We start from the raw sequence: 56,064 nt of genomic DNA on the forward strand, positions 1-56,064 counted from the left end.
ACCAGGTGCACGGTGCCGCCCGCGAACGGCGTGCACCCGACTTCACCAGCCCGGGGCCCGAGGGGCTGACCGACCGGGACGGCCGCCCGCGCCGGGACGACGACTGACGGCAGGCGCGATCGCCCGGCCCGGCCCTGGTGTTCAGCCGGCCGCCGTCCGGCCCAGGGCGAGCGCCGCCAGCACGGCCGCCGCGTCGGGGACGACGGCGTCGTCGAAGCGGGCCTGCGCGGAGTGGTTGTAGGGCGCGGTGAACGGATCGGTGCCCGGCGGGCAGGCCCCGACCATCACGTACGCGGCGGGGACGAGGGCGGCCAGCATGCCGAAGTCCTCCGAGCCGGCCACCGGCCGCGGCATCTCGACGTACCGTTCGTCGCCCAGCAGTTCGCGGATCGTGCGTTCCGCGAACGCCGCCTCGGCCGGGTCGTTCACCGTCACCGGGTAGCCGGGCTCGACCACCGCGTCGACCTCGCAGCCGTGCGCCTCGCCGATGCCGCGCACCAGCCGCAGCGCCCGGTCGCGGACCTGCTCGCGGGCGGCGGACGAGAACGAACGGACGGTGGCGGCGAACTCGGCCCGGTCGGGGACGACGTTCTCGACGGTGCCCGCGTGGAAGGCACCGACGGTGACCACCACCGGGTCGAAGGCGTCGAACTGCCGGGTGACCATGGCCTGCAGGGCCAGCACCGCCTCGCAGGCGACCGGCACCGGGTCCAGCGCCAGGTGCGGGCTGGAGCCGTGGCCGCCGCGGCCGCGGACCACCACCCGCAGCGTGTCGCTGGCGGCCATGATCGGGCCGGGCCGGCCGGCCACGTACCCGGCGGGCAGCTGCGCGGCGGTGACGTGCAGCGCGTACGCGGCGGCGACCCGCTCGCCGGCGGCGTCCAGCACCCCTTCCTCGATCATCCGGGCCGCGCCGCCGGAGCCCTCCTCGCCGGGCTGGAACATGAACACCACGCTGCCGGCCAGCCGTTCGCGCCGCTCGGCCAGCAGCCGGGCCGCGCCGACCAGCGCCGCGGCGTGCAGATCGTGGCCGCAGGCGTGCATCGTGCCGGGCACCTCGGAGGCGTACGGCAGGCCGGTCTCCTCCTGCACGGGCAGCGCGTCCAGGTCGGCGCGCAGCAGCACGGCCGGACCGGGGCGGGCGCCGCGCAGCACGGCGGTGACGGAGGACAGCTGCTCGCCGAGGGTGATCTCCAGCGGCAGGCCGTCCAGCTCGGCCAGCAGGCGGGCCCGGGTGCGCGGCAGGTCGAGGCCGATCTCCGGGTGCCGGTGCAGGTCGCGGCGGAGCTCCACCAGGGCGGGCCGGAGCGCGGCGGCGGCCAGGCACAGGTCGTCGGGAACGGAGGGGACAGCGGGGTGCGCGGCGGCGGGGGCGGGGTTGGGCTCGGTGTGGGTCGACACGGATGCGCCTCCAGGGTGGACGGGGAGCGGGCGGTCCCCTGCATCCTGACCCGGGAGAGGCGCGCGGGCGCCCCCGACGCACGGATCAGTCGCGTCCGGCGGGTTCGGCGAGCGGCCCGCCCGCCGGCCCTGAACCCCGGGCCCGGGGTTCAGGGACAGACCAGGCCCAGCGTCGGAAAGTACGTCCGATAACGAGTGGCGTCCCTGGTGAGCAACCTGTGGCCACGCACGGCCGCGTGCGCGCCGATGTAGAAGTCCGGCAGCGGCGCGGCCTTCTGCCCGCCGCGCCGCCGGTACTGGAGGAACGCCTTGCCGGCCAGGAAGCCCGCCTCGTAGGGCAGCGGCTCGCGTCCGAACGCCTCGGCCGGGAGCACCTCGTCGAGCTCCTCGATCGTTGCGAAGGCCACCGACACCTCGGCGTAGACGATCGGGTTGATCACCACCGGACCCTCGTCCTGGGCCTTGGCGAGTGCGGTCTCGGACCAGTCCGCCCAGGTGGAGTCGTCCGTCATCAAGTCCAGCAGCACGCATGAATCCACCAGCGTCACCGGTCGGCTCTGCTCGCGGCCCACCAGCGTCAGTCGGCTACTCGCCACGCAGCAGCTCCATGATCTGATCGGTGGACATTCCCCCGGCGGCACTGCCTCTCATCCGCCGAGCCAGCCGCTGCCCCCGCGTCCCGCTGTCCGCCCGGCGGACTATCCGCAGCCCGCCGCCTTCCTCGACGACATCCACCTCGTCCCCGGGGTGGAGGCCCAGCTTCTCGCGGAGCTCTGACGGGATGGTGACCTGGCCTTTGCTGTTCAACCGCATGGCGGGCTCCCAGGGTGTCGCGTATTACTGCTACTACGTAATACTACGCCCCGGCTGTGCGGGGATGCCCCACGAGAGGACGCGCGACCGTCAACTCCCGTACCGCCGACCGCACTCCGCTCCCACCCGTGCGTCCGGCGGAGTCAGTCGGCGGCGGCCGCTGCGGACAGCAGGGTCTCGGCGGCCTCGGTGCGGGCGTAGAGGACGTGGCGGCCGACGCGGTGGGCGGTGAGGAGGCCGGCGTGCCGGAGGGCGGTGAGGTGTTGGGAGACGGCGCCGGGGGTGAGGGCGGTGCGGTGGGAGAGGGCGGTGGTGGAGGCGGGGGTGTCGAGTTCGGCGAGGAGGCGGGCGCGGGTGGGGCCGAGCACGGCGGCGAGCGGGTCGGGGAGGGCGGCGCGGCGTTCCCAGAGCGTGGCGACGGCGCGCGGGGGGTAGCGGAGGGTGGGTTGCCAGTCCGGGGTGATGAGGGAGAACACGCGCGGCCAGACGAACACCGACGGGACGAGCAGCAGGCCGCGGTCGGCGAGCCGGCGGGTGCCCCGGCTGTGGCGGTGGCCGACGTAGAGCGTGTCGTCGTCCCAACTGACGTCCGTCCCCAGGTCGTTCAGCAGCCGGTCCGCCCCGTGTTCGGCGAACAGCCGGGCGCGGTGCAGGACGTCGCCGTCGAGGACGGCGCGGATCCGGGGCCAGTGCGGGGCGAGCGCGATCTCCCAGTAGGCGCCGATCAGTTCGGCGAGTTCGGCCAGGCCGCGGTCCGGGTCGGCGCGCAGCCGGTCGATCCGCTGCGAACGGGGCGCACGGGGGCCGTCGAGGCCCGTGCGGACCAGGTCGGGGGGTGTGGCGCGCAGGACGGCGAGTTCGACCTCCAGGTCGGGGACGGAGATCGTGGGCGGGGGCGCGAGGAACGCCGGGATCAGCCGGGGCGGGTCGGGGACGAGGTCGGCGAGCAGGCGCCAGTCCAGCCCCGCGTCGGCGAGACGGCGGTGCGCCTCGGTGCTCCACGCACGGTGCAGCGGGTGTTCGGCGGGGTGCTTCAACACCCGTGCGCTCGCCACGACTTCCCACAGCGGCGAGAGGGCGAACCGGGTGCGGGCCAGGTCGCGGAGGGAGAAGGTCACGTCCAGCACGTGCGCCCCTTTCACGGCGGGTGTCCGTCGCAGGATTCGGTCCAGCCTAAATTCCTCGCCCGCCGCCCGGCCCCGCCGGGACCCTCGTGCCATGACCTCCACCGCTCCCCCCGGGCCGGTCCCGGCCTCCGCCGCACCGTCCGATCCGCATCCTCCGGCCCTGCGCAACCCCGGCTTCCGGCTCCTGCTCGGCGCGGCGGTGGCGAGCAGACTGGGCACGGCGGTGAGTTCGCTGGCGATCCCGCTGACCGCCCTGCTGGCACTGCACGGCTCACCCGGGCAGGTCGGCCTGCTGGCGACGCTGAGCACACTCGCGTTCCTGCTCATCGGCCTGCCGGCCGGGGCCTGGGTGGACCGGGTCCGCAAGCGGCCGGTGATGATCGCGGCCGACCTGGCCCGGGCCGCGCTGCTCGGTTCGGTGCCGGTCGCCTGGCTGCTCGGCGTCCTGACGATGCAGCAGCTCTACCTGGTGGTCCTGCTGTCCGGCGCCGCCACGGTGTTCTTCGACGTGGCCGCGCTGAGCCACCTGCCCGACCTGGTCGGCCGCAGCCGGCTCACCGAGGCCAACGCCCACCTGGTGACGACGGACTCCCTCACCCAGATCGGCGGGCGCGGCGCGGCCGGCCTGCTGGTGGCGTCGCTCTCCGCCCCGGCGGTGATCGTGATCGACGCGGCGAGCTACCTGTGGTCGGCGCTCCTGCTGCTGCGGATCCGGCGGCCGGAGTCGGCCCCTCGGGAAGAGGCGGGCGGCAGGCGGCTCGGTGCCGAGATCCGCGAGGGCGTCGGCTTCGTGTTCGGTCACCCGACGCTGCGGGCGGTGGCGCTCGCGGGGGCCGGCACCAACCTGTCGATCCAGCTGTTCCAGACCATGCTGCCGGTGCTGTTCACCACTGAACTCGGCTTCCCCGCCTGGGTGGTGGGCCTGTTCTTCGCGCTCGGCGGCCTCGGCGTGCTCCTCGGTTCGGTCGCGGCCCGCCGACTGGCCCACCGGGTCGGGGCCGGACGCGTGCTGTGGCTGATGGGCCTGGCCGTCGCACCGTTCGGGGTGCTGACGGCGCTGGCCGACCGGGGTGCCGCGATGTGGCTCGCGACGGGCGCCTGGCTGGTCGTCACCTGCAAGATCGGCATCGACAATGTGATCAACGTGAGCTTCCGGCAGGCCGCGACCCCGGACCACCTGCTGGGCCGGATGAACGCCACCATGCGGGTGCTGCTGACCGGCTCGCTCGCCCTCGGCGCCGCGCTGGCCGGCCTGCTGGCCGAACTCGCCTCCGTCCGAACGGTGTTGTGGGTCGCCGCCGCCGTGCTCGGCACCGTCTGGGTCCCGATCCTCTGCTCGCCCCTGCGCACCCGGCGCGACCTGCCGGGAGCCTCCGTTCGACGCTGAAACAGCACCGGGGCGGCAGCGCCGTCGCGCCGCCGCCCCGGTGCCTGCGGGGTTACTTCTTCGGGGTCAGGCAGAGGACGAACTTGTCGCTGCCCAACTGCTGGGCGAGGGCGTCGAACTCGTCACCGCAGGCGTGGGTGTCGAAGGTGTTGTCGATGACCTTCTCGACGGTGTGGGTGGCCTTGCTGTCGTCGCAGCCGACGTTGTCGACCTTGGGGTCGGTCTCGGAGCCGGTGACGGCGACGCACTGGCCGACCTTGGCGTGCACGGGCTTCTCGGTCGTGGCGTCGCGGATGACGAACTTGACCACGCCGATGATGATGACCAGCACCAGGATGCCGAGACCGGAGAGCAGCTTCTTGCCGATGGTCTTCTTGGGTGCGACGGGCACCTGCGGGGCCTGGCCGTACTGGAACGGAGCCTGGCCGGCGGCCTCGGGCGCGACCGGCGGCTGGGGGTTCTGCGGAGGCTGCGGGGTGCTCATGGGTTCCCTCTTGGGTCACTCAAAGTCGAACGGGCTCGCGAACCTTATCCAGATCCGACGTAGGTCCATTCCGGCAATCAGTCCATATCGGACGGCCGTCATTCAAGCGATATGTAAAGAGTTGCCCAACCCTCGAACCGCCCCCACCGCGGCCCACGGCGGAACCTCCGGCCAGCCGCGCCCCGGCGGGTGCCCGCCGCCCGGTCGATCCCGTCCCAGTCCTGGACAGGTACGACGCAGCGCCGCCCCGGAGGGGGTGCGGGGCGGCGCTGCGGTCGGGGTGGGGTGTCAGTCGGCCAGTGGCAGGTAGACCCGGTTGCCCTGGGCCGCGAACTCGGCGGACTTCTCGGCCATGCCGGCCTCCACCGTGGCGGTGAGGTCGGCGCCGTGCTCGTCCCGGATCTGCTGGCTGATCTTCATGGAGCAGAACTTCGGGCCGCACATGGAGCAGAAGTGCGCGGTCTTGGCGGGTTCGGCGGGGAGGGTCTCGTCGTGGAAGGCGCGGGCAGTCTCCGGATCGAGGGCCAGGTTGAACTGGTCCTCCCAGCGGAACTCGAAGCGGGCGTCGGAGAGGGCGTCGTCCCAGGCCTGGGCGCCGGGGTGGCCCTTGGCGAGGTCGGCGGCGTGGGCGGCGATCTTGTAGGTGATGACGCCGGTCTTCACGTCGTCCCGGTTGGGGAGGCCGAGGTGTTCCTTGGGGGTGACGTAGCAGAGCATCGCGGTGCCCCACCAGGCGATCATCGCGGCGCCGATGCCGGAGGTGATGTGGTCGTAGCCGGGCGCGACGTCGGTGGTCAGCGGGCCGAGGGTGTAGAACGGGGCCTCGTCGCAGATCTCCTTCTGCAGGTCCATGTTCTCGCGGATCTTGTGCATCGGGACGTGCCCGGGGCCTTCGATCATCACCTGCACGTCCTTGGCGCGGGCGATCCGCCCGAGCTCGCCGAGCGTGGTGAGTTCGGCGAACTGGGCCTCGTCGTTGGCGTCGGCGATCGAGCCGGGCCGCAGGCCGTCGCCGAGCGAGAAGGTGACGTCGTAGGCGCGCAGCAGGTCGCAGAGTTCCTCGAAGTGCGTGTAGAGGAAGTTCTCCTGGTGGTGGGCCAGGCACCAGGCCGCCATGATGGAGCCGCCGCGCGAGACGATGCCGGTCTTGCGGCGGGCGGTGAGCGGCACGTAGCGCAGCAGGACGCCGGCGTGCACGGTCATGTAGTCGACGCCCTGCTCGCACTGTTCGAGGACGGTGTCGCGGTAGACCTCCCAGCTGAGCTCCTCCGCCCGGCCGTCGACCTTCTCCAGCGCCTGGTACAGCGGGACGGTGCCGATCGGGACGGGGGAGTTGCGCAGGATCCACTCGCGGGTGGTGTGGATGTTGCGGCCGGTGGAGAGGTCCATGACGGTGTCGGCGCCCCAGCGGGTGGCCCAGGTCATCTTCTCCACCTCCTCCTCGATGGAGGAGGTGACCGCGGAGTTGCCGATGTTGGCGTTGATCTTCACCAGGAAGTCGGTGCCGATGATGGCCGGTTCGCTCTCCGGGTGGTTCACGTTGACCGGGATGACGGCCCGCCCGCGCGCCACCTGCTCGCGCACGAACTCCGGCTCCAGGCCTTCCCGGAGCGCCACGAACTCCATCTCGGGGGTGATCAACCCCTGCTTGGCGTAGGCGAGTTGGGTGACGGCGAGGCCGTCCCTGGCGCGCAGCGGCCGGCGCGGGCGGCCGGGGAAGACGGCGTCCAGGTTGCGCAGGTCGCCGCCGCGCGGGGCGGTGTGCTTGATGCCGTCGTCCTCGGGGCGGGCCTCGCGGCCCTCGTACTCCTCGACGTCGCCGCGTTGGCGGATCCAGGCGTCGCGCAGGGCGGGCAGTCCGCGTCGGACGTCGGTGGGGTGGTCGGGGTCGGTGTACGGGCCGGAGGTGTCGTACAGCGGGACGGTGCGTCCGTCGGTCAGTTCGACCTCGCGGTAGGGCACCCGCAGGTCGGGGCGGCTGCCCTGGTGGTAGGCCTTGCGCCAGGCGGGGGTCGGGTACCCGCCGTTGGCCGAATCGCGGGCAGACGTGTGCTCAGAAAATGCGGTCATCGGACCTTCAACTCCCTACGCCGGCATTACCCGGTCAGGTTCCTGCGGTCGGCGCAGCAGGTGGTACGCGGGCCCGCGTACCGTCAGCGCCCTCTCAGCCCGGTGCTCCGAGCTCCCGTTCCGCGCAGGCGTCGTCCGCCTGCGTTCGGTCCTCACCGTAGGGCACGCGGGGACGCCGGTCCAGGGCGCACGCCCGGTGCCCGGCCGCCCAGGGCGGGCAACTCCCGCGTGCGCGCGAGCTGTTCACGCCCCTGCCGGAATGGGAGAATGCCCAGGTGATCGGACTGACGGGGCGGGTGACGGGGCGGATCGGCGCGGGCCTGGTCGGCGAGGTGATGGTGCACGTCCCCGAACGGCTGGGCACCGAGGCGTTCCTGGCGTACCGCGCCACTCCGGGCGAGCCGTTGCTGCCGGGCACCATGGTGGTGGTGGTCGAATACCAGCCACCGCGAACGGTCTACGTCGAACCCTTTTGACGGCACGTCAGAGGCCGGAGGCAAACCCGCGGTGACCATTTCGGGACAGTGAGAGTTCCCACCGCCCAGCCCCTTCCCCCGTGATCCGGAACGGCGGAGAATGCGGCTGCCACCGGATTCCGCGTCAGTTCTGCACGACCGAAGCGCAGCCACGGGACCGGTGTGCCCTGAAGGGGGAGATTGCCGATGCTGATCGGCATCGTTGGCGGCGCCGTCGCAGGCCTCGTCGTTCTGATCGTTCTCTTTAAGCTGATGTGGCGGGTCGCGGAGCCCAACGAGGCGCTGGTGATCTCGGGTTCCAAGCACGGCGAGGGCCTGGGCTTCCGCGTGGTGACCGGGCGGGGCACCTTCGTGGTGCCGGGCGTCCAGGCGGTGCGCCGGCTCTCGCTGGACCTGAACGAGGCCGCGCTGGACGTGGAGTGTGTGACGTCGCAGGGAATTCCCGTGCACGTCAAGGGGGTTGTGATCTTCAAGGTGGGCGACGACAACGCGTCGATCGCCAACGCCGCCCGGCGTTTCCTGGACCAGCAGAAGATGATGGGCCAGCGGGTGCACAACGTGTTCGCCGGCCACCTGCGGTCGATCGTCGGCGGGCTGACGGTCGAGGACATGATCCGCGACCGCGAGCGGCTCACCGGTGAGACCCGCTCCGCCTCGGGCATCGAGATGGAGAAGCTCGGCCTGATCATCGACTCGCTGCAGATCCAGGAGATCCTGGACCCGACCGGCTACATCACCAACCTGGCCGCGCCGCACGCCGCGGCCGTCCAGCGCGACGCCCGCATCGCGGCCGCCGAGGCCGACCGGCGGGCCACCGAGGCCGAGCAGGAGGCGTTCGCCCGCAAGGCCGAGGCCACCCGCAACTCCGGTATCCAGCAGGCCGGTTACCAGGCCGAGATGGACACCGCCGCGGCCCGCGCGCTGCAGGCGGGCCCGCTCGCGCAGGCCGCCGCCCGGCAGGAGGTCGTGGTCCAGGAGACCAAGGTCGCCGAGCTGGAGGCGCACCGCAAGGAGCAGCAGCTGCAGGCGGACGTCCGCAAGCCGGCCGACGCCCGCGCGTACGAGACCCGCACCAAGGCGGAGGCCGACCGTGACGCCCGGATCTCCGCCGCCGAGGCGCTGTCCCGGGAGACCGAGCTGAAGACCGCCGCCGAGGCGAACCGGGTCAAGGTCGCGGCCGCCGCCGAGGCGGAGGCCACCAAGGCCCGCGGTCTGGCCGCCGCCGAGGCCACCCGGGCCACCGGTGAGGCGCAGGCCGCCGCCGAGGCCGCGAAGGGCCTGGCGGAGGCGGAGGCGGCCCGGGCCAAGGGTCTCGCCGAGGCGGAGGCCACCCGGGCGCAGGGCCTGGCCGAGGCCGAGGGCATCAAGGCCCGCGCCGCGGCGCTGGCCGAGAACCAGGAGGCGGTGGTCGCCCAGCAGCTCGCCGAGAACTGGCCGGCGATCGTCCGGGCCGGCGCGGACGCGTTCGGCAACGTCGAGCACATGGTGCTGCTGAACGGCGCCGAGGGCATGTCGGAGATGTTCGCCAAGGCGCTCACCATGGGCGGCACCGGCCTCGGCCTGGCCCGCCAGCTGCTCACCGCGATGTCCCCGGCCGGCGAGAACGCCGCGAGCGCGGAGGGCGCCAAGGCCGCCCCGGCGCAGGCGCAGGTCATCCCGATCCAGGCCGAGGGCGAGTAGCTCCCCCGCGCCCGAGAAAGCGTTCCGCCCCGGGCGAGGAGTCCTCCTCGCCCGGGGCGGAGTTCGTTCGTGCCCCCTGCGGGGGTCAGTTCTTGGCGGCCTTCTTGATCAGGATCACCACCGCGGCCGCGATGCCGACCAGCACCAGGACGTTGACCGCGAAGCCGACGGCGGTGAGCACCGCGCCGACGATCGACCAGAAGATCTTCCACGCGATGACCAGCAGGACGATCGGAACGACGATGTTGCGCACCCACGAGGGCAGCGACTTCCAGAACTCAGCCATGTCCGTACCTTCTCCCCTCGGGCTCGGTGCCGGTGGTTCCGGCTGCGTTCCCGCTCCCTCGATCTCGACACTTCGATCGTAGGTCGCCCGGACGGCCCAATCGAGGTTTCCCGGCCCGGAGAGAACCCGGAGATCCGTCCCTGAGCCCCCGCCCGGGAAAACCCGCAGGGCCGGGGTCAGACCGGCCAGCTCTCGCCCCGCCAGGCGGCGTCCCAGAACATCCACTCGTACCGCGAGGTGGTGGTGAAGTGCTCGACCACGCGCCGCCGTTCGGTCGCCGAGAGGTCCTCGCCGATCCGGTCGGTGAGGTCCAGGACGCGGCGCACCACGGCCTGGAACTCCTCCCCGCCGTAGGCGGCTATCCACTTCGCGTACAGCGGCTCGGGGGAGGAGCGGCGCAGCAGTTCCTCGCCGACCCGGGCGTAGATCCAGTAGCAGGGCAGCACCGCGCCGAGCGCCTCCGCGAAGGAGCCGCCGTGGACGGTGGCCAGCAGGTAGCTGGTGTAGGCGCGGGTGGTGGGGAGCACGGGTTCGGCGGCAGCGGCGGCACCGTCCTCGCCGAAGGCGTGCAGGAAGTCGGCGTGCATCTCCTGCTCGGCGGCGATGGCGCCGACCGCGTCGTTGGCGAAGGCCAGCACCTCGTCCTCGCCGGGGGCCTTGGCGGCGCAGACCGCGAGGGCGCGGGCGTAGTCGCGCAGGTAGTGCGAGTCCTGGACGACGAAGTGGCGGAACGCGGCGCGCGGCAGGGTGCCGTCGGTCAGGCCGGTCAGGAACGGGTGGTCGAGGATCCGGCCGTAGATCGGCTCGACGGCCGCCCACAGTTCGTCGGTGAGTTTCACTGGCTGCTCCTCGTTCGAATGCTCAAGTGCGGTGCGCGGCACGGTCAGTCCTCCGGCGGGGAGAACACCACCAGCACGCGCAGTTCCTCGGTGATGTGGTGGAAGCGGTGCTCCGTCCCGGCGGGAACGAACACCACGCTGCCGCGCGCGACGGTGGCGGTCTCCCGGCCGACGGTCAGTTCGGCGCGGCCGCTGACCACCAGGTAGATCTCGTCCTGGGCGTGCGGGGTCTGCGGGTCGGTGTCGCCGGGGGAGAGCGCGTACAGGCCGGCGGACATCGTCGGCTGCTTCAGGAAGCGCAGGTACGCGCCGTCCTCGGCGGCGCGTTCGGCGTCGAGTTCGTCCAGCCGGAACAGCTTCATCGGGGCGCGGCTCCTCTCCCGGTCCGGCCCCATTCAACAACACTCCGCATCACGGTTGTTCGGGGGAGCTTCCGCACGGCGGGCGGGCCTGTCACCATCCGCAGCATGAAGAATTTCGTGATCAAAACGCTCATCAACGCGGTGGCGATCTGGATCGCCGCCTGGATCGTCAATGGGATCACGCTGGCGGGGGACGACTGGCAGCACAAGACGATCACCGTGGTCGCGGTGGCGCTCGTGTTCGGGGTGGTCAACGTCGCGGTCAAGCCGCTGGTGAAGCTGTTCTCGTTGCCGCTGTTCTTCCTGACCCTCGGCCTGGTCACCTTCGTGATCAACGCCCTGATGCTCTGGCTGACCTCCTGGGCCTCGGACCAGCTGAGCCTGGACTTCCACGTGGAGGGCTTCTGGGCGGCGCTGCTCGGCTCGCTGATCATCAGCGTGGTCTCCTGGGGCCTGCACCTGGCCCTCGGCGACGACGACTGAGCCCCTGCCCGGACGCTCGGGAGGGGCGGCGCGCCGCGGTCGACCGGCCACCGGACAGCTCCCCGCTGCTGTCCGACGGCCGGTCGCCCCACCGCCGCGGCGCGCTCAGCCGGCGTTCTCGTGCCCGGTGGTGGACAGGATGTCGGCCAGCTCCTGGTCGAGGTCGCCGGCGGCGGCCTCCTGGCCCATCGGCACCAGCAGGTCGGTGCGGGCCAGGAAGGCCAGCAGGGGCGGGGCGGCGGCGCGCAGCCGGGCGTCGCCGTCGGGGGAGCGCAGCACCAGGCCGATCTCGGTGAGCTCCTCGCCGACGGGGTGGATGTGCACGTCCCCCTCACCGGAGGCCCGGCCGAGCCCGTCGACCAGCAGTTCGCGGGCGAAGACCCAGGTGACCGGCTCGTCGCCGGGCAGGTGGAAGGTGAGTCGGACGGCGAACGGGTCGCCGCCGTCGTAGTCGAGGTCGACCGCGACGCGGAAGGAGAGCTCGCTCGACACCACCAGGTGCATCGCCATCTGGGCTCGGACCGTGTTGTGCATGCGCCAGTACCTCTCGTTCTGCCCGCCCGGTACGCCGAGGGTCGAGCGGTGGGGTCGGGCATCTATCGGTTCGCTGTCGGTTCTATGTCCCCTGAATCCCTGATCGAACCTCATCGTCCTGGTTTGACGGCGATGTGGACAAGGCGTGCTTTTTCAAATGGTGAACGACCGCACCGCCGGAGTCCGGGCACGAACGGCGACGCGAATTCCTCCGATTCGTGCGTGTATGCGCGTTTCGCGGCCGCCGGCGCGCGGGAGACTCCCGCACAACGCACGCGCCCCGGAGGTGGGAGCCATGTCGGGCCCGGTCCGTCCTGTCGTCAAGCGCACCGCCCGCGCGATCCTGCTGGAGTTCGATCCGGCCGCCCCGCACGCCCCCGCCTCGCTGGTGCTGATCCGCCGGGTCCGCCCCGGCTCCCCGCACCCGTACTGGATCACCCCCGGCGGCGGCGTCGAACCGGGCGATGCGACGGTGGTCGCAGCGCTGCACCGTGAGGTGGACGAGGAGCTCGGCGCGAAGATCACCGACGTGGTGCCCGCCTTCGTCGACACCGTCGCGCACTCCCACCACGAGGACGGCACGCCCGCCCACCCGCACGGCGTCAAGGTGCAGCACTTCTTCGTCTGCCGGCTCACCGACCTCGACCCGTCGCGCCGGCACGGCCCGGAGGTGGAGCAGCCCAACGGCGAGTACGCGATCGTCCGGGTGCCGTTCACCCGCGAGGGCGTCACCTCGGTCAACGTGGTGCCGCCCAGCCTGCGCGCCTACCTCGCCGCCAACATCGAGGGCGTGCGGGCGCTGCTCGCCGAGGACCTCGGCCGGAGCTGACCCCGGCCGGGCCCCGCCCGTCAGACCGGGTCGTGCCGCACCGCCCCCGCCGCCACCCCGCAGCCCCGCAGCGCCGCCGCCCCGGCGCGCACCATCGCCGCCGGGCCGCTCAGGTACGCCGTCCAGCCGTGCCACGGCGCGTACCGGGCCACCGTCTCGGGCAGCTCCCCGGACAGCACGCCGTCCGCGCCGTCGCCCTGGGACAGCACCGGCCGGACGGTCAACCAGCGGTTCCGCTCGGCCAGTTCGCGCAGCTCGGCGAGCCGGTAGAGGCCCGAAGCCCGGCGCGCCCCGTAGAACACCTCCACCCGTCGGCTCCCGGCGCCGTGCGCGGCGATCTCCTCCACCAGCGCGGCGATCGGCCCGATCCCGGTGCCGCCGCCCAGGCAGAGCAGGTTCTCCGCCTCCGTGTGGTCCACCGTCATACCGCCCTCCGCCGCGCCGAGCCGCAGCACGTCGCCGGGCCGGGCCCGGTGCACCAGCGCGTTGCTCACCCAGCCCGCCGGAACCGCCTTCACGTGCAGCCGCAGCAGCCCGTCCGCCCGCGGCGCCGACCCGAACGAGTAGGGCCGCCACACCCGCGGCCACCACGGCGTCTCCACCGCCGCGTACTGCCCGGCCCGGAACGAGTACGCCTGGTCCGGGCGCAGCGTCAGCACCGCGACGTCCTCGGCCGCCATCCGGTGCGCCACCACCTCGGCCTGCCACCACGCCGGGGTGGCCCGCGCCTCCTCCAGGCCCTCGACCAGCAGCCGCGAGGCCAGCGCCAGCAGCCGCCGCCAGCCCGCCTCGGCCCGCTCGTCCCAGGCGTCGCCGCCGTACCGGGCCAGCGCCTGCACCAGGCACTCCTGCGCGGACGCGTAGTGGCCGGGGAGCGCGCCGTACTTGTGGTGGCCGCGGCCCAGCGGCAGCAGGTGGCCGCGCAGCGCCACCGGGTCGTCCGCGTGCCGCACGCACTCCTGCAAGGCCCGCAGCAGCAGCTCGCGCTGCTCGTCCATGGCGGCCGGGAACATCGCCCGCAGCTCCGGGTGGCGCAGGAACATCAGCGCGTGGAAGTGCCCCATCGCCCGGTCCGCGACCGGCCCCAGCGCCGCCAGCACCGCGCGGACCGCCGCCAGCTCGGCCGCCCCCGGCGGCTCGGGGGCGGCCGCCACCGGCTGCACGGCCGGGACGGGCTGCGGCCACGGGGCCGACACGCCCCAGGCCCGGCTCCAACGGTCGCCCGGGCCGACCCAGTTGGGCGTCCGGGCCGGCCGGAACAGCGATTCGACCGGCACCGGGGCGGGCGGCACCGGTGCGGGCGGCGCGGGCACCGTCGGCGGCCGGGTGGGCTTCGCCGGGACGGCCGGCACAGGGGTGAGCGGCCTGCTGTCGAGTGCGAGCTGACGAGTAGCCAAGGAAATCGTTCCGCTTCCGGTCGACCGATCTGCTGACGCCGCCAGCACAGTGCCACCGAACGCACAGCAGATCAGGCGATTCCGGCAAAATCCGGACAACTGACCCCTCGAACCGCTACCCTTCCCCGCCCGAGTGCGGCGGACACCGGGCGCTCCGCACCCGAACCGGCCTCACAGCCCCCGCAGCAGCGTCCCCGGCCGCTCCACGCAGTCCGCGACGAACCGCAGGAACCCGCCCGCGGTGCCCCCGTCGCAGACCCGGTGGTCGAAGGTGAACGACAGCTGGGTGACCTGCCGGACCGCCAACTCCCCTTCGTGCACCCAGGGCTTGGGCGCGATCCGGCCGACCCCGAGCATCGCCGCCTCCGGGTGGTTGAGGATCGGCGTGGAGCCGTCCACCCCGAACACGCCGTAGTTGTTCAGCGTGAACGTTCCGCCGGTCAGCTCGGCCGGCCCGAGCGACCCGGCCCTGGCCGCCTCGGTCAGCCGGGCCAGTTCCACCGACAGCCGTTCGGTGCCCAGCAGTTGGGCGTCCCGCACCACCGGCACCAGCAGCCCGCGCTGCCCCTGCGCGGCGAAGCCCAGGTGGACGGCGCGGTGCCGGCGGACGGCGTCGCCCTCGACGCTGGAGTTGAGCTCGGGGAAGCGCTCCAGACCGGCCAGGCAGATCCGCGCCAGCAGCGCCAGCACGCTCACCTTCGGGCCGGGCAGCTGGTTCAACTGGGCCCGCAGCGCCATCAGTTCGGTGGCGTCGGCGTCCACCCAGCAGGTCGCCGCCGGGATCTCCCGGTGGCTGCGGGTGAGCTTCTCCGCGACGGTACGGCGCAGCCCGCGCAGCGGGATCAGCTCGTCGTCGGTTCCCCGTGGAACCGGCGTCTCGGCGGCCTGTGCCCGTTCGATCGCCCGCTCCACGTCCCGCCGGGTGATCAGGCCCTCGGGGCCGCTGCCGGCCACCTGCGCCAGGTCGAGGCGGTGCTCGCGGGCGATCCGGCGCACCAGCGGCGAGATCACCGCGAGCACGGCGGGGGCGGCCGTCGGGGCCGGCGGGGCCGCCACCGGAGCGGCCGGCAGCGCGGGGGCGGCGGGGGCCGACGGCGCACCGCCCGGCACCACTCGGCGGCGGCCGGCCCGGCGGGCCTCGGCCACGCCGTAGCCCACCAGCGGCCGCTCCGCCTCCGGCTCGGGCGCGACGTCCCCGGGCACGACGTCCCCGGGCACCGGCCCGGGCGCGACCGCGACGGTGACCAGCGGCGCGCCGACCGGCACCTCCTGCCCGACCTCGCCGAACCGGGCGGTGACCACCCCGCCGTACGGGCAGGGCACCTCGACCACCGCCTTGGCGGTCTCCACCTCCACCACCGGCTGGTCGACGGCGATCACCTCGCCGACCTCGACCATCCAGCGCACCACCTCCGCCCCGGTGAGCCCCTCACCGAGGTCGGGCAGCGTGAACTCACGGACCACCGGCATCGCCATCACTCCTCCCACTGCAGCCGGGCGACGGCGTCCAGGATCCGGTCCACCCCGGGCAGGTGGTGGTGCTCCAGCATCGGCGCCGGGTACGGGATGTCGAACCCGGTGACCCGCAGCACCGGCGCGGCCAGGTGGTGGAAGCACTTCTCGGTCAGCCGGGCGGCGATCTCCGCGCCGGCCCCGCCGAAGCCGCTGGACTCGTGCACCACGACGGCCCGGCCCAGCGAACGCACCACCTCGCAGGCGGTGGCCTCGTCGAACGGCACCAGCGAGCGCAGGTCCAGCACGGCCAGGTCCCAGCCCTCGGCCTTCGCCGCCTCGGCGGCCTCCAGGCACACCGGCAGCGACGGCCCGTAGCTGATCAGCACCGCCGACGTCCCCGGCCGGCGCAGCACGGCCTTCCCGATCGGCTCGACGCCCGCCGCCGGGTCCCACTCGGCCTTGCCCCAGTAGAGCCGCTTGGGCTCCAGGAACACCACCGGGTCGTCGGAGGCGATCGCCTCCCGCAGCAGCCCGTACGCGTCGGCGACGGTGGCGGGGGTGACCACGTGCAGGCCGGGGGTGTGCGCGTAGTACGCCTCGGAGGCGTCGCTGTGGTGCTCGACGCCGCCGATGCCGCCGCCGTACGGGACGCGGACGGTGATCGGCAGCGGGAGCTTGCCGGCGGTGCGGTTGCGCATCTTGGCGACGTGCGAGACCAGCTGCTCCATCGCCGGGTAGGCGAAGGCGTCGAACTGCATCTCCACCACCGGCCGCAGCCCGTACATGGCCATGCCGACGGCGGTGCCGAGGATGCCGGCCTCGGCGAGCGGGGTGTCCAGGCAGCGGTCGGCGCCGAACTCGGCGGTCAGGCCGTCGGTGATCCGGAAGACGCCGCCGAGCGCGCCGACGTCCTCGCCGAGGACGTGCACGGACGTGTCGGCGCGCATCGCGTCGCGCAGCGCGGTGTTCAGGGCCTGCGCCATGGTGCCGGTGCGCAGACCGGACCGGTCACGGGTGGCGGTGGTCATCGGGTGTGCACCTCGGCCTCCGCGGCCAGCTCGGCGGACAGCTGCGCGGCCTGTTCGCGCAGCTGCTGGGTGGGTTCGGCGTAGACGTGGGCGAACAGCGACATCGGGTCGAGGTCGGGGTCGGCGTGGAACTCGGCGCGCATCCGGGCCGCCAGCGCCTCCGCGTCCGCGGCGGCGTCGGCGACCAGCTGCTCGTCCAGCAGGTCGCGCTCGCGCAGCGCGTCCTCCAGCAGCCGGATCGGGTCGTGCGCCTGCCAGGCGGCGACCTCCTCGGCCTGCCGGTAGCGGGTGGCGTCGTCCGCGTTGGTGTGCGCCTCGACGCGGTAGGTGAGCGCCTCGACCAGGGTCGGCCCGCCGCCGCCGCGGGCCCGTTCGACGGCCTCGGCGAGCACCTGGTGGACGGCCGCGGCGTCGTTGCCGTCGACCAGCCGGCCGGGCATGCCGTAGCCGACGGCCTTGTGCGCCAGGGTCGGAGCGGCGGACTGCCGGGTCAGCGGGACGGAGATCGCGTAGCCGTTGTTCTGCACCAGGAACACCACGGGGGCGTGCAGCACGGCCGCGAAGTTCAGGCCCTCGTGGAAGTCGCCCTCGCTGGTGCCGCCGTCGCCGAGCAGGGCCAGCGCCACGATGTCGTCGCCGGCCAGCCGGGCGGCGTGCGCCAGGCCGACGGCGTGCGGGACCTGGGTGGCCAGCGGGGTGCAGAGCGGGGCGGTGCGGGTGGCACGCGGGTCGTAGCCGGTGTGCGCGTTGCCGCGCAGCAGGGTCAGCGCCTGGAGCGGGTCGACGCCGCGGGAGACCACGGCGAGGGTGTCGCGGTAGGAGGGGAAGAGCCAGTCGTCCTCGCGCAGGGCCAGCGCGGCGGCTGTCTGGCACGCCTCCTGGCCGGTGGACGCGGGGTAGACGGCGAGGCGGCCCTGCTTGGTGAGGGTGGTGGCCTGCTGGTTGTAGCGGCGGCCGACGACCAGCCGACGGTACAGCTCGCGCAGCAGGGCGGGATCGGCCTTGTCCGCGGCGGGGGTTCCCAGGACGCGCAGCGGTTCGGCGTCCGGCAGCAGCGGGGCGGGGTCGGTGCGCGGCGCGGTGGCGCCGGGCAGCCAGCCGGGCACCAGGTCCGGATCGGCCTGGTCCCTGTGGTCCATGACGGTCATGTGGGGCACCTCCGGGGTGGTGGGGGCTCCCTACCGATTGTTCGGTCGTCTGTTCATCTTGACCATAACCCCGTCAAGACGGTGGACAGTCGGCCGAAAGGGCGGTCTGCTGGGGCCAGCACGTCCAATCGCGAGGAGTGGGGGGCCATGTCGGCTGAACAGGTGTCCAGACTCGACCGGGTCGACCGCTCGATCCTGCGGCTGCTGCGGCAGGACGGTCGCGCCTCGATCCGCTCGGTCGCCGAGCGGGTGCACGTCTCCCGGGCGAACGCCTACGCCCGGATCTCCAGGATGGTCGAGGACGGCGTGATCCGCGGCTTCACCGCCCGGATCGACCACGAGCGGGCCGGCCAGGCCGCGTCCGCCTACGTCACGCTGCGCATCGTGCAGAACTCCTGGCGCACCGTCCGCGAGCAGCTGCTGCAACTGCCCGGCGTCGCCCACATCGCCCTGGTCGGCGGCGACTACGACGTCCTGATGCTGGTCCACACCGCCGACAACCGCGAACTGCGCGAGCTGGTACTCGGCAGCATCCAGTCGATCCCGCAGGTCCTCAGCACCCGCACCATGCTGGTCTTCGAGGAGACCGACCACATACCGTCGGACGCCCCCTGAGCAGTCGGGCCCGCAGGCTGGCAGGCCGGCCCATCGGGCTCGCAGCCCGGCTCAGCGGGCCCGCAGGCCGTCGAAGGCGAGCTGGACCACGGCCTCCGGCAGGGCCTCCGCGCCGCGCTGGCCGGGGCGGTACCACTCGACCACCGAGTTGATCATGCCGAACAGCAGCCGGGTGGCCAGCCGCGGCTCCACGTCGGCCCGCAGCTCGCCCGCGGTGACGGCCTCCTGCAGCAGCTCGGCGACCCGGTGGTCGAAGTCGCGCCGCCGCTCCAGCGCCCACTGCTCGGTCGCGGTGTTCCCGCGCACCCTCAACAGCAGTGTCACGTACGGCAGTTCGGCCAGCAGTACCTCGGCGGTGCGCCGCACCACGTGCTCCAGCCGGTCCACCGGCCGGCCCTCGGCCGCGCCCGGCTCCTCCAGGATCGCGAACAGCGCGTCCAGCGCCCGCCCGACGGCCAGCCGCAGCAGCTCCTCCTTGCCCCGGACGTGGTGGTAGATCGAGGACTTGGAGATCCCCGCGGCCCGGGACAGGTCCTCCATCGAGGTGCCGTCGTAACCGCGCTCGTTGAAGACCCGCACCGTGACGGCGAGCAGCGACTCGACCGTGTAGGAGGCGCGCGTGAGGTTTTCGGCCATGGCAACGAGTATCGCCCCGCGGGCCGCGCCCCGTCAGCCGGGGTACGGTTCCCGGCCGTCCGCCGAAACGCCCGGACCGGCAGTTCCGGCCGCCCGAAATCGACGCAAAAGATCAGGAATAGCGGGTCAAGTCCGGCCGATTTTGCCAAAACGTGCCGGAATTCCGCGCATGGATTCGCCGGTGCCGCCGGCCGCCCCGATCGGCGCTGGTACGGCCCCCACCAGGAATGGTTCCGCCGCGGCCCGGGCGACGCCGCGCGAAGGCCGACCCACCAGCCCCGCAAGGCCTTTGGCCAGGCCTGACGCAGCCTTACACTATCCGCACCGCCGCGCCCGGCGGCCCGAAATCGCACAGGACGGAGGCGGCCCGTGGGTGTCGTCCGGCAAGGGGTGGCGGGTCGTCCACCGGCTTCCGAGAGCGGGATCGCGACCGGGGAGGAGCTCCCCGTCGAGGCGCACGGGCCGGCCCCGGAGGAAACCGCCGACGAACCGGGGACCGGCTCCGGCCCGGCTTCCGGATTCCGCGCCGCCGCGCGACGTTTCGGTCCCGCGCTCGCCCTGTTCGGCGCCGTGAAACTCGCCGGATTCGCCGCTTTCATGTGGCTGCTGGAAACCAGCGGCCACTACCGCAGCACCGACCCGCGTTTCGGCGGCGGCGTCCACCCCTGGGACGTGCTCGGCACCTGGGACGGCCTCTGGTACGAGAAGGTCGCGCAGCTCGGCTACGACCCGCAGCTCATTCCCGAGCAGGGTTTCTTCACCATCAAGCAGAATTCCGCCGCGTTCTTCCCGATGTACCCGGGCCTGATCCGGCTGGTGTCGAACACCGGCCTCGGCCTGTACGGCTCCGGCATGCTGGTCTCGGTCGTCGCCTCCTTCGTCGCCGCGGCCGGCATCTTCGCCGTGGTGTCCCGGCTGTACGGCCACCGGGCGGGCGTGATCGCGGCGGGCCTGTGGGCCGCGTTCCCGGGCTCCGGCGTGGAGTGGGCGGTCTACTCGGAGTCGGTGTTCGTCGCGCTGGCCGCCTGGGCCTGCTTCTTCGTCATCGACCGCAACTGGCTGAGCGCCGCCGTGGTGACCTTCATGGCGGGCCTGGCCCGGCCCAGCTCGGTGCCGCTGATCGCCGGCGTGGCGCTGGCCGCCGGCGTCGCGCTGTGGAAACGCCGCGACGGCGTGGTCGGGCCGCTCACCGCGATCGTGCTGCCGCCGATCGGCTGCCTCGGCTACCTGGGCTGGGTCGGCTACCGGATGGGCCACCTCGACGGCTACATCACCCTGCAACGCGGCGGCTGGCTGCACTTCTTCGACTGGGGCCGCTACACCCTGCGGGCCGCCACCAACGTGCTGCGCGGCGAGACCGACTACCTCTTCGCGTACCCCACCGAGGACCTGATCGCGGTCGTGGTGCTGCTCTCGCTGCCGATCCTGCTGGTGTCCCTGATGTCCAGGCGCCCGCCGCTGGTGCTGGTCGTCTACACCCTCGGCACCCTGGTCATGGTGCTCGGCAGCCAGCAGATGTTCGGCACCCTGTCCCGCTTCGTGCTGCCGATCTTCCCCCTCCTGATCCCCCTCGCCGTCGCCCTGGCCCGCGTCCGCCTCCGCAACCTGGCCACCGTCCTCGGCGTCGCCGCCCTCTCCTCCGGCTGGTACGCCGGCTACGTCATCTTCCAGCTGGGCATCCCGTAGACCGCCCGCGCCGCTCGCGCCCCATCAGTTCGGCGCGAGCGGCATCGCGGGGAACCCGTCGAACAGGTAGGCGTACACCTGAGCCAGGTAGAGCGTCAGCTCCTGTTGGTCGGGGAAGGCCACGTAGGTCAGGTCGTACCACTTCTCCACCGACAGCGGGCGCTGCTGCACCATGTGCGTCAGGCCGGCCTTCAACGTCTCCCGGTAGTCCGGCCATACACGGTCGATCGACTCGCGCAACTCGCCGAGGTCGTCGACCGCCTCCACACCGAGCGCACCGGCGCAGAAGTTCACGAACCTGCGGTCCACCCCCACCACGTCCAGCCCGAGTCCGCCAAATACGGACGCGCGGGGTCGATGCCGATCGCGGTGGCCTGGGCCGCCCGCACCGTCATGTCCGGCCCGTACAGCGTCTCGAAGCCGACGATCGGCATCAGGTCGTGGTCCCGCAGCGCCGTCGCCCGCAGCACGTCGTCCGCTCGAACGAGCGCCTCCTCGGAATCGAACCGGGTGGCCCACGGCCCGGTACGGGGCGGCAATTCGTCACGCAGTGGCATGGTGGTTCGGCTCCAGGGTGCGAAGGGAAAGGGCCGGGCGGATCACTCGTCCACCACGTTCGGCCAGGTGCTCGGGTCGGGCGGCAGCGGCCGGTGCTCCCGGGAGCCGTAGAAGTACTCGTAGAGCTGGAGCAGGAACCCGTACAGCTCGCCCTCGTCGTAGAACTGGGTGCCGGACAGCGCCAGCCAGTTCTTCGTGGTGGCGGGCTGCTGCTCCAGCAGGTACTCCAGGCTCTTGCGGAGCCTCACCGAGTACTCGCTGCCGTCGTTTGCGCCGGCCTTGTAGCGGTCCAACTCGTAGGCGACTTCGGGATGGAACGCGTGCTTGTAGAACGACCGCAGCCGGTCGTCCTCGCGCCAGCCGGGGAGGTCCCAGAAGGTCCATGCGTTCACAGTCATTGCCGTGGGTGTCGTCGTGGGCGGCCCGCAGTCCGTCGGCGAACTCGCGCACGTGCGAGGCCCACTCGCGCAGCTCGTCCTCGTCGATGTCGGGCCAGTTGAGCCCGATCAGATTCATCACCCAGACGAGTTCGTCCGGAAGCTCGATGGACATGCCGAAGACCCTCCCCCGTTGCCGTTCCCCGTGCGGCCCACTTCCGTGGGTCGCCGGCACCGGCAAGGATGCTGCCACAGCGGGCCGACGAACACCCGGGCTTTGCAGAACCCTTGCACCGACCGATCGTTCGGTTACCCTGAGCTGTGTCCCGCCCCGCCCCCGTGAGGAGCGCACCATGGCCGCTGCGACCCCCCTGCCGGTCGCCGAACTGATCGCCCGCCACCAGGACACGCTCGACCGCGCCGTGGCCGCGGCCGGGTCCCGCGACTACTGGTCTCCGTACCCGGAGTTCCCCAAGGCGTACGGCGAGAGCGCCGCCGCCGACGGCAAGGCCGCCTTCGACGCCCTGCTGGGGCGGGAGTTCGAGCTGCCGGGCCACCCCGACGGCGGCGAGCCGGTGACCGGCGAGGCGTCCCCGTACGGGATCGAGCTGGGCGTCTCCTACCCGCACGCCGAGCCGGACGCGCTGCTGGCCGCGCTGGAGGCCGCCCGCCCGGCCTGGGCGAAGGCCGGTCCGGCCGCGCGCGCCGCGGTCTGCCTGGAGATCCTGGCCCGGATCAACGCCCGCTCGCACGAGTTCGCGCAGGCGGTGATGCACACCACCGGCCAGGCCTACGGCATGGCCTTCCAGGCCGGCGGCCCGCACGCCCAGGACCGCGGCGTGGAGGCGGTGGCGTACGCGTACGCCGAGCAGACCCGGCTGCCGCGCTCCGCGCAGTGGACCAAGCCGCAGGGCAAGCGCGACCCGCTGGTGATGACCAAGGAGTTCACCGCCGTCCCGCGCGGCACCGCGCTGCTGATCGGCTGCAACACCTTCCCCACCTGGAACGGCTACCCGGGCCTGTTCGCCTCGCTGGCCACCGGCAACGGCGTGCTGGTCAAGCCGCACCCGCGGGCCGTGCTGCCGCTGGCGCTGACGGTGCGGATCGCCCGCGAGGTGCTCGCCGAGGCCGGCTTCGACCCGAACCTGGTCTGCCTGGCCGCCGAGCGCGAGGGCTCCGCGATCGCCCAGGTGCTGGCGGTGCGCCCCGAGGTGAAGCTGATCGACTACACCGGCTCCACCGGCTTCGGCACCTGGCTGGAGGAGAACGCCCGCCAGGCGCAGGTGTACACCGAGAAGGCCGGCGTGAACACCGTCGTGGTCGACTCCACCGACGACTACCGCGGCATGCTGAACAACCTGGCGTTCTCGCTCAGCCTGTACAGCGGCCAGATGTGCACCACCCCGCAGAACCTGCTGATCCCCCGCACCGGCATCCGCACCGAGGACGGCGAGCGCTCCTACGAGCAGGTGGTGGCCGACCTGGCCGCCGCCGTCGAGGGCCTGCTCGGCGACGACGCCCGGGCCGCCGCCATCCTGGGCGCCGTGGTCAACCCCGGGGTGCTGCAGCGCAGCGCCGCCGCGGCCGGCGGCGAACTCGGCGAACTCGCCCTCGCACCGAGGGTGGTGACCTCGCCGGAGTTCCCCGGCGCGACCATCCGCACGCCCGCCCTGGTGAAGGCCGACGCCGACAAGCCGGACGACCTGGCGCGCTTCCTGGGCGAGTGCTTCGGCCCGATCGCGTTCGCCGTCGCGGTGGAGTCCACCGCCGCCGCCGTCGAACTGCTGCGCCGCACCACGATCGAGCACGGCGCGATGACGGCCGGCGCGTACACCACCGACGCCGAGGTCGAGACCGCCCTGATCGAGGCCTGCCTGGACGCCGGTGTCTCGCTGTCGCTGAACCTCACCGGCGGCGTGTACGTCAACCAGACCGCGGCCTTCTCCGACCTGCACGGCACCGGCGCCAACCCGGCCGCCAACTCGGCGTACTGCGACGCCGCGTTCGTCGCCAACCGGTTCCGCACCGTGGAGATCCGCAAGTAGCCGCGGCCGCACCACGCAGCGGGCCCGGACGGTCGTCCGGGCCCGCTGCGTCGTACCTGCGGGCGCGCGCCCCCGCGACGAGTGCCGCTCGCCCTGCCCGGGTAGCACGCTCTCCACGGGCCGAGTCGCGGGAAGGAGGTTCACAGCCTCCGACGGGCCCGCGATGATGGCAGTCCGAGAGTGCGCCGAGGGCCCGGAAGCCGTGGGAATCCGGCCAGTTGACCACCGGCCGACGAGGGATGACGACGGGAGAGACGGGATGTCCGAGACGGAGTTCACCGCCGATGTGCTGGTGGTCGGGGCCGGCCCGACCGGCCTGCTGCTGGCCGGCGACCTGGCGGCGGCCGGACTGCGGGTGACCGTGGTCGACAAGCGCGCCGAGGAGTCCAACCTGACCAGGGCGTTCGCCGTGCACGCCCGCACCCTGGAGCTGCTGGACGCCCGGGGCCTGGCCGACGAGCTGATCGCCACCGGCCGGACGATGACCTCCCTGCAGGCCTTCGGCCGGCTCCGGGCGGACTTCTCCGCGCTGCCCACCCGGTTCCCGTTCGTGCTGGTCACCCCGCAGTCCAACACCGAACGGGTGCTGCGCGAACGGGCCGTCAAGGCAGGCGCGGACCTGCGCCGCGGCACCGAGCTGACCGGCCTGCGGCAGGACGCGGAGGGCGTCACGCTGACCGTCCGCACCGCCGAGGGCGAGCAGCGGCTGCGCTCGCGCTACGCGGTCGGCGCGGACGGCGTGCACTCCGCGGTGCGCGACCTGCTGGGCATCCCGTTCCCCGGCGAGTCGGTGGTCCGCTCGGTGATGCTGGCCGACGTCCGCCTGGAGCACCAGCCCGAGGAGCCGCTGACGGCCGGCGCGGGCGAGCGCGGCTTCGTCTTCCTGGCCTCCTACGGCGACGGCTGGCACCGCGCGATCGGCTGGGACCGCGACCACCAGGTGCCCGACTCCGAGCCGGTGGTGCTCGCCGAACTCGCCGACCTGCTCCGCGAGGTGACCGGACGCGACCTCGGGCTGGCCGAGGCCCGCTGGACGTCGCGCTTCCACAGCGACGAACGCCAGGCCACCAGCTACCGCTCCGGCCGGGTGTTCCTGGCCGGCGACGCCGCGCACTGCCACTCCCCGGCCGGCGGCCAGGGCATGAACACCGGCCTGCAGGACGCCGCCAACCTCGGCTGGAAGCTGGTCGCCGCCGTCCGGGGCTGGGCTCCCGACGCGCTGCTGGACACCTACCAGACCGAGCGGCACCCCGTCGGCCGGGCGGTGCTGCGCAGCTCCGGCGCCCTGGTCCGGCTCGCCCTCGGCCGGCACGCCCCCGCCCGGGCGCTGCGCTCGGCGCTCGGCGCCGCCGGGCACCTGGGCCCGCTGGCCGAGCTGGGCGCCAAGCAGGTCTCCGGCATCGGCTACGGCTACCCCGCCGAGAAGGGCGCCCACCCGCTGGCCGGCCGCCGCGTCCCGGATTTGCGCCTGGCGGTGGACGTGCCCGGCGGCCCGTCCCGGCTGCACGAGGCGCTGCGGGCCGGGAAGGCCGTGCTGATCAGCAACGACGAGCTGTCGGTGGCCGACTCCTGGGCCGAGCGGGTGGTCACCGCCGCCCCCGCCGACCCGCACGGCAAGCTGCGCGACACCGTGCTGCTGGTCCGCCCGGACGGCTACGCGGCCTGGGCCTGCGTCGACCCGACCAGGGGCGAACTGCGGGCCGCGCTCAGCCACTGGCTGGGCCGCCCCGATATTCAGTGAATTACGGAGTCGGCATTCTGTTCATTCACAGAAGGTGCGCCCCCGTTCCACAGTTGACTGTTCTTTAGTAAGCAATTGCCCAGGCATGGGCCTATTCCTGTGAGCCCTCTGAAAGATTTCTGGCGAGCGTTTTCGAAAACCGGAACGCCCCCAGACTTCCGGAGGAGCCCGTGCGACCCCGCTCGCTCGCCCTTGCCGCAGCCCTGGCTGTTCTTCCCCTGACCGCCGTCTCGTTGGGCGTCGGCACCGCCCAGGCGGCGCCGACCCCCAACGCCAGTGCCCGGGTGGCGCTGCCGCAGACCGTCACCCCGGCGGTGGCGCGCTCCCACAAGCAGGGAGACGTCCCGGCCGACCGGCAGATATCCGTGGCCGTCAGCCTGAGACTGCGCGACACCGCCGAACTGGACCGCTTCCTCGCCGCGGTCGGCACGCCCGGCACCGCGGAATTCGGGCACTATCTGACGCCCGCGCAGTTCACCGAGCGCTTCGGTCCGACCCGGGCCGACGTGGACCAGGTGCGCGCGTTCCTCACCGCGCAGGGCCTGAAGGTCGACTCGGTGAGCGACAACCGCCAGGTGGTGAACGCCACCGGTTCGGCCGCGCAGGTCGCCGCCGCGTTCGGCACCCACGAGTCGACGTACCGCGACCCGCAGCAGGGCGACCGGACCTTCTTCGCCAACGACGCCGCCGCCTCGGTGCCGGCCGCGCTGGCGGGCGTGGTCGAGGGCGTCAGCGGCCTCAACGACCACACCGTGCGCACCACCCGGATCGCCGAGCCCGACGCGGCCGTCCCGCACGCCACCCCCAGCGGCTTCGGCCCGGCCGCCTACGACGGCGCCTACCGGCTCGACCAGCTGGGCGCGGACGGCACCGGCAGCACCGTGGCGCTCTGGGAGTTCGACGGCTACAAGGCCTCCAACCTGACCACCTACGACAGCCAGTTCGGCCTGTCCGGCCCGGCGGTCAGCACCGTGTCGGTGGACGGCGCGAACTACGACTCGAAGCCGGGCGGCGGCCAGGGCGAGGTCGAGCTGGACTCGGAGATCGTGCGCGGCGTCGCCCCCAAGGCCACCCAGCTGATCTACGAGGCGCCCAACAGCGACCAGGGCGAGATCGACATGGCCGCCAAGATCGTCTCGGACAACCGGGCCCAGGTCATCTCCATCTCCTGGGGCTCCTGCGAGCCGGACACCACCGCCTCCTCGATGACGGCGGTGAACAACTCCTTCAAGCAGGCCGCCGCCCAGGGCATATCGATCTTCTCGGCGTCCGGCGACGACGGCTCCCGCGACTGCACCCGCTCCACCTCGGGCTCCGGCGTCAAGGCCGTGGACTTCCCCGCCTCCAGCCCGTACAACACCGGCGTCGGCGGCACCAACCTGAAGGTCTCCGGCACCACGTACAGTTCGGAGAGCGCCTGGAGCACCGCCGGCGGCGGCGTCTCCACCCAGTTCGCCAAGCCGAGCTGGCAGACCGGCACCAACGTCACCGGCACCATGCGCACCGTGCCCGACATCTCCTCCAACGCCGACCCGAACAGCGGCTTCGCGATCTACACCCAGGGCAGCAGCACCCCCGGCTGGCAGGTCTACGGCGGCACCTCCGCCGCCGCCCCGCTGTGGTCCGGCTACGCCGCGCTGTACAACCAGAAGGCCAGGGCCGCGTCCAAGCCCGTGCTCGGCGAGGTCAACCCGAAGCTGTACACGGTCGCCAACGGCAGCTCGTACGGCACCGCCCTGCACGACGTCACCACCGGCGCGAACCAGGACTTCTCCACCAAGGCCGGCTACGACCAGGTCACCGGCTGGGGCACCCCGATCGCCGACGGCCTGACCAACGCCCTGCTCGGCACCGGCGGCACCACCCCGCCGCCGCCCACCGGCGGCTGCACCGCCGCGCAGCTGCTTGGCAACCCCGGCTTCGAGACCGGCACCGCGAGCCCCTGGACCACCAGCACCGGCGTGGTCGACAACTCCGCCTCCGAGGCCGCCCACAGCGGCTCCTGGAAGGCCTGGCTGGACGGCTACGGCTCGGCCCACACCGACTCCCTCGCCCAGACGGTGGCGATCCCGGCCGGCTGCAAGGCGTCGCTGAGCTTCTGGCTGCACGTCGACACCGCCGAGACCGGCACCACCGCCTACGACAAGCTCACCGTGTCGGTCAACGGCGCCTCGGTCGCCACGTACTCCAACCTCGACAAGAACACCGGATACGTGCAGAAGACCCTCGACCTGTCCGGCTACGCCGGACAGACCGTCACCGTGAAATTCAACGGCGTCGAGGACTCCTCGCTGCAGACCGGTTTCGTGATCGACGACACCGCGCTGACCGTCTCCTGACTTCCGATCAACGCGGGTTCCGGGGGGGCCTTCACGGGTTCTCCCGGCACCTGTGTGTCAGGAGTGTTTCCTGTTCGCTTGGCCTGCGAAATACTTGTCGTGACCACTGTCATATGTCCTGATTGATGACGTAGCCTCTCAACCCTGCATAGGGTTCCCCCACACTCGGCGGCGCACCTCCGACACACCGCGGAGCCGGGGCGAACCCACCGAAACCGCCGGGTGGGGAAGGTGTCGCATGGGCTCACAGCAACCACAGCACGCCGGCCGGCTCCGCCTGGTCGGCCAGCGCGAGGCCGGCGGTGACCGGCCACCGGCCGGACCGGCCGCGCCGGCCGGACCGACGGCCGCGGGCCGCTCCTCCGCCGCACCCACCGTGCCCGCCGCACCCGTGGCGCCCGGCGCCCCCGCCGTGCCCGCCGCCGGCTCGCCGGGCGGCTTCGCCGAGGTGCTCAACGCCGCCATCGAGCACAGCGGGCTCAGCCTCGACCGGATCCGCGCCGCGCTCGCCAAACAGGGCGTCAGGGTCAGCGTCACCACGCTCAGCTACTGGCGGCGCGGCCGCAGCCAGCCCGAACGGGCCACCTCGCTGCGCGCCGTCCACCTGCTCGAAGAGCTCCTCGGCCTGCGCCACACCGCCCTCACCTCGCTGCTCGGCCCGCCGCGCCCGCGCGGCCGCTGGGTCGCCCAGGTCCCGGCCCCCGACGGCCTGCGGGTCGAACAGGTCTGGCCCGGCCAGACCGAGCTCGGCGAGGTGTTCGCGGAACTCGACGCCCCGCCCGCCGGGCAGTTGGAGCGGCAGTCCATCCACGACGCCTACTACGTCGACGCCTCCCGCCGCGGCCACCTGCTGCGGATGCGCCAGGTGGTCCGCGCCACCGTGGACGGCGTCACCCGGCACGTCGTGGTGCACAAGTCCGACGAGGGCATGGACACCTGCCCCGAGATCACCAACGTCCGGCACGCCCGCCTCGGCCGGGTCCGCCGCCGCCCGCAGATCGGCCTGCTGGTCGCCGAACTCCTCCTCGACCGTCCGCTCGCGCTCGGCGACTCCACCGTCCTCGAGTACGAGGTGCAGGTCCCCGAGTCCGCTCCGACCACCGACTACGGCCGGTTCTTCGCGGGCCCCGTCCGGGAATACGTCCTCCAGGTCCACTTCGACCCCGCCGCCGTCCCCGTCCAGTGCGAGCGCTACGACCGCACCCCCGGCGCCGAGACCGACCGCCACCGCGAACCCCTCTGGATCGGGGCCTCCGCCAGCGCCCACGTCCTCACCGCCGACCAGCAGCCCGGCCAGGTGGGCATCCGCTGGCAGTGGGAGTAACCCCGCCGCTTCTCCCGACCCCTGACAGCCCGCCACCTCCGCACAGCCTGACTGCCCGTCATCCGACGCCACGCCGCAGACCCGTCGCACCGTTCACCCGTTCTGCCCAGTCCGACCGCCCATCAGGTGGTCCGTACTGCTACCTCCGTGAAATGTGAGACCCACTCACCGAGGAAAGGCAGGTCCCTCCCGTGCTGATGGAGTTCAGCGATGTCGAACCGGACGAGTCCTGTGTCTGCGGCGGCTGCACCGCCCGCCGCCGGGCACGGCACCTCGCGGTCCGGTCCGGTCGCGGCGTCACCGTCCAGGCCCGCGGCGCGCGGCGGGCGGCGGTGCTGCTCGCCGCCGTCGGCAGCGTGCTGGGCGGCGGGGCGGTGTCCTCGATAGCCGCCGCCGCGCCCCGCACCGACAGCGGCCCGCAGACGGCGGACTCGCCGCAGGGCGAGGTCGCCGGCCTGTTCGGCCGGCCGCCGGCGTCCCACCGGTCGGCGGCGGCGCAGCCGGCCACCACCCGGTCGGAGATCATGCGGCGGGCGCAGGGCTGGGTGGACCAGAAGGTCCCGTACAGCATGTCGAAGTACTGGTCGGACGGTTACCGGCAGGACTGTTCCGGCTTCGTGTCGATGGCCTGGGGCCTGGGCAGCAGTCAGACCACCTGGACGCTGCCGGACTTCGCCGACCGGATCTCGAAGGACGACCTCCAGCTGGGCGACGTACTGATCTACAACAACGCGAACGACCCGCAGGGCGGCTCGCACGCGGTGCTGTTCGGCGGCTGGGTGGACGGCTCGCGCACCAAGTACACGGCGCTGGAGCAGACCCGCCCGGGCACCACCGAGCGCAGCACCCCGTACGCGTACTGGCACAACGCGAACAGCTACCAGCCTTACCGCTACAAGGGGTTGAGCGCGCCGGCGCCCGGCGGCGACGCCTTCCCCGGGGCGGACAGGTTCGGGCCGGGCAAGGTCAACGACGACGTGACCCGGCTGGGGCGGATGCTGGTGGAGCGCGGCGGCGGCCGGTTCTACAAGGAGGGGCCGAGCCCGGACTGGGGCGACGCGGACCGCCGGGCCACCGAGGCGTTCCAGCTGGCCCAGGGCTGGCGGGGCGCGGAGGCGGACGGCTACCCGGGCAAGGACACCTGGGACTTCCTGGTCCACCACAAGGGCAAGGACATCCCGGCCGCCGGCGGCACCCCGGCACCGCCGCCCCCGGTGCAGGGCCCGCCGCCGTTCCCGGGCGCGGACAAGTTCAGGCCCGGCCAGGTGAACGACTGGGTGACGCAGCTGGGGCGGCAGTTGGTGCAAAAGGGCTTCGGCGGCTCCTACCGGGAGGGCCCCGGCCCCGCCTGGGGCGAGGCCGACCGCCGGGCCACCGAGGCGTTCCAGCGCGCCCAGGGCTGGAGCGGCGCGGAGGCGGACGGCTACCCGGGCCCGCACACCTGGAAGCTGCTGTTCTCCTGAGCGGGGATCAGACCCGCGGGAGCGCGCCGACGGCGGCGTGCTCCCGCACCCACGCGTGCATGGCGATCGCGGCGGCCGCCCCGGCGTTGATGGAGCGGGTGGAGCCGAACTGCGCGATCGAGCAGACCGCCGCCGAGTGCTCCCAGGCCTCGTCGGTCAGCCCGGGGCCCTCCTGCCCGAACAGCAGCACGCAGCGCTCGGGCAGCGGGTAGGTCTCCAGCGGCACCGCGCCGGGCAGGTTGTCGATGCCGATGATCGGCAGTCCGCGTTCGGCGGCGTAGGCGGCCAGCGAGGCCACCGAGCCGTGGTGGCGGACGTGCTGGTAGCGGTCGGTGACCATGGCCCCGCGCCGGTTCCAGCGCCGCCGCCCGACGATGTGCACCTCCTCGGCGAGGAAGGCGTTGGCGGTGCGCACCACGGAGCCGATGTTGAAGTCGTGCTGCCAGTTCTCCACCGCGACGTGGAAGCCGTGCCGCCGGGTGTCCAGGTCGGCGACGATCGCCTCGTGCCGCCAGTAGCGGTACTGGTCGGTGACGTTGCGCCGGTCGCCGGCGGCGAGCAGCTCGGGGTCGAGCCGGGGGTCGTCGGGCCACGGCTCGGGGTGCGGTCCGACGCCGATCTCACGGTCGTCGGGGAGCCCCGCGAAGTCGTCGTACTGCTCGCCCTGCTGGGGCACCGAGGTGTCGCTCACGCCTTCGAGGGTACGGGCTCCTCCCGGGCCTGCTGCGGGCGCGTCCGCACGGACTTCTCCAGCTCGGTGAGCGCCTGCATGACCAGCCGGGCCCCGGCCCGGGTGACGTCGATCTCCTCGTCCCGGGGCAGCGACGCCAGCAGGTAGTCCCAGCTGCGGTGGGCTTCGCGCAGCGCGGAGAAGTCGACGTCCTGGCCAAGCAGGATCGCGGCGGCGGCGATCGCGGTGGCGTCCCGCAGCTCCTCGCCGAACGCGCCGGCGCCGGGCAGCGGCGGGGCGTCCTCGGCGGGCAGGTGGGCCTCCAGCAGGACGACGGAGCGGTCCAGCATGCCGACGGCGGAGCGGGCCCGGTCGAACTGCTTGCGGGTGAGTTCCGGCGCCTTGGCGAAGTGGTGCACGGGTTCCAGCTCGGCCCGGTCCAGCGCGGCGAGCATCTCGCTGCGGGACTCCCGCACGTCCAGCAGCGCGGCCCGGACGTCCTGTTCGGCCTGCCCGCCGGCCGGCTCGCCGTACGCGGTGAACACGGCGGCGGCGTAGCGCCCGGCGGCGGCCAGCCACTCGGCCAGCCGCTCCGGCAGCCGGGCGGTCTGCCAGGTCGGGAACAGCGCGTACGCGCCGAGCGCGACCGCGCCGCCGAGCAGCGTCATCGCCACCCGGTCGACGGCCAGCCGCAGCGGCTCGCCGGGCTGGAGGCCGAGCAGGAACACCACGTAGGAGGAGATCGCGGCCGTCAGCAGCGCGTACCCGGTGCTCAGCATCATGTACGACAGGCCCATCGCGGCCACCGCGAGCCCGGCCAGCACCCAGTCGTTGGGCTCGAACACCTGCACCACGGCGGTGGACACCAGCACGCCGCCGACGGTGCCGGCGACCCGGGCGACGCCGCGGCTGAAGGTCTGCGCGAAGTCGGGGCGCATCACCATGGCGGAGGCCATCGGCGCCCAGTAGCCGTGCTCGATGCCCAGCAGCCGGGCCGCCAGGTAGGCGGAGGTCACCACGGCCGACATCCGGACCGCGTGGTGGAAGATCGCCGAGTGCTGGTGCAGCTGCCGCCCGACGGTGGCCAGCGCCGCCGGGGCCACCTTGGCCAGCGAGGGCCGGCGCAGGCCGGTGTCGGTGCGGGACGGGACGGTGGCCCGGTCCTGCCGGTCGAGCCGGTCAGCGGCCCGGCCGAGCAGCTGCGACAGCCGGCGCGCGGAGCGGCGGGCGCCGCCGCGCAGCAGGTCCTCGCCGCTGCCGGTGCCGGGGCGGGCCAGCGCCAGGCCGGGGGTGTCGCGGGGCAGCCGCACCGCCTCGCCGGTGCGGATCGCCCGGGCCAGCGCGTCCAGCACGTCGGCGGCGGCGGCCAGCACCTCGCGGGCCCGGTCGCGTTCCGGGCCCTCCTCGGCGGCGCCCACCCGCGGGTCGGCGAGCGCGGCCAGCGCGGGCCGGATGCGTTCGGCGGTCGTCCGCAGCCCGCGCAGCTCCGGGGGGCGGCGGCGGGCCTGCCGGGGGGTCAGCCGGGCGGCCTGCCGGGCGACGATGAACGGCTCCGGGTCGACGTGCGCCACCGGGTCGTGGCGCAGGCTGCGGGCGTAGTCGCCGAGCCCGGCGTAGATGTCGGCGAGCGCGTCGCGCTGCGCCCGCCAGCTGTCGATCGGCCACAGCGTGACCACCAGCGCCTGCACGCCGCCGCCGACCGAGCAGAGCACGGCGTGGCCGAGCGCGGCGGACACCGACACCGGCAGCTGCACCACCACCAGCATCACGGACAGCGTGTTGGCGGAGACCACCCCGGCGGTCGGGCTGACCGCCCAGGCCATCCCGGCCCCGAACGCCCACAGCGCGAGCAGCACCGGGAACGCGCCGGGGATGCCCACCGCGAGGTAGCCGAGGAAGGTGGACGCGCCCAGCCCGGCGCCCGCCACCAGGGCCAGCGAGGCGCGCGGCCGGAACGAGCGCTGGAAGGTCGCCACTCCGGCGATGAACGCGCCCATCGCGGCCGAGGCGGCGTGCGCGGGCCCGTAGATCGCCATCGTCGGGAAGATCACCAGCGCGGCGGCGACCGCGGCCCGCAGCGAACGGCGCGGGTTGGTGAGCGAGAAGTCCACGGTCAGCCCGGCCTTCGCGGTGTCGCGCAAGGCCGTGAACCAGGACATAGCGGGAGCTTATCGACTTTTCCGCCCCCGGCCCGGCAGCGCGCGCTGCACCGCCGGCGGCGCCCCGGCGGGCCGAAACGGGCGGGGCAGGGACGCCGCTACAGGACGAAGGCGTCCCGGCCGTCGCTGCTGACCATCGGACGCCCGGCGGCCTCCCAGGCGTACATGCCGCCGTCCACGTTCACCGCGTCCCGGCCGGAGCCGACCAGGTACTGCACCACCTGCGCGGAGCGGCCGCCGACCCGGCACAGCACGTACAGCCGGCCCTCGGGCAGCTCGTCGAGGCGGGCCACCACCTGGCCGATCGGGATGTGCAGCGCACCGTCCACGTGGCCGGCGTCCCACTCGTCCTGCTCGCGGACGTCGAGCAGGGCGGCGTCGGCGGGCACCGAGGCGGCGTCGGTGGTGGGCAGCTGAGCGAACATCGGGGCGGTCTCCTGGGGTCGGGGCGATTCGTTCGGGCCATTGTCGGGCAGCAGCGCGGCCAGCCTGGCCTGCCGGTCGGCGGCGGTGGCCAGCAGCTGTTCGGCGAGGTCCTCCAGCAGGCGCTCCGGCTCGTCGGGGCGCAGCAGCAGCAGTTCGCCCATCGGGGTGCGCTCCAGCCGGACCCGCTCGGTGGCGAGCGCGGTGATCCGGCCGGTCAGCCACTCCAGGCGCTGGCGCAGCCAGGCCAGCCGGTCGGGGGAGTCGACGGCGGGCGCGGACTCCGGGTCGGTGGACCACTCCTCGGCGAGCCGTTCCAGCCCTTCGGTGTCGGCCAGCGCGTACGCCTCGTTGACGCGGGCGATGAACGCGGAGCGGCGCCGCTGCTCGGCCGGGTCGGTGGACAGGTCGGGGTGGGCGCGGCGGGCCAGTTCGCGGTAGACCCGCTGGGCGTCCTTGTCGGGCCGCACCCGGCGGGCCTCCGGCTCGCCCTCGCGGGGGCCGCGCTGCTCGACGGGCTCGACCCGCTCGCGGGCCTCGCGGGCCCGCCGCAGGTCCTCCGGGTCGCCGCTGAGCGCCGCCGTCGCCTCGGCGATCAGCGCGTCCAGCTCGTCCAGCTCGGCGTACAGCGGGCCGAGCAGCTGGTGGTGGGCCAGGGCGAAGTTGTCGATCTCCACCCGCAGGGTGGCCACGTCCACGTCCAGGGTCAGCCAGGCCAGCTCGGCCGCCGCGACCCGCTCCTCCAGCTCCTGCCGCTCCGGATCCGCCCACACCTCGACGCTCGGTACGCTCACCCGGGCAACCCTACCGGGGCCGCCACACCCCCCGATGGGGTGACGGCGGAGCACGGTGGGGGCGCGCCGTCAACGACACGCAACTGATACGGACGAATCTGCCCGATTAACTACCTCCGATTGGCATCTCCGTGCTTCATTGGAGGACGCACGCAAGGACGCGCGCACCGGCCAGGAGGAGCAGCAAGAACACAAAGGGGCAGACCGATATCCATGGTGGACCAGCCCAGCTCCGTACCCGACCGGTCGGGCCTCCCGGGCGGCCGCCCCCAGGGGGTGGTGGCGCTGCTTCGCGTGGCCGTCGTCCTGATCGATCCGGACGGCCGGATCGCGGTGTGGGACCGCACCGCGGAGGAGCTCTTCGGCCACCGCGCCGGCGTCGCCCTCGGCCGCACCGCGCACGGCCTGCTGCCCGCCGTCTGCCCCCGCCACGAGCCGGACGCGCCCGCGCACCGCTGCGACGCCTTCGACACCCTCGACGACCTCGCCACCGGCGGCCCGTGGGCCGGCGCGATGACCGTCCACGACCGCGAGGAGCGTCCGCGCGACGTCCTGTGGTGGGCCTACCCGCTGGTCGAACCGGCCGGCCGCTCGCTGCTGGTGCTGGCCGCCGACGCCCGCCCGCTGCTCGCCGCCGGCCCCCGGATCGCCCTCGGCGAGCGCCTCGTCCCCTACCACGCCGCGCCCGCCGCGGCCCGCCCGCAGCAGGTCGCGGCCGCCCTCGCGCCGCCCACCGGGCAGGCCCCCGAGGCGCTGGCCGCGCTGCTGCCCGCGAGCTCCCCGGAGCGCCGCGCCCGGCTGCTGGCCGCGCTGGCCGCCGCCGGCCCGCCCGCGCTGCGGGTGGACGGGGCGACGCCGCTGCCGGTGGTGCCCCAGCAGTCCTCGCCCGCCGGCCCGTCCGGCGCCGCCCGGGTCGCCGCCGGCCTCGGCCGCCGCTACCCCACCCCGCAGCAGCGGACCGCCCAGCAGCGCGACCGCGCCGCCCGACGCCCGGCGGAGCCGCAGCGCGGCACGGGTGCCCGCACCCCGCTCGGGGTACGGATACAGGCGGCCGGGCCCGCCGAAGGCGCGCGGGTACCCGGCAGCACCGTGCCCAGCCCACGCGACGCCGCCGCCCACGGCCCGACCACGGGAGATCCCGCCATCGACCCCGCCGCCGCACCGGCCGACCCCGCCCCGGCCCCCGTCCTGCCCGGCCCCGCCCGGGCCGCCCGGGCCGGCGTCGAGGTGGTCCGGGGCCTGCCCGACGACGGCGACCTGGCACTGCTGGCCTCCGTCGGCAGCCAGGTCGGCACCACCCTCGACCTGGACACCACCGCCCGCGAACTGTGCGAGGTGCTCGTCCCCCGGGTCGCCGACTTCGCCGCCGTCGACCTGCTCGACGGCCTGCTCTCGGACGGCGAACTGCCCGCCGACCCGCCCGACGACCGCACCGTGCTGCGCCGCGTCGCCCGCACCTTCAACTCCGGCTCGCCGCGCTGGAACCACGTCCTGGACGAGGGCTCGCTGCTGACCATGCCGCGCGCCACCCCGCCGGGCCTGGCGCTGCAGGAGAACCAGCCGGTGCTGGTGCCGCTGATCTCCGCCGACGTCGCGGTCGACTACGCGGCCTCGCTGGGCGGCCCCGAGCTGGAGCCGACCGTGGTCGGCCGCTCCATGCTGGTGCTGCCGCTGTCCGCCCGGGGCGCGGTGCTCGGCATCCTCAAGCTGCTGCGGCTGTCCGACCGGGCGCCGTTCACCCGCGCCGACGCCGACACCCTCAAGGAGATCGCCGCCCGCGCCGCGCTGTCGCTGGACAACGCCCGCCTGCACCGCGCCGAGTCCAAGGTCGCCACCACCCTGCAGCGCTCGATGATCCCCAGCCGCCCGCCGAAGATCCCCGGCGTGCAGATCGCCCACCGCTACATGCCGGGCGACCGCAAGGCCGAGGTCGGCGGCGACTGGTTCGACGCCATCCAGCTCCCCGGCAGCCGGGTCGCCCTGGTGGTCGGCGACGTGATGGGCCACGGCCTGCACTCGGCCGCCGCGATGGGCCGCTTCCGCACCGCCATGCAGACCCTGGCCGCCCTCGACCTGCCGCCCGGCCAGCTCCTGCGCCACCTCGACAACCTGGCCCACAAGCTCGGCGACGACCATCTCGCGACCTGCCTGTACGCCGTCTACGACCCGATCAACCGCACCTGCGAACTCGCCTCGGCCGGCCACGTCCCGCCGGTCCTGGTCCACCCCGACGGCCGCGGCGAACTGCTCGACCTGCCCTCCGGCGCCCCGATCGGCGTCGGCGGGGTGCCCTTCGTCGCCACCAGGATCGACGTCTCGGACGGCTCGATGCTGGTGCTGTGCACCGACGGCCTGGTCGAGGTCCGCGGCGGTGACATAGGAGAGGGCCTGGCCGCGCTCTGCGGCAACCTGATCGACCCCGAGCAGACCCCGGACGAGGCCTGCGACCGGGTGCTGAACACCCTGCACTCCGACGACCGGCAGGACGACATCGCGCTGCTGGTGGCCCGCTTCGACGGCGTCCCGCCGACCGAGGTCGCCACCTGGCAGCTGGGCGTCACCGAGGCCGAGGTCGGCCGGGCCCGCCGACTGGTCCGCGACCAGCTCGCCGCCTGGCAGCTGACGGCGCTGTCCGAGACCGTCGAGCTGCTGGTGTCCGAACTGGTCACCAACGCCGTCCGGGTGGCCCGCTCCGAGGTGCAGCTCCAGCTGATCCGGGTCGACAAGCTGCTGGTCGAGGTCAGCGACGACAACCACAACCTGCCGTCGCTGGAACCCGCCGACTCGCTGTCCGAGCACGGCCGCGGCCTGAACCTGGTCAGCAAGCTGTCCGAGAAGTGGGGCACCGCCCGCAAGGCGGTCGGCAAGGTCGTCTACTTCGAGATGCCGCTGCCGCGGACCTGACCACCGGGGTCAGGGCGTGACGGCCCTGGCCCCGCCCTGCGCCACCGAGGCGGCCGCGCCGACCCCGGACAGCACCCGCGGCCAGTAGTCGCCGAACACCTCGACCCACACCGCGATCAGCACCGCCGTGGAGATCGCCACCAGGTGCTCCAGCCCGGCCAGGTTCGGCAGCACCGCCGCCTCCGCCACCATCGCCGCCACCACGGCGCCGCCCGTCCACCAGGCCCGGCAGCGGAACGCCACCACCACGGCCAGCGCCACCACCGCCGCCGAGGGACCGGTGTCCCGCACGTGCGCCACCCAGCGCGGGAACCCCAGCAGGTGGTGCGGCCCGAGCGCCACCGCGATCCGGGCGAACAGCGTCCCCGCCAGCGTGCAGACGTACGCCACCACCAGGGTCAGCCGCCGCCCCAGCACGATCTCCGCCACCCCGAACACCAGGAACACCTGCGCCAGCGCCCCCCACACCGGCAGGTCCAGGGCCGGCACGTACAGCGACAGCGGGGTGCGCAGCAGCGACACGTCCAGCGGCAGCGCCGCCTTCACCACCCCGATGTCCGCGACCAGCCGGTCCCCGCCCGGCAGGTGCTGGACGATCGAGAACATCAGCACCAGCGCGGTCGCGACGGTCGCCAGCGGCACCGCGGCGAATTTCCGCCGCACCAGCCGTTCCTTCACGGCGCCGAACAGCGCCCCCCACTCGGCGACCGCGGCCCGGCGGAATACCGCCCCGAACCCCGACCGCACGCCCCCCGCGTGGGTGTTCTGCTTCACGCCCGGTTCTCCTGTCCCTACGCACGGTATTTCCGCCGTCCGTACTGTTTCGCGTCCCGTGTTCGACACTACGCACCGGACCGGACAAGAGCATCAACTTCGACGCCAGTCCACGTCATACCGGAGATTGATTCCCCCGGCCCGCTCCGCCCCCCGGCGGAGGGACCACCGTCCCGGCCCCACCGGGCCGGGAAGCCCGTGAATCAGCCGTGCCGCGCGTGCCGCCGGCGGAACAGCGCCGGCATGCTCGGCACCGTGATGAAACCCTCCGCGCGGGCGGAGGCGATTCCGATCCGGGGAATCTCGCTGCTCTTCTCGAAGAGCAGATAACGCGGCTCCCAGATCGGCCGGTATTTCGCGTTCGCCCGGTACAGCGACTCGATCTGCCACCAGCGGGAGAAGAATCCCAGCACCGAGCGCCACAACCGCAGCACCGGGCCGGCGCCCAGCTTCGAGCCGCGCTCGAAAACCGACCGGAACATCGCGAAGTTCAACGACACCCGTTCCAGTTCGACCTCCTTCGCACGCTGCAGGAGTTCGATCACCATGAACTCCATCAGACCGTTCTCGCTGTCCCGGTCGCGCCGCATCAGATCCAGCGACAGACCGTGCGCGCCCCACGGCACGAAGCTCAGCAGCGCCCGCAGCTCGCCGTCCCCGTCGAAGCACTCCAGCATCACGCAGCGCCCGTCGCCCGGGTCGCCGAGCCGGCCCAGCGCCATCGAGAAGCCGCGCTCGGTCGCACCGTCCCGCCAGTGGTCGGCCTTGGCCACCAGCTCGGCCATCTCCGTCTCCGGGATGTCCTCGTGTCGGCGGATCCGCACCGTGTACCCGGCCCGCTTGACCCGGTTGTAAGCCTGCCGGACCACCCGCATCGCCCGGCCGTCCAGCGAGAACTCGTCCAGCTCGACGATCGCCTCGTCGCCCAGCTCCAGCGCGTCCAGGCCGTGCCGGGCGTAGATCACGCCGGCCTCCTCGGAGGCGCCCATCACGGCCGGCACCCAGGCGTGCTCGCGGGCCTCCGCCAGCCAGGCGTCGATCGCCCCCGGCCAGGCCTCCGGGTCGCCGATCGGGTCGCCGGACGCCAGCGTCACCCCGCCGACCACCCGGTACGCGACCGCGGCCTTCCCGCTCGGCGAGAACACCACCGCCTTGTCGCGCCGCAGCGCGAAGTAGCCCAGCGAGTCCCGCTCGCCCTGCTTGTCCAGCAGCTCGCGCAGCTTCCGCTCGTCCTCGTCGGTCTGCAGCTCCTCGCCGCGCGGCGAGCGGAACGCCACGTACACCACGGCCAGGAACAGCACCGCGCTCATCGCGTTGATCGCCGCGTTCACCCAGGTCGGCACGGAGATCACGTCGGCGACCTTCGCCGACGGGGTCAGCGTGATCATCCGGTGCACCGAGTAGCTGAACCGGGTGCCGAAGTCCGCGCCGCCGATGCTGTTGGTCAGCTGCACCAGCACCGAGCCGATCAGCCCGCCCAGCAGCACGCCGCCGATCCCCGCGGCCACCGCCGTCTTCGGGTTGGAGCGGTCGCCCTTGGAGGTGAACTCCCGGCGCGAGGCCAGCAGCGCCACCACGAACAGTCCGGTCAGCACCACCGAGAACCAGTTCCACGGGTGGTCCGCGAAATGCTGTCCCCACGCCATCAGCACCAGGAACCCGACGAACGTCAACCCCGCCGAGACGGTGTTGAAGATCCACGCCGCCCGCTTGCGGCGCCGCATCGCCACCGCCAGGAACAGCGACAGCGCGACCGACGTCAGCCCGACGGTGACCAGGTAGGGGGTGAAGAACTGGCCCTCGTTGTGGCGCTGCACCTGATTGCGGAACGGCACCGACAGCACCGCCACCAGATTCAGCAGCGCCACCAGCCGCAGGTACCAGACGGTCGATGCGGCGGCCCGTCGACGCCAACGCGCCGGCGAACCCGGACCTTCGCCCTTGGTGGGCGACACGGCCGAGGCAGCCGTCTTCACTGTGGACACAGCAACCATTCCAGACGATCGAAACTCGGGGCGCATCCGCGCGCGGCCCGCACACTCCACCCCCGATTTCCATGGTTGCCCAGCGAAGATGAGAATTGCGTGAATCCGGTAGCGGATTCCCACCCCCGCCGATCGGCGGGGGTCGACCGGGACCGCTCCCGGCCCGAACCCGAACCACCCGTGAGGGAGAGACATGCCGCCGATCCGGGTCCTGATCGTGGACGACGAGGTGCTGGTCCGCTCCGGGCTCGGCCTGATCGTCGGCTCCGCGCCCGACCTCGAAGTGGTCGGCGGCTGCTCCGGCGGCCAGGCCGAGCAGCAGACCCTGGCGCTCGCCCCGCAGGTCGTGCTGCTCGACGTCCGGATGCCCGACCTGGACGGCATCAGCGTGCTGCGCCGCCTGCGCGCCCTGCCCGACCCGCCGGTGGTCGCCATGCTCACCACCTTCGACACCGAGGAGTACATCGGCACCGCGCTGCGCGCCGGGGCGGCCGGCTTCCTGCTCAAGGACACCGCCCCCGAACAGCTGGTGCACGCCGTCCGGGTGCTCGCCTCCGGCGGCAGCGTGCTCTCCCCCACCGTCGCCCGCACCGTGATCACCGGCTACGTCGACGGCGGCGGCCCCGACCTCACCGCCGCCTCCCTCACCCACCGCCTCACCGGCCGCGAGCTCGACGTGCTGGCGCTGCTCGGCGAAGGTCTCTCCAACGCCGAGATAGCCGACCGCCTGTTCCTCGGCACCGGCACCGTCAAGGACCACATCAGCGCCATCCTGGGCAAGCTCGGCGCCGCCAACCGGGTCCAGGCCGCCGTCATCGCGCACCGCGCCGGCCTGGTCCGCGAGCGCCGGGACGGGGAGTGAACCCCGCCGGAACGGCCGCCGAACCCGCCCCGCGCCACCGGGCCTGGCTGCGCTCCCCCCGCACCACCCTGCTGATCCCGGTGGTGGTCGCCGCACTGGACTCCGCCCTGGTCGCCAAGGGCTCCGAGCCCTGGCAGCTCGCGCTGTCCGCGCTGTCCGTGGTCGCCCTGCTCGGCCGCCGCCGGTACCCGCTGACGGTGGCCCTGCTCACCCTGCCCGGCGCCTTCTTCAACGAGATCTGGCTGGCCCCGCTCACCGCCGTGTACGCGGTCTCCGCCGCCTACCCGAGGCCGCGGATCCCGGTCGCCTGCGCCGTCTCCTTCGCCCTGGTCGAGTTCTTCCACTGGCCGTTCGCCCCCGACCTGTTCGCCCTCAGCCGTGACAACGCGCTGTACGGCATCCAGTCCGCGATGCTCGGCGCCGGCCCCGCCGCCCTCGGCATGCTCACCCGCACCCGCCGCGAACTCGGCGAACGCGTCACCGAACTCACCGAGGGCCGCCAGCGCGAGAGCCGACTGCTGGCCGAGAAGGTCCTGACCGCCGAACGCGCCCGGCTGGCCCGCGAGATGCACGACGTGGTCTCCCACCAGGTCAGCCTGATCTCCATCCAGGCCGGGGCGATCCAGGTCGCCAGCACCGACCCGGCCTCCCGCGACGGCGCCCGCACCATCCGCGAACTCTCCGTCCGCACCCTGGACGAACTGCGCCAGATGGTCGGCGTGCTGCGCGCCGCCGGCGTCGGCGCCGGCACCCCGCTCGCCCCGCAGCCCACCCTCGCCGACCTGCCCCGGCTGATCGACGACAGCGGCCTGCAGGTCACCCGCCGGCTCGACACCGGCCGCCGCGACTGGCCCGAAGCGGTCGAACGCGCCGCCTACCGGACCGTCCAGGAGGGCCTCACCAACATCCGCAAGCACGCCCCCGGCGCCCAGGTCACCGTCCGGGTCGCCGGACGCGGCGGGAAGCTGCACGTCGAGGTCCGCAACGGCCCGCCGGCCGACCGCGCCCCCGCCGCCGCGCTGCCCGGCGGCGGCCACGGCCTGATCGGCCTGCGCGAACGCGCCGCCCTGCTCGGCGGCACCCTCACCGCCGAACCCACCTGGGACGGCGGCTTCGCGCTGCACGCGGTGCTGCCCGCCTGAGCGGCCGCGCACTTTTCCGGGAACGACAAAAAAGCCCCGCAGATCCTGAGATCTGCGGGGCTTCGCTGTGCGCGAGGGGGGAGTTGAACCCCCACGCCCTTTCGGGCACTGGAACCTGAATCCAGCGCGTCTGCCTATTCCGCCACCCGCGCATGGGTGTTTGTCTTCCGGAGCTTGTCGCTCTTTCGACTCTTCGAGAAGCTTAGCGCATCTCTCCGGGCCTTCCGTTCGGCTCCCTTGCGGGCGCCCCTTCCGACATGGAAAACATTAGCACGCTCCGAGCCCCACCTGCGAATCCATTCCCCGGGGCCCTCCGCACAGCACCGACCCGCCCGCAACCGGAGGCGGGTGCGAACGGGTGAGCGGACCGCCCAGTGGGTACCCTCCGGGCGCGACCTGGCCGGGGAACCGTACGGAAGGGCCGGGCGTGGATACGATCAGTACGGAAGTACCGCTTTCCAGCCGACACCGGCCCGACCGACGCCCTGAGAGGGGGTGCACCGTGGGAGTCCTGAAGAAGTTCGAGCAGCGACTCGAAGGTCTCGTGAACGGCACCTTCGCCAAGGTGTTCAAGTCCGAGGTCCAGCCGGTGGAGATCGCCGGCGCCCTGCAGCGCGAGTGCGACAACAACGCCAGCATCTGGAACCGGGACCGCACGGTCGTCCCGAACGACTTCATCGTCGAACTCAGCCCGCACGACCACGAGCGGCTCAGCCCGTACGCCGGGCAGCTCGGCAACGAGCTCGCCGGGATGGTCCGCGAGTACGCCGAGGCGCAGCGGTACACCTTCATGGGTCCGCTCCAGGTCGCCCTGGAGAAGGCCGACGACCTGGACACCGGCCTGTACCGGGTGCGCAGCCGCACGCTGACGGCCGAGGAGCCGCAGCGGCCGCCCGCGCCGCCCGCCGGGCCCCCCGGGTACGGCCGCCCGCCGACCCCGCCCGCGCCCGGCGCGCCCTGGCAGCAGGGCGCCGGCGCCCCGTACGGCGCTCCGCCGCCGCCCTCCGCCCCGCCCGCGATGCCGCCCGCCCCGCCGGCCCCCGGCAACAACGTCCGCCCGTTCCCCGGCGCGGGCCACGGCGGCGCCGGCACCCGGCGCTGGGTCGAGGTGAACGGCGCCCGGCACCAGATCAGCCAGAACGCGGTCGTGCTGGGCCGCTCCACCGAGGCGGACATCCGGATCGACGACCCCGGGGTGTCCCGCAAGCACGCGGAGATCCGCCCCGGAACGCCCGCGATGGTGATGGACCTCGGCTCCACCAACGGCATCGTGGTGGACGGGCAGCACACCCAGCGCGCTACGCTCCGCGACGGCTCCCGGATCGTCCTGGGGTCGACCACCATCGTCTACCGACAGGTCGAAGGGTAGAAGCGGGCCGGTATGTCTGATCTGACCCTGACGGTCATGCGGCTGGGCTTCCTCGCCGTGCTCTGGCTGTTCGTCATCGTCGCCGTGCAGGTGATCCGCAGCGACCTGTTCACCGGCAAGGGCGCGGCGCGCTCCGGGCACCGGGCGGCGCCCACCGCCCCCGCCCCGGCCGGTGCGGGCCGCCCGCCGCAGGGGCAGCCGGCGGCCGCCCAGCAGCAGCAGGCCCGGCAGCGCCGCGGCCAGCCCACCCACCTGGTGGTGACCCAGGGCTCGCTGGCGGGGACGACCGTCGCGCTGCACGGCCAGACCGTGACGCTGGGCCGGGCCCACGACTCCACGATCGTCCTGGACGACGACTACGCATCCTCCCGTCACGCCAGGATCTACCCGGATCAGGCTGGGCAGTGGACCGTGGAGGATCTAGGCTCCACAAACGGCACCTATCTGGACCGACAGCGGCTGACCACGCCGACGCCGCTCCAGATCGGCGTGCCGATCCGAATCGGCAGGACCGTCATCGAACTGCGGAAGTAGTCAGCGCATGAGGACCAGCTCCACCCGAAGGAGGGCCCGGACAGCATGAGTCTCGTGCTGCGCTTCGCCGCCGGCTCGCACAAGGGCCTGATCCGCGAGGGGAACGAGGACTCCGGCTACGCCGGTCCCCGGTTGCTCGCGGTGGCCGACGGCATGGGCGGGGCGGCGGCCGGTGAGGTCGCCTCCTCCGAGGTGCTGGGGTCGATCGTCCGCCTCGACGAGGAACAACCCGGCGCCGACCTGCTGACCCTGCTGGGCGACGCGGTACAGACCGCCAACGACCGGCTGCGGCAGATGGTCGACCAGGACCCGCAGCTGGAAGGCATGGGCTGCACCCTCACCGCGCTGCTGTGGGACGGCCACCGGATGGGCCAGGTGCACATCGGCGACTCCCGCGCCTACCTGCTGCGGGACGGCCGCCTCGACCAGATCACCCAGGACCACACCTGGGTGCAGCGGCTGGTCGACGAGGGCCGGATCACCGCCGAGGAGGCCGAGACCCACCCGCAGCGCTCGCTGCTGATGCGCGCCCTGGACGGCCGCGGCCAGGTCGAGCCCGACCTGTCGATCCGCGAGGTCCGGGCCGGCGACCGCTACCTGATCTGCTCCGACGGCCTGTCCGGCCCGGTCAGCCACCAGACCCTGGAGGAGACGCTCGGCAGCTACTACGCGCCGCAGCAGACCGTCCAGGAGCTGATCCAGCTGGCGCTGCGCGGCGGCGGCCCGGACAACATCACCTGCATCGTCGCCGACGTGATCGACGTCGGCGCCACGGACACCCTCAGCGGCCAGGTCAAGCAGGCCCCGGAGGTGGTCGGCGCGGTCGCCGACACCCAGCCGCACCCGATGCACGACCCGCACCTGCTGGACACCCCGGCCGGCCGCGCGGCCGGCCTCGGCCGCACCCCGCAGCCGCCGCAGGGCGCCTTCGGGCCCGCCGAGGGCTACCAGGGCGGCTACGACCAGCAGTCCGGATACGGCGCCCCGGCCGGCGACTTCGGCCCCGCCGAGGGCTACCAGGACGGCTACGAGCAGCACGGCGGCTACGCCGACCCGGCCGGCTTCCCGCCCGCCGAGGGCGGCGAGTACGCCGCCGACCCGTACGACGGCGAGGCCCTGCCGAGCCGGCGCAAGAAGAAGAGCGGCCTGAAGTTCACCCTGATCGGGGTGCTGGTGCTCGCCGTGCTCGGCGGCGGCGGCTTCTTCGCCTGGCAGTGGAACCAGAACCAGTACTACGTCGGCACGGACAACGGCCACCTGGCCGTCTTCCGCGGCTCCGACCAGAACCTGGCCGGGCTCAAGCTCAGCAAGGTCTACGAGCAGTTCACCGACGTGGAGCTGAAGTACCTGCCGGCCTTCCAGCGCGACCAGGTCGCCAAGAACATCCAGGCGAGCAGCCTGGACGACGCCCGCAAGCAGGTCGAGACGCTGCGCGCGCAGGCCGAGGTCTGCAAGAAGGTCGCCGATTCCAAGGCCGCCCCGGCCACCGGGGACGCCACGCCGTCCGCCCCGCCGCTGACCGAGCAGGAGCAGCAGCTCGCCGTGTCCTGCTCCGGGCAGTAGGCCGCGGGCGATCCCGGGGGTTTTCACAGGCATGAGCACATTCGACGTGAGCAGCGGCCGTACGCCCGCCACCGGGCGGCGCCGCGCCGTCGGCCGGTCCTCGGCGGACGCCCCCTCGAACCGGCGCAACACCGAACTGCTGATGGTGGCGTTCGCCGTCGCGATCCCGATGCTGGCGTACGCCAACGTCGGGCTGGCGATGGACGGCAGCCTGCCCGTCGGCATGCTGAAGTTCGGGCTCGGCATGGGCGTGCTGGCGCTGGTCGCCCACCTGGCGGTGCGCCGGTTCGCGCCGTACGCCGACCCGCTGCTGCTGCCGCTGGCGACGCTGCTGAACGGCCTCGGCGTGGTGATGATCTGGCGGCTCGACAAGGCCGGCAAGCTGCTGCGCAACAACTTCCCGGCGGCCGGCAACCAGCTGATGTGGTCCGCGCTCGGCGTGGCGATGTTCATCGGCGTGGTGATCCTGCTGAAGGACCACCGGATCCTGCAGCGCTACACCTACATCTCGATGGTGGTGGCGCTGGTGCTGCTGGCCGCGCCGGCCTTCTTCCCGTCCCGGCAGGAGGACTTCGGCGCGAAGATCTGGATCCGCTTCGGCTCGTTCTCGATCCAGCCCGGCGAGTTCGCCAAGATCATCCTGACGGTGTTCTTCGCCGGCTTCCTGATGGTCAAGAAGGACGCCCTGGCGCTGGCCAGCCGCAAGTTCATGGGCCTGTACCTGCCGCGCGGGCGCGACCTCGGCCCGATCGTGGTGGTCTGGCTGCTGTCGATCCTGATCCTGGTGTTCGAGACCGACCTGGGCAGCTCGTTCCTGTTCTTCGGCCTGTTCGTGGTGATGCTGTACGTCGCCACCGAGCGGACCAGCTGGATCGTCTTCGGTCTGACCATGTCGCTCGGCGGCGCGGCCGTGGTGGCCTCCACCGAGTCGCACGTGAAGACCCGCATCAACGCCTGGCTCGACCCGATGGCGGCGTTCGCGCCGAAGCCGCCGGAGCAGTCCTCGGAGCAGATCGGCCAGACCCTGATGTCGCTCGGCTCGGGCGGCACCCTCGGCACCGGGCTCGGGCAGGGCCGGAGCTGGCTGATCCAGTTCGCGGCGAAGAGCGACTTCATCCTCGGCTCGTTCGGCGAGGAGCTGGGCCTGGCCGGCCTGATGGCGCTGTTCATGGTCTACGGGCTGGTGGTGCAGCGCGGCCTGCGCACCGCGCTGGCGGCCCGCGACCCGTTCGGCAAGCTGCTGGCGGTCGGTCTGAGCTCGGCGTTCGCGCTGCAGGTGTTCGTGGTGGCGGGCGGTGTCACCGGTCTGATCCCGCTGACCGGTATGACCATGCCGTTCCTCGCCCAGGGCGGCTCGTCGGTGGTGGCGAACTGGGCCCTGATCGCGATCCTGCTGAAGATCAGCGACACCGCCCGCCGGCCGGCCGTCGAACCGGCCGCCGCCATCCCGGAACCCGCCGGGCCGGAGCGGTTCGGGGCCGCCGGGCCGGGCGCACCGGACGAGAGCAGGGGAGCGACCTCGTGAACAAGCCGATCCGCCGGGTGTCGATCTTCTGCCTGGTCCTGATCCTGGCCCTGATGCTCCGGGTGAACTGGGTGCAGGGCGTGCAGGCGTCGGCGTGGGCCAACAACCCGCACAACGACCGGACCAAGTACGACAAGTACGCCTATCCGCGCGGCAACATCATCGTCGGCGGCCAGGCCGTCACCAAGTCCGACTACGTCAACGGCCTGCGCTACAAGTACAAGCGCTCCTGGGTGGACGGGCCGATGTACGCGCCGGTCACCGGCTACTCCTCGCAGACCTACGACGCCAGCCAGCTGGAGAAGCTGGAGGACGGCATCCTCTCCGGCACCGACTCCCGGCTGTTCTTCCGCAACACCCTGGACATGCTGACCGGCAAGCCCAAGCAGGGCGGCGACGTGGTCACCACCATCGACCCCAAGGTGCAGAAGGCCGGCTTCGAGGGGCTGGGCAACAAGAAGGGCGCCGCCGTCGCCCTCGACCCGAAGACCGGGGCGATCCTCGGGCTGGTCTCCACCCCGTCCTACGACCCGGGCACCTTCGCGGGCGGCACCCAGCAGGACGCCGACGCCTGGAAGGCGCTCAACGACGACCCGAACAAGCCGCTGCTGAACCGGGCGCTGCGCGAGACCTACCCGCCCGGCTCGACGTTCAAGCTGGTCACCGCGGCGACCGCGTTCGAGACCGGCAAGTACCAGCAGCCGTCGGACATCACCGACACCCCCGACCAGTACATCCTGCCCGGCACCAGCACCCCGCTGATCAACGCCAGCCCGACCGAGGACTGCGGGAACGCCAGCGTGCAGCACGCGATGGACCTGTCCTGCAACACCGTGTTCGGCAAGATGGGCGCCGAGCTGGGCGGCGACAAGATCCGGGCGCAGGCCGAGAAGTTCGGCTTCAACAAGGAAGTGACCGTCCCGGTCCGGGCCGACGCCAGCCACTACCCGTCCGGCTCCAAGCCCGACGGCACCGCGATGGACGCGATCGGCCAGCACGACACCCGGGCCACCCCGCTGCAGATGGCCATGGTGGCGGCGGCGATCGCCAACAACGGCTCGCTGATGGAGCCCTACCTGGTCGCCCAGGAGGGCTCGGCCGGGAACGTGATCTCCACCCACACCGAGCGCCAGCTGTCGCAGGCGGTCTCGCCGGCCACCGCGCAGAAGCTCCAGCAGCTGATGGAGTCGGTGGTGCAGAGCGGCACCGGCAAGAACGCGAAGATCCCGGGCGTGACGGTCGGCGGCAAGACCGGCACCGCCCAGCACGGCCAGGACAACTCGGGCCTGCCGTTCGCCTGGTTCGTCTCCTACGCCAAGGGCCAGGACGGCAAGCAGGTCGCCGTCGCGGTGGTGGTCGAGGACGGCTCCAGCGAGGCGCAGCAGATCTCCGGCGGCTCGCTGGCCGCGCCGATCGCCAAGCAGATGATGCAGGCGGCGCTCGGCAAGTAGGTCGGTCGTATCCGTCACATTCCGGCCATCGATCCTCGATCGGTGGCCGGAATTGTCACAATGGGACGGTCCTGGTCGATACCGGTCTGGTCTCAGCTGGCCGCCTGCACCGGGCCGGTGAGGTTCGCCCGGTAGCGTATCCGCCAGCAGCGGGTGTACCCGCAGCCAGCCCGCGGTCACCACCGCGGGCGCCGGCACCGTGAAACCACCGCGGCGGCGGCCGCGTCAAGACAGAGCGTGCGGGGACACTACGTCATATCCTCACCGGCCGGTGGGGGAGAGGGTCGGAGATATGGAAGAGCCTCGTCGCCTAGGCGGCAGGTACGAGCTCGGCGGCGTCCTCGGACGCGGTGGCATGGCCGAGGTGTACCTCGCCCACGACACCCGGCTCGGCCGCCAGGTCGCAGTGAAGACCCTCCGCACCGACATGGCCCGCGACCCCTCGTTCCAGGCCCGGTTCCGCCGCGAGGCGCAGTCCGCGGCCTCCCTCAACCACCCCGCCATCGTGGCCGTCTACGACACCGGCGAGGACTACATCGACGGGATCTCCATCCCGTACATCGTGATGGAGTACGTCGAGGGCTCCACCCTGCGCGAACTGCTGCACACCGGGCGGCGGCTGCTGCCCGAGCGCGCGCTGGAGATGACCATCGGCATCCTGCAGGCGCTGGAGTACTCGCACCGCGCCGGCATCGTGCACCGCGACATCAAGCCCGCCAACGTCATGCTGACCCGGCAGGGCAACGTCAAGGTGATGGACTTCGGCATCGCCCGCGCGATGGGCGACGCCGGCATGACGATGACGCAGACCTCCGCGGTCATCGGCACCGCCCAGTACCTCTCCCCCGAGCAGGCCAAGGGCGAGACCGTCGACGCCCGCTCCGACCTGTACTCCACCGGCTGCCTGCTGTACGAGCTGCTCACCGTCCGCCCGCCGTTCGTCGGCGACTCCCCCGTCGCGGTGGCCTACCAGCACGTCCGCGAGGAGCCCGCGCCGCCGTCCGCGTACGACCCCGAGGTGCGCCCGGAGATCGACGCGATCGTGCTGAAGGCGCTCGCCAAGGAGCGCGACTACCGCTACCAGTCCGCCGACGAGATGCGCGACGACATCGAGCGCTTCCTCGACGGCCTCCCGGTCGCCGCCGCCCAGCAGGCCGCCTACGGCGCCGGCGCGGCCGGCTACGGGTACGACCAGGGCAACGGCCAGTACGACCCGTACGGCCAGACCAACATGCTGCCGCAGCAGGGCGGCCCCACCACCATGCTGCCGCCGGTCGGCCACCAGCAGCCCGCCCAGTACGGCGGCTACCAGGAGAACGGCTACGGCAACGGGGGCGGCGGCTACGACGACGACGGCTACGAGGGCCGGGGGCGGCGCCGCGAGGAGCAGTCGAAGAAGAGCAACACCTCCTGGATCGTCCTCGCCGTCGCGGCGGTGCTGGTCCTGGTCGGCGCGTTCTTCGTGGTGCAGGCGTTCGTGAAGACCGGCGGCGCCAACGCCAAGACCACCGTCCCGAACCTGGTCGGCAAGTCGCTCTCCGACGCGGAGAACGCGGCGAAGTCGCAGAACGCCTCGCTCGGCGTGGTCGCGGGCGACCCGGTCGCCTGCCCCGACACCAAGATCCAGAAGGACCAGGTCTGCACCCAGGAGCAGGCCGCGGGCACCGAGATCGCCACCACCGGCAAGATCACCGTGCACCTGTCCTCCGGCCCGGCCCAGGTCGACGTCCCCGACGTCACCGGCCAGACCAAGGACGCCGCCAGCGCCGCCCTGACCGGCAAGGGCTTCGTCGTCACCGTCAACTACAGCAACGACGACAAGGTCGACCAGGACAAGGTCATCTCGCAGTCGGTGACCGGCAAGGCCGCGACCGGAGCCGCCATCACCCTGGTGGTCTCCTCCGGCCAGCAGAAGGTCACCGTGCCGAACCTGGTCGGGCAGTCCCAGGACAACGCGACCCAGGCGCTCACCGAGCTCAACCTGACGGTGGCCGTGGTCACCAAGACCGTGGGAGCCAACGAGCAGGCCAAGGTCGGCCAGGTCATCGCCCAGGACAAGACCGGCCAGGTCGCGAAGGGCACCAAGGTGACCCTCACGATCGGCAAGCTGGCCGACAAGCTGACCGTTCCGCCGCTGCAGAACCTCAAGCTGTCCGAGGCGCTCAACGCGCTCAAGCAGGCTGGGATCACGAACTACCGGCTGATCGGCCCGCAGGACCCGCAGGCGATCGTCGCCCTGTTCACCCCGGACGCCGGCACCCAGATCACCCCGAACGACACCGTGGTCCTGACCCTCAGGCCGGCGGACAAGACGCCCGGCACCCCCTGACCGGTCCCGCACACCGAAGGGGCCCGCACCGTCCTCGGACGGCGCGGGCCCCTTCGCGTCGGCGTCAGCGGATCTCGGGCGGGGGCGTACGGCGGTCGTCCATCGGGTCGACCCGGACCAGGCTCGCCCAGACCGCCATCCGGTAGCGGGAGGTGTACACCGGCGTGCACGTGGTCAGCGTCAGGTACCGGCCCGGGCCGGTGAACGGCGAGCCCTCGGGGACGGGAGCGACCACGCCCACGTTGTACTTGGAGGTCTGCGGCAGCGTCCCGGCGACCCGGTACACGAACCAGGCCTCCCGGGTCTCCACCACCACCGCGTCGCCCTCGTCCAGCCGGTCCAGGTCGTGGAACTTCGCGCCGTGCCCGTCCCGGTGCGCCGCCAGCGTGAAGTTGCCCTCGGTGTCCCAGGGCATCGCCGAGCGGTACGGCTCCTCGTAGACCCCGGCCACGCCCTCGTTGAGCACCTCGGTGCTGGTGCCCATCCGGATCAGCGTGGTCCGGTCCTCCTTCTCGAAGGCCGGCACGTGCAGGAAGCCGACGCCGTCGCCCGCCTCGTACTCCGGGACGGGCGACTGCTCACCGGGCGCGGTCACCGCCGGGGCGCTCCAGGTCTGCCGCAGCCGGTCGCCCTGCCGGTCCGCCTCCCGGGCGGCCACCACGTCCGTCCACCAGAGCGAGTACCCGACGAACAGGGCCAGCACCAGCCCGAGGGTGATCAGCACCTCCCCCGCCAGACCCAGGACGGCTGCCAGCCTTCCGCGCCGCTTCCGGCCCCGCATGCCTGTCCCCATGGTCGCCGCGCCTCACTGCTCAGTGTTGCCCGGTCAGCGCCTCCGGCTGGCCCTGGCTCCTCGGCCGTTCCTCGACCATCTTGCCAAACACGATCAGCCTTCCCCGGGCACTGAACTCCGGCGTGCATGTCGTCATGGTCAGGTAGCGGCCCGGTGCGCTGAACGGCGAGCCCTTCGGCACCGGCTGGATCACCGAGACGTTGCTCGGCGGGGTCTCCGGGATGCCGCCCGCCACCTCGTACGTGTAGTAGGCCGTCGCCGTCTCCACCACGACCTTGTCGCCCGGCGCCAGCTTGCCGATCTGCCGGAACGGCTGGCCGTGCGTGGTGCGGTGCGCGGCGACCGAGAAGTTGCCGGTCTGGTCGGACGGCATCGCGGTGTCGCTGTAGTGGCCGACCAGGCCCTTGTCGAGCACCTGCTGCTTGTTGGTGCCCTCGGCGATCGGGTAGTCCAGGCCCAGCTTCGGGATGTGGATGATCGCGAAGCCCTTGCCCGGCTCGAACTTGGTCGGCGCCGGCGGCGGGGGCGCGCCGTCGGTCGACGGCGCCGGCGGCTGCGCCCACTGCTGCTCCAGCTTCTTGCCGGCCTCGTCGGCGGCGTTGTCGGCCACCACGTTGGTCCACCACAGCTGGTAGGAGACGAACAGCAGCAGCGTCACGCCGAGGGTGATGAACAGCTCCCCCAGCACGCGGGCCAGCACCACCCGCTTGCGTTCCTTGGGGCGCGGCGGACGCGGCCCGGCGGCCCGCCCGGAGGCCCGCCGCCGTCCGGTGCCCGCCCGCAGGCCCACCGGGCCCTGGGCGCGCCGCCGTCCGGCGCGGTCCTCCGGCCCGGGTATCGGGGCCCCGTCGGGCCGGCTCGGCAGCCGCAGCTGCAGGGTCTGCTCCGGGGCCGGCTCGTACACGCTCCAGCCGTCCGGCTCGTCCATCTCCTCGGGAAGGCCCCGCTCCGGGCGCACGGCGGTCATCCGGTCAGCTCCGGCCGATCACCGGGGCGAGGCCGGCCGAACGGCCGACCGCCTCCGGGTAGCCGCACTCGGCCAGCCAGTTGGCGAGCATCCGGTGCCCGCCCTCGGTGAGCACCGACTCCGGGTGGAACTGGACGCCCTCGACGAGCAGTTCGCGGTGCCGCAGACCCATGATCACTCCGCTCTCGGTCCGCGAGGTGACCACCAGCTCGGGCGGCACGGTGTCCGGTTCGACCGCCAGCGAGTGGTACCGGGTGGCGGTCAGCGGCGAGGGCAGGCCCTCGAACACCCCGCCGTCCTCGTGCACCACCGAGGAGGTCTTGCCGTGCAGCAGCTCCGGCGCCCGGCCGACCACCGCGCCGTACGCCACCGCGATCGACTGCAGCCCCAGGCAGACCCCGAACAGCGGCAGCCCGGCCTTCGCGCAGTGGTGCACCATCTCCACGCACACCCCCGCCTCCTCCGGCGTCCCCGGACCGGGCGAGAGCAGCACCCCGTCGTAGCCCTCCGCGCCCTCCCTGGGCCGGGCCTGAGCCACCGTCAGGCGGTCGTTGCGGACCACCTCGCAGACCGCGCCCAGCTGGTACAGGTACTGGACGATGTTGAAGACGAAGCTGTCGTAGTTGTCGACCACGAGGATCCGGGGCGGGTGGCCGGCGGAGGTCATCGCTAACTCCTGGGGTGTGCGTGCGTCGAAGGGCGGACGGAGCGGGGAGCCGAATCAGCCGCCGGCGCCCTGGTCCACCGTCACGTTCCCGAAGGGGAGCAGCGGCTCGGCCCACGGGAACACGTACTGGAACAGGACGTAGACCGCCCCGAGGACGAGCAGCAGCGCGATCAGCGCACGAACCGGCGCGGGGCCCGGAAGATGCCGCCAGATCCAGCCGTACATGGTGCTCCTCGATGCTCGGGTGGGCACAAGCGTAAACGCCCGTCCGGCTGCCCCAGGGGGGTATTGACGCAGTTGGCCCGGCGCGGCGGCCTACTGGGCCGAGGCGGCCCGCAGATCGATCGATCCGGCGTACCCTGGCAGGCTCAGCTCGTTGCCCTCCTGGACCTTCCAGCCCAGCCCGTACGCGGCCACGTAGCCCAGGTAGTTGCGGATCGTCGGGTCGGCGTCCACCGCGGCGCGCAGCGCGTCGGTGCGGCCGACGGCCCGGATCACGTACGGCGGGGAGTAGACCCGGCCCTGCAACAGCAGGGTGTTGCCGACGCAGCGCACCGCGCTGGTGGCGATCAGCCGCTGGTCCATCACCTGGATGCCCTCGGCGCCGCCCCGCCAGAGCGCGTTCACCACGGCCTGGATGTCCTGCTGGTGGATCACCAGGTCGTTCACCCCGGGCTCGGGGACGCCGGGGATCCGGGCGGTGGCGTTCGGCGGGGCGTCGTCCAGCGTGACGGTCAGCCCGGGCCCGTGCAGCGGAGCCAGCCCGGCGGCCTGCTGCAGCGCGGCCAGCCGGGCGGCGTCGTCCGGGCTCTGCCCCTGCTCGCGGGCCAGCCGGTCGGCCCGCTGCTGCTCGGCGGCGACCTGCTCCTGGAGCTGCTGGTTCTGGGTGGAGCGCTGCTGTATGACGTCGCCGAGCTTGAGCAGCGAGTTGTCGGTGCGCAGGTCGGTGCCGTGCGCGGTCCGGCCGCTGACGTAGAAGAGCAGTCCGGCGAGTGCGAAGACGGTGCAGGTCAGGGCACGTCCGACAATTCGGCCTCGGCGCGGGCGCGCGGCCGGGCTCTGCGAAGAAATCGTGGAATCAGGCACCGTACCCTTATCTCCCTCAGACCCGGCGAGCCACTACGCTAACGGACGCCGGTGGCATGTGCGGAGCTCCGACCGTACGGATCCGGTTCCCGACGTGCCGCCCCGCCCCCACTGACCACCTGCGCGGTCACAGCGCATCGACAGGAGAGCCCCTCGTGCCGAAGTCTCGACTCCGCAAGAAGGCCGATTACACGCCGCCGCCGACTTCCGCGACCGCCGTGAAGATCAGTTCCGGCCGGAGCTGGGTGGCACCGCTGATGCTGGTGCTGTTCCTGATCGGCCTGGCCTGGATCGTCAGCTACTACGTGACCAGCGGCACCTGGCCGGTCCGCAGCTGGGGCAACTGGAACATCCTGGCCGGCTTCGGCTTCATCGCGGCGGGCTTCGGCGTCTCCACGCAGTGGAAGTGAGGCCCGGGCCGCCCGCCGGGCGGTCCGCCCGCTGATCTGCACTCCGCACCGCTCCGGCCTCCGGGCCGGAGCGGTGTTCGGCGTGCCCGGCGCCCTGCCGGTCACGGAGCGTCCGAACGTTTATCCACAGGGTTGTCCACACTGGGGAAAACTTCCCCAATCCTGTGGATAACCCGAAACGCAGCAGGATAACGCGCGTAGACCGGGGAAATCCAATCGTCCGCCGGGCCCTGCCTGTGGACAGCGCGCAGGGGCCGGCTCAGCCGGGCAGCCGGGCCATCCCCACCAGCAGCAGGGCCAGGCTCGCCACCAGCACCCCGGCCGTCGTCAACCCCTGCACCAGGTTCCGGTGCGCCCGTGGGGCGTACATCATGCCCGCGGCGATGACGACGCCGGCCACCAGGCCGCCGATGTGCGCCCGCCAGTCGATGCCCTTCAGCGAGAAGCTGATCACCAGGTTCACCACCAGCAGCGCGATCACCGGCTGCATCGGCACCCGGTTCACCCGGAACAGCACCGCGGTGGCGCCCAGCAGCCCGAAGATCGCCCCGGACGCGCCGACCGAGAACAGCTGGCTGGTCCCCGGCGTCAGCAGGAACGCCAGCACGTTGCCCGCGATCCCCGCCACCAGGTACAGCCCGAGGAACCGCAGCCGGCCGAGCACCCGCTCCAGCTGGGGGCCGAGCACCCAGAGCGAGAACATGTTGGTCGCGATGTGCAGCAGCCCGCCGTGCACGAACATCGCGGTCACCAGCCGGTACCACTCCTGCGGCCCGGCGGCCATCCCGAACCGCAGCCCCGGCAGCGGCGCCCAGCTGACCAGGCCCAGCGTGACCTGCCACCGCCCGGCGACGTACTCGGTCAGCACGAACACCAGCAGGTTCAGGCCGATCAGCACCTTGGTGACCAGCGCGCCGTCGCCGAGCGCCAGCACCCCGCCGAACGACGTCCGCGGCCGGGGCCGCTGCTCGGCGGCGCCGTGCACGCAGTCCGGGCACTGGAAGCCGACCGAGGCGGGCACCATGCACTCCGGGCAGACCGGCCGCCCACACCTGGCGCAGGAGACACCGGTCT

At 73.0% G+C, this 56,064-nt stretch carries 51 protein-coding genes and 1 tRNA gene; 22 read left to right on the forward strand and 30 right to left on the reverse strand.

Annotation, left to right across the window (positions count from 1 at the left end):
• Positions 1–141: 141 nt before the first annotated feature.
• The 4 genes from ACWEMJ_RS17615 to ACWEMJ_RS17630 form a co-directional block, all read right to left on the reverse strand.
• Positions 142–1,329: a M20 metallopeptidase family protein gene (locus ACWEMJ_RS17615; RefSeq protein WP_452138006.1), complete on the reverse strand. Its 1,188-nt coding sequence runs from the start codon at positions 1,327–1,329 to the stop codon at positions 142–144.
• A 221-nt stretch (positions 1,330–1,550) separates the two neighbouring features.
• Positions 1,551–1,997, reverse strand: a complete 447-nt coding sequence (locus ACWEMJ_RS17620; RefSeq protein ID WP_452137956.1) for a type II toxin-antitoxin system VapC family toxin — start codon at positions 1,995–1,997, stop codon at positions 1,551–1,553.
• Positions 1,987–2,214, reverse strand: coding sequence for an AbrB/MazE/SpoVT family DNA-binding domain-containing protein (locus tag ACWEMJ_RS17625; RefSeq protein ID WP_452137957.1), 228 nt, complete (start codon positions 2,212–2,214; stop codon positions 1,987–1,989). Before ACWEMJ_RS17625 ends, ACWEMJ_RS17620 begins: the two co-directional genes overlap by 11 nt.
• 143 nt (positions 2,215–2,357) lie before the next feature.
• Positions 2,358–3,341 (reverse strand): DUF5937 family protein, encoded by a 984-nt coding sequence (locus tag ACWEMJ_RS17630; protein WP_452137958.1) that lies wholly within the window; start codon positions 3,339–3,341, stop codon positions 2,358–2,360.
• 91 nt (positions 3,342–3,432) lie between these two features.
• Here ACWEMJ_RS17630 and ACWEMJ_RS17635 point away from each other — a divergent pair, with 91 nt between their 5' ends.
• Positions 3,433–4,728, forward strand: coding sequence for an MFS transporter (locus ACWEMJ_RS17635; RefSeq protein ID WP_452137959.1), 1,296 nt, complete (start codon positions 3,433–3,435; stop codon positions 4,726–4,728).
• Between the two features lie 52 nt (positions 4,729–4,780).
• Here the strand turns inward: ACWEMJ_RS17635 and ACWEMJ_RS17640 are convergent, their stop codons facing one another.
• Positions 4,781–5,212 (reverse strand): LppU/SCO3897 family protein, encoded by a 432-nt coding sequence (locus ACWEMJ_RS17640; protein ID WP_452137960.1) that lies wholly within the window; start codon positions 5,210–5,212, stop codon positions 4,781–4,783.
• A 288-nt stretch (positions 5,213–5,500) separates the two neighbouring features.
• Positions 5,501–7,282, reverse strand: a complete 1,782-nt coding sequence (thiC, locus tag ACWEMJ_RS17645) for a phosphomethylpyrimidine synthase ThiC (protein WP_452137961.1) — start codon at positions 7,280–7,282, stop codon at positions 5,501–5,503.
• 275 nt (positions 7,283–7,557) lie between these two features.
• Between thiC and ACWEMJ_RS17650 the strand changes: the two genes are divergently transcribed.
• Together ACWEMJ_RS17650 and ACWEMJ_RS17655 are read left to right on the forward strand one after the other, a co-directional pair.
• On the forward strand, positions 7,558–7,758 hold the full coding sequence (locus ACWEMJ_RS17650) for a hypothetical protein (RefSeq protein WP_452137962.1): 201 nt from the start codon (positions 7,558–7,560) through the stop codon (positions 7,756–7,758).
• A gap of 186 nt (positions 7,759–7,944) precedes the next feature.
• Positions 7,945–9,438, forward strand: a complete 1,494-nt coding sequence (locus ACWEMJ_RS17655; protein ID WP_452137963.1) for a flotillin family protein — start codon at positions 7,945–7,947, stop codon at positions 9,436–9,438.
• 85 nt (positions 9,439–9,523) lie between these two features.
• Here the strand turns inward: ACWEMJ_RS17655 and ACWEMJ_RS17660 are convergent, their stop codons facing one another.
• The 3 genes from ACWEMJ_RS17660 to ACWEMJ_RS17670 all read right to left on the reverse strand — a co-directional run bounded on the left by ACWEMJ_RS17660 (position 9,524) and on the right by ACWEMJ_RS17670 (position 10,925).
• Positions 9,524–9,724 carry a DUF5326 family protein gene (locus tag ACWEMJ_RS17660; RefSeq protein ID WP_452137964.1) on the reverse strand — a complete coding sequence of 67 codons (201 nt, stop codon included), beginning with the start codon at positions 9,722–9,724 and terminating at the stop codon, positions 9,524–9,526.
• Between the two features lie 176 nt (positions 9,725–9,900).
• Positions 9,901–10,563 (reverse strand): thiaminase II, encoded by a 663-nt coding sequence (gene tenA / locus ACWEMJ_RS17665; protein WP_452137965.1) that lies wholly within the window; start codon positions 10,561–10,563, stop codon positions 9,901–9,903.
• A gap of 44 nt (positions 10,564–10,607) precedes the next feature.
• Positions 10,608–10,925, reverse strand: coding sequence for a cupin domain-containing protein (locus tag ACWEMJ_RS17670; RefSeq protein ID WP_452137966.1), 318 nt, complete (start codon positions 10,923–10,925; stop codon positions 10,608–10,610).
• A 105-nt stretch (positions 10,926–11,030) separates the two neighbouring features.
• On the opposite strand from ACWEMJ_RS17670, the gene ACWEMJ_RS17675 reads away from it, so the two are divergent.
• A complete protein-coding gene (locus ACWEMJ_RS17675) occupies positions 11,031–11,408 on the forward strand; it encodes a phage holin family protein (RefSeq protein ID WP_452137967.1) in 378 nt (125 codons plus the stop codon).
• Positions 11,409–11,513: 105 nt separating this feature from the next.
• On the opposite strand, the gene ACWEMJ_RS17680 is transcribed toward ACWEMJ_RS17675, so the two are convergent.
• A complete protein-coding gene (locus ACWEMJ_RS17680; RefSeq protein WP_452137968.1) occupies positions 11,514–11,942 on the reverse strand; it encodes an SsgA family sporulation/cell division regulator in 429 nt (142 codons plus the stop codon).
• A 295-nt stretch (positions 11,943–12,237) separates the two neighbouring features.
• Here ACWEMJ_RS17680 and ACWEMJ_RS17685 point away from each other — a divergent pair, with 295 nt between their 5' ends.
• Entirely contained in the window at positions 12,238–12,771 is a 534-nt protein-coding gene (locus tag ACWEMJ_RS17685) for an NUDIX domain-containing protein (protein ID WP_452137969.1), read from the forward strand.
• A gap of 20 nt (positions 12,772–12,791) precedes the next feature.
• On the opposite strand, the gene ACWEMJ_RS17690 is transcribed toward ACWEMJ_RS17685, so the two are convergent.
• The 4 genes from ACWEMJ_RS17690 to pdhA all read right to left on the reverse strand — a co-directional run bounded on the left by ACWEMJ_RS17690 (position 12,792) and on the right by pdhA (position 17,799).
• A complete protein-coding gene (locus ACWEMJ_RS17690; protein ID WP_452137970.1) occupies positions 12,792–14,168 on the reverse strand; it encodes a globin domain-containing protein in 1,377 nt (458 codons plus the stop codon).
• A 171-nt stretch (positions 14,169–14,339) separates the two neighbouring features.
• Positions 14,340–15,638 (reverse strand): dihydrolipoamide acetyltransferase family protein, encoded by a 1,299-nt coding sequence (locus tag ACWEMJ_RS17695; RefSeq protein WP_452137971.1) that lies wholly within the window; start codon positions 15,636–15,638, stop codon positions 14,340–14,342.
• 5 nt (positions 15,639–15,643) lie between these two features.
• Positions 15,644–16,651, reverse strand: a complete 1,008-nt coding sequence (locus ACWEMJ_RS17700) for an alpha-ketoacid dehydrogenase subunit beta (RefSeq protein ID WP_452137972.1) — start codon at positions 16,649–16,651, stop codon at positions 15,644–15,646.
• Positions 16,648–17,799, reverse strand: coding sequence for a pyruvate dehydrogenase (acetyl-transferring) E1 component subunit alpha (gene pdhA / locus ACWEMJ_RS17705; RefSeq protein ID WP_452137973.1), 1,152 nt, complete (start codon positions 17,797–17,799; stop codon positions 16,648–16,650). The genes ACWEMJ_RS17700 and pdhA overlap by 4 nt, the downstream gene beginning before the upstream one ends.
• Before the next feature lie 147 nt (positions 17,800–17,946).
• Here pdhA and ACWEMJ_RS17710 point away from each other — a divergent pair, with 147 nt between their 5' ends.
• Positions 17,947–18,414 carry an Lrp/AsnC family transcriptional regulator gene (locus ACWEMJ_RS17710; RefSeq protein WP_400891991.1) on the forward strand — a complete coding sequence of 156 codons (468 nt, stop codon included), beginning with the start codon at positions 17,947–17,949 and terminating at the stop codon, positions 18,412–18,414.
• A gap of 51 nt (positions 18,415–18,465) precedes the next feature.
• Here ACWEMJ_RS17710 and ACWEMJ_RS17715 read toward each other — a convergent pair whose 3' ends face one another.
• On the reverse strand, positions 18,466–19,050 hold the full coding sequence (locus ACWEMJ_RS17715; protein ID WP_452137974.1) for a TetR/AcrR family transcriptional regulator: 585 nt from the start codon (positions 19,048–19,050) through the stop codon (positions 18,466–18,468).
• 597 nt (positions 19,051–19,647) lie between these two features.
• Here ACWEMJ_RS17715 and ACWEMJ_RS17720 point away from each other — a divergent pair.
• Positions 19,648–20,736 (forward strand): hypothetical protein, encoded by a 1,089-nt coding sequence (locus ACWEMJ_RS17720; RefSeq protein WP_452137975.1) that lies wholly within the window; start codon positions 19,648–19,650, stop codon positions 20,734–20,736.
• A 24-nt stretch (positions 20,737–20,760) separates the two neighbouring features.
• On the opposite strand, the gene ACWEMJ_RS17725 is transcribed toward ACWEMJ_RS17720, so the two are convergent.
• Genes ACWEMJ_RS17725 through ACWEMJ_RS17735 form a run of 3 tightly spaced genes read right to left on the reverse strand, consistent with a single transcriptional unit; the run spans position 20,761 to position 21,692 of the window.
• Positions 20,761–21,045, reverse strand: coding sequence for a hypothetical protein (locus tag ACWEMJ_RS17725; RefSeq protein ID WP_452137976.1), 285 nt, complete (start codon positions 21,043–21,045; stop codon positions 20,761–20,763).
• Entirely contained in the window at positions 21,027–21,293 is a 267-nt protein-coding gene (locus tag ACWEMJ_RS17730; protein WP_452137977.1) for a hypothetical protein, read from the reverse strand. Before ACWEMJ_RS17730 ends, ACWEMJ_RS17725 begins: the two co-directional genes overlap by 19 nt.
• A 42-nt stretch (positions 21,294–21,335) precedes the next feature.
• The gene (locus ACWEMJ_RS17735) at positions 21,336–21,692 is read right to left on the reverse strand and encodes a hypothetical protein (RefSeq protein WP_452137978.1); all 357 of its coding nucleotides are present in this window, start codon (positions 21,690–21,692) and stop codon (positions 21,336–21,338) included.
• A gap of 332 nt (positions 21,693–22,024) precedes the next feature.
• Between ACWEMJ_RS17735 and paaN the strand changes: the two genes are divergently transcribed.
• From paaN to ACWEMJ_RS17760, 5 genes are all read left to right on the forward strand, one after another.
• The gene (gene paaN, locus ACWEMJ_RS17740) at positions 22,025–23,716 is read left to right on the forward strand and encodes a phenylacetic acid degradation protein PaaN (protein WP_452137979.1); all 1,692 of its coding nucleotides are present in this window, start codon (positions 22,025–22,027) and stop codon (positions 23,714–23,716) included.
• 259 nt (positions 23,717–23,975) lie between these two features.
• Positions 23,976–25,457: an FAD-dependent monooxygenase gene (locus ACWEMJ_RS17745; protein ID WP_452137980.1), complete on the forward strand. Its 1,482-nt coding sequence runs from the start codon at positions 23,976–23,978 to the stop codon at positions 25,455–25,457.
• A 170-nt stretch (positions 25,458–25,627) separates the two neighbouring features.
• On the forward strand, positions 25,628–27,796 hold the full coding sequence (locus tag ACWEMJ_RS17750; protein ID WP_452137981.1) for a protease pro-enzyme activation domain-containing protein: 2,169 nt from the start codon (positions 25,628–25,630) through the stop codon (positions 27,794–27,796).
• Between the two features lie 238 nt (positions 27,797–28,034).
• Positions 28,035–29,120, forward strand: coding sequence for an XRE family transcriptional regulator (locus ACWEMJ_RS17755; RefSeq protein ID WP_452137982.1), 1,086 nt, complete (start codon positions 28,035–28,037; stop codon positions 29,118–29,120).
• A gap of 197 nt (positions 29,121–29,317) precedes the next feature.
• Positions 29,318–30,583: a peptidoglycan-binding protein gene (locus ACWEMJ_RS17760; RefSeq protein ID WP_452137983.1), complete on the forward strand. Its 1,266-nt coding sequence runs from the start codon at positions 29,318–29,320 to the stop codon at positions 30,581–30,583.
• A 7-nt stretch (positions 30,584–30,590) separates the two neighbouring features.
• Here the strand turns inward: ACWEMJ_RS17760 and ACWEMJ_RS17765 are convergent, their stop codons facing one another.
• The 3 genes from ACWEMJ_RS17765 to ACWEMJ_RS17775 form a co-directional block, all read right to left on the reverse strand.
• On the reverse strand, positions 30,591–31,274 hold the full coding sequence (locus ACWEMJ_RS17765) for a TrmH family RNA methyltransferase (protein WP_452137984.1): 684 nt from the start codon (positions 31,272–31,274) through the stop codon (positions 30,591–30,593).
• Positions 31,271–33,412: an FUSC family protein gene (locus tag ACWEMJ_RS17770; protein WP_452137985.1), complete on the reverse strand. Its 2,142-nt coding sequence runs from the start codon at positions 33,410–33,412 to the stop codon at positions 31,271–31,273. The genes ACWEMJ_RS17765 and ACWEMJ_RS17770 overlap by 4 nt, the downstream gene beginning before the upstream one ends.
• Before the next feature lie 98 nt (positions 33,413–33,510).
• Positions 33,511–34,629, reverse strand: a complete 1,119-nt coding sequence (locus ACWEMJ_RS17775) for a rhodanese-like domain-containing protein (RefSeq protein WP_452137986.1) — start codon at positions 34,627–34,629, stop codon at positions 33,511–33,513.
• A gap of 213 nt (positions 34,630–34,842) precedes the next feature.
• Between ACWEMJ_RS17775 and ACWEMJ_RS17780 the strand changes: the two genes are divergently transcribed.
• Positions 34,843–37,533, forward strand: a complete 2,691-nt coding sequence (locus tag ACWEMJ_RS17780) for a SpoIIE family protein phosphatase (RefSeq protein WP_452137987.1) — start codon at positions 34,843–34,845, stop codon at positions 37,531–37,533.
• Positions 37,534–37,542: 9 nt separating this feature from the next.
• Here the strand turns inward: ACWEMJ_RS17780 and ACWEMJ_RS17785 are convergent, their stop codons facing one another.
• Positions 37,543–38,307, reverse strand: coding sequence for a hypothetical protein (locus tag ACWEMJ_RS17785; protein WP_452137988.1), 765 nt, complete (start codon positions 38,305–38,307; stop codon positions 37,543–37,545).
• 203 nt (positions 38,308–38,510) lie between these two features.
• Entirely contained in the window at positions 38,511–40,262 is a 1,752-nt protein-coding gene (locus ACWEMJ_RS17790) for a phosphatidylglycerol lysyltransferase domain-containing protein (RefSeq protein ID WP_452138007.1), read from the reverse strand.
• 223 nt (positions 40,263–40,485) lie between these two features.
• On the opposite strand from ACWEMJ_RS17790, the gene ACWEMJ_RS17795 reads away from it, so the two are divergent.
• Both ACWEMJ_RS17795 and ACWEMJ_RS17800 read left to right on the forward strand, forming a co-directional pair.
• Positions 40,486–41,154 carry a response regulator gene (locus ACWEMJ_RS17795; protein WP_452137989.1) on the forward strand — a complete coding sequence of 223 codons (669 nt, stop codon included), beginning with the start codon at positions 40,486–40,488 and terminating at the stop codon, positions 41,152–41,154.
• Positions 41,151–42,296, forward strand: a complete 1,146-nt coding sequence (locus ACWEMJ_RS17800) for a sensor histidine kinase (protein WP_452137990.1) — start codon at positions 41,151–41,153, stop codon at positions 42,294–42,296. The genes ACWEMJ_RS17795 and ACWEMJ_RS17800 overlap by 4 nt, the downstream gene beginning before the upstream one ends.
• Before the next feature lie 68 nt (positions 42,297–42,364).
• Here the strand turns inward: ACWEMJ_RS17800 and ACWEMJ_RS17805 are convergent.
• A tRNA-Leu gene (locus ACWEMJ_RS17805) sits at positions 42,365–42,448 on the reverse strand.
• Between the two features lie 350 nt (positions 42,449–42,798).
• On the opposite strand from ACWEMJ_RS17805, the gene ACWEMJ_RS17810 reads away from it, so the two are divergent.
• From ACWEMJ_RS17810 to pknB, 6 genes are all read left to right on the forward strand, one after another.
• Positions 42,799–43,665, forward strand: a complete 867-nt coding sequence (locus ACWEMJ_RS17810; protein WP_452137991.1) for an FhaA domain-containing protein — start codon at positions 42,799–42,801, stop codon at positions 43,663–43,665.
• Positions 43,666–43,701: 36 nt separating this feature from the next.
• A complete protein-coding gene (locus ACWEMJ_RS17815; protein ID WP_452138008.1) occupies positions 43,702–44,199 on the forward strand; it encodes an FHA domain-containing protein FhaB/FipA in 498 nt (165 codons plus the stop codon).
• A gap of 45 nt (positions 44,200–44,244) precedes the next feature.
• The gene (locus ACWEMJ_RS17820; protein WP_452137992.1) at positions 44,245–45,762 is read left to right on the forward strand and encodes a protein phosphatase 2C domain-containing protein; all 1,518 of its coding nucleotides are present in this window, start codon (positions 44,245–44,247) and stop codon (positions 45,760–45,762) included.
• Between the two features lie 31 nt (positions 45,763–45,793).
• Positions 45,794–47,287 (forward strand): FtsW/RodA/SpoVE family cell cycle protein, encoded by a 1,494-nt coding sequence (locus tag ACWEMJ_RS17825; protein WP_452137993.1) that lies wholly within the window; start codon positions 45,794–45,796, stop codon positions 47,285–47,287.
• On the forward strand, positions 47,284–48,738 hold the full coding sequence (locus tag ACWEMJ_RS17830; RefSeq protein ID WP_452137994.1) for a peptidoglycan D,D-transpeptidase FtsI family protein: 1,455 nt from the start codon (positions 47,284–47,286) through the stop codon (positions 48,736–48,738). Before ACWEMJ_RS17825 ends, ACWEMJ_RS17830 begins: the two co-directional genes overlap by 4 nt.
• A 292-nt stretch (positions 48,739–49,030) precedes the next feature.
• Positions 49,031–51,067 carry a Stk1 family PASTA domain-containing Ser/Thr kinase gene (gene pknB, locus ACWEMJ_RS17835; protein ID WP_452137995.1) on the forward strand — a complete coding sequence of 679 codons (2,037 nt, stop codon included), beginning with the start codon at positions 49,031–49,033 and terminating at the stop codon, positions 51,065–51,067.
• Between the two features lie 64 nt (positions 51,068–51,131).
• On the opposite strand, the gene ACWEMJ_RS17840 is transcribed toward pknB, so the two are convergent.
• The 5 genes from ACWEMJ_RS17840 to ACWEMJ_RS17860 form a co-directional block, all read right to left on the reverse strand.
• Positions 51,132–51,848 (reverse strand): class E sortase, encoded by a 717-nt coding sequence (locus ACWEMJ_RS17840; protein ID WP_452137996.1) that lies wholly within the window; start codon positions 51,846–51,848, stop codon positions 51,132–51,134.
• A gap of 31 nt (positions 51,849–51,879) precedes the next feature.
• Positions 51,880–52,827, reverse strand: coding sequence for a class E sortase (locus ACWEMJ_RS17845; RefSeq protein WP_452137997.1), 948 nt, complete (start codon positions 52,825–52,827; stop codon positions 51,880–51,882).
• A gap of 4 nt (positions 52,828–52,831) precedes the next feature.
• Positions 52,832–53,494 (reverse strand): aminodeoxychorismate/anthranilate synthase component II, encoded by a 663-nt coding sequence (locus ACWEMJ_RS17850; protein WP_452137998.1) that lies wholly within the window; start codon positions 53,492–53,494, stop codon positions 52,832–52,834.
• A gap of 54 nt (positions 53,495–53,548) precedes the next feature.
• Positions 53,549–53,719, reverse strand: coding sequence for a hypothetical protein (locus ACWEMJ_RS17855; protein WP_452137999.1), 171 nt, complete (start codon positions 53,717–53,719; stop codon positions 53,549–53,551).
• A 90-nt stretch (positions 53,720–53,809) separates the two neighbouring features.
• On the reverse strand, positions 53,810–54,580 hold the full coding sequence (locus ACWEMJ_RS17860; protein ID WP_452138000.1) for a DUF881 domain-containing protein: 771 nt from the start codon (positions 54,578–54,580) through the stop codon (positions 53,810–53,812).
• A gap of 155 nt (positions 54,581–54,735) precedes the next feature.
• Here ACWEMJ_RS17860 and crgA point away from each other — a divergent pair, with 155 nt between their 5' ends.
• Positions 54,736–54,990, forward strand: a complete 255-nt coding sequence (gene crgA / locus ACWEMJ_RS17865; protein ID WP_452138001.1) for a cell division protein CrgA — start codon at positions 54,736–54,738, stop codon at positions 54,988–54,990.
• 259 nt (positions 54,991–55,249) lie between these two features.
• Here the strand turns inward: crgA and ACWEMJ_RS17870 are convergent, their stop codons facing one another.
• Positions 55,250–56,014, reverse strand: a complete 765-nt coding sequence (locus ACWEMJ_RS17870) for a rhomboid family intramembrane serine protease (protein ID WP_452138002.1) — start codon at positions 56,012–56,014, stop codon at positions 55,250–55,252.
• Positions 56,015–56,064: the final 50 nt, after the last annotated feature.

It is taken from the genome of Kitasatospora sp. NPDC004531 (assembly GCF_053602195.1).

Bases quoted from the DNA above. Each gene is read 5' to 3' on its own strand.
- ACWEMJ_RS17680 (WP_452137968.1), bottom strand. From the start codon at position 11,942: ATGCACAACACGGTCCGAGCCCAGATGGCGATGCACCTGGTGGTGTCG.
- ACWEMJ_RS17670 (WP_452137966.1), bottom strand. From the start codon at position 10,925: ATGAAGCTGTTCCGGCTGGACGAACTCGACGCCGAACGCGCCGCCGAG.
- ACWEMJ_RS17755 (WP_452137982.1), top strand. From the start codon at position 28,035: ATGGGCTCACAGCAACCACAGCACGCCGGCCGGCTCCGCCTGGTCGGC.
- ACWEMJ_RS17825 (WP_452137993.1), top strand. From the start codon at position 45,794: ATGAGCACATTCGACGTGAGCAGCGGCCGTACGCCCGCCACCGGGCGG.
- ACWEMJ_RS17870 (WP_452138002.1), bottom strand. From the start codon at position 56,014: ATGGTGCCCGCCTCGGTCGGCTTCCAGTGCCCGGACTGCGTGCACGGC.
- ACWEMJ_RS17745 (WP_452137980.1), top strand. From the start codon at position 23,976: ATGTCCGAGACGGAGTTCACCGCCGATGTGCTGGTGGTCGGGGCCGGC.
- ACWEMJ_RS17730 (WP_452137977.1), bottom strand. From the start codon at position 21,293: ATGCCACTGCGTGACGAATTGCCGCCCCGTACCGGGCCGTGGGCCACC.
- ACWEMJ_RS17770 (WP_452137985.1), bottom strand. From the start codon at position 33,412: ATGTCCTGGTTCACGGCCTTGCGCGACACCGCGAAGGCCGGGCTGACC.
- ACWEMJ_RS17760 (WP_452137983.1), top strand. From the start codon at position 29,318: ATGGAGTTCAGCGATGTCGAACCGGACGAGTCCTGTGTCTGCGGCGGC.
- pdhA (WP_452137973.1), bottom strand. From the start codon at position 17,799: ATGACCGTCATGGACCACAGGGACCAGGCCGATCCGGACCTGGTGCCC.
- ACWEMJ_RS17685 (WP_452137969.1), top strand. From the start codon at position 12,238: ATGTCGGGCCCGGTCCGTCCTGTCGTCAAGCGCACCGCCCGCGCGATC.
- ACWEMJ_RS17640 (WP_452137960.1), bottom strand. From the start codon at position 5,212: ATGAGCACCCCGCAGCCTCCGCAGAACCCCCAGCCGCCGGTCGCGCCC.
- ACWEMJ_RS17815 (WP_452138008.1), top strand. From the start codon at position 43,702: ATGCGGCTGGGCTTCCTCGCCGTGCTCTGGCTGTTCGTCATCGTCGCC.
- ACWEMJ_RS17660 (WP_452137964.1), bottom strand. From the start codon at position 9,724: ATGGCTGAGTTCTGGAAGTCGCTGCCCTCGTGGGTGCGCAACATCGTC.
- ACWEMJ_RS17655 (WP_452137963.1), top strand. From the start codon at position 7,945: ATGCTGATCGGCATCGTTGGCGGCGCCGTCGCAGGCCTCGTCGTTCTG.
- ACWEMJ_RS17715 (WP_452137974.1), bottom strand. From the start codon at position 19,050: ATGGCCGAAAACCTCACGCGCGCCTCCTACACGGTCGAGTCGCTGCTC.
- ACWEMJ_RS17635 (WP_452137959.1), top strand. From the start codon at position 3,433: ATGACCTCCACCGCTCCCCCCGGGCCGGTCCCGGCCTCCGCCGCACCG.
- ACWEMJ_RS17735 (WP_452137978.1), bottom strand. From the start codon at position 21,692: ATGACTGTGAACGCATGGACCTTCTGGGACCTCCCCGGCTGGCGCGAG.
- ACWEMJ_RS17780 (WP_452137987.1), top strand. From the start codon at position 34,843: ATGGTGGACCAGCCCAGCTCCGTACCCGACCGGTCGGGCCTCCCGGGC.
- ACWEMJ_RS17700 (WP_452137972.1), bottom strand. From the start codon at position 16,651: ATGACCACCGCCACCCGTGACCGGTCCGGTCTGCGCACCGGCACCATG.
- ACWEMJ_RS17840 (WP_452137996.1), bottom strand. From the start codon at position 51,848: ATGCGGGGCCGGAAGCGGCGCGGAAGGCTGGCAGCCGTCCTGGGTCTG.
- paaN (WP_452137979.1), top strand. From the start codon at position 22,025: ATGGCCGCTGCGACCCCCCTGCCGGTCGCCGAACTGATCGCCCGCCAC.
- ACWEMJ_RS17675 (WP_452137967.1), top strand. From the start codon at position 11,031: ATGAAGAATTTCGTGATCAAAACGCTCATCAACGCGGTGGCGATCTGG.
- ACWEMJ_RS17625 (WP_452137957.1), bottom strand. From the start codon at position 2,214: ATGCGGTTGAACAGCAAAGGCCAGGTCACCATCCCGTCAGAGCTCCGC.
- ACWEMJ_RS17710 (WP_400891991.1), top strand. From the start codon at position 17,947: ATGTCGGCTGAACAGGTGTCCAGACTCGACCGGGTCGACCGCTCGATC.
- thiC (WP_452137961.1), bottom strand. From the start codon at position 7,282: ATGACCGCATTTTCTGAGCACACGTCTGCCCGCGATTCGGCCAACGGC.
- ACWEMJ_RS17855 (WP_452137999.1), bottom strand. From the start codon at position 53,719: ATGTACGGCTGGATCTGGCGGCATCTTCCGGGCCCCGCGCCGGTTCGT.
- ACWEMJ_RS17850 (WP_452137998.1), bottom strand. From the start codon at position 53,494: ATGACCTCCGCCGGCCACCCGCCCCGGATCCTCGTGGTCGACAACTAC.
- pknB (WP_452137995.1), top strand. From the start codon at position 49,031: ATGGAAGAGCCTCGTCGCCTAGGCGGCAGGTACGAGCTCGGCGGCGTC.
- ACWEMJ_RS17720 (WP_452137975.1), top strand. From the start codon at position 19,648: ATGTGGCTGCTGGAAACCAGCGGCCACTACCGCAGCACCGACCCGCGT.
- ACWEMJ_RS17820 (WP_452137992.1), top strand. From the start codon at position 44,245: ATGAGTCTCGTGCTGCGCTTCGCCGCCGGCTCGCACAAGGGCCTGATC.
- ACWEMJ_RS17695 (WP_452137971.1), bottom strand. From the start codon at position 15,638: ATGCCGGTGGTCCGTGAGTTCACGCTGCCCGACCTCGGTGAGGGGCTC.
- ACWEMJ_RS17845 (WP_452137997.1), bottom strand. From the start codon at position 52,827: ATGACCGCCGTGCGCCCGGAGCGGGGCCTTCCCGAGGAGATGGACGAG.
- ACWEMJ_RS17795 (WP_452137989.1), top strand. From the start codon at position 40,486: ATGCCGCCGATCCGGGTCCTGATCGTGGACGACGAGGTGCTGGTCCGC.